Source organism: Kitasatospora sp. NPDC056184 (genome assembly GCF_042268405.1).
Lineage (GTDB): Bacteria > Actinomycetota > Actinomycetes > Streptomycetales > Streptomycetaceae > Kitasatospora.
In genome coordinates, this window is sequence record NZ_JBHJUI010000009.1 from 211,929 (window position 1) to 268,397 (window position 56,469).

Annotated in this window: 54 protein-coding genes and 1 pseudogene (2 of these 55 running past the window's edge); 42 read left to right on the forward strand and 13 right to left on the reverse strand. The window is 73.4% G+C overall.

Features of this window, described 5'->3' with window-relative positions; all coding sequences use genetic code 11:
- Positions 1–748 carry the end of an ABC transporter substrate-binding protein gene (locus ACFC0B_RS20110; protein ID WP_376087268.1) on the forward strand. Its footprint begins 854 nt before the window's first position, so only the last 748 of its 1,602 coding nucleotides appear in the window; the start codon falls outside the window, past its left edge; the stop codon is at positions 746–748.
- Between the two features lie 52 nt (positions 749–800).
- Here ACFC0B_RS20110 and ACFC0B_RS20115 read toward each other — a convergent pair whose 3' ends face one another.
- Positions 801–1,472: a response regulator transcription factor gene (locus ACFC0B_RS20115; RefSeq protein WP_148647703.1), complete on the reverse strand. Its 672-nt coding sequence runs from the start codon at positions 1,470–1,472 to the stop codon at positions 801–803.
- A 1-nt stretch (position 1,473) separates the two neighbouring features.
- Entirely contained in the window at positions 1,474–2,382 is a 909-nt protein-coding gene (locus ACFC0B_RS20120) for a RecB family exonuclease (RefSeq protein WP_376087270.1), read from the reverse strand.
- 181 nt (positions 2,383–2,563) lie between these two features.
- Here ACFC0B_RS20120 and ACFC0B_RS20125 point away from each other — a divergent pair, with 181 nt between their 5' ends.
- The 3 genes from ACFC0B_RS20125 (at position 2,564) to ACFC0B_RS20135 (ending at position 5,529) form a co-directional block, all read left to right on the forward strand.
- Positions 2,564–3,784 (forward strand): site-2 protease family protein, encoded by a 1,221-nt coding sequence (locus ACFC0B_RS20125; protein WP_376087272.1) that lies wholly within the window; start codon positions 2,564–2,566, stop codon positions 3,782–3,784.
- Positions 3,785–3,833: 49 nt separating this feature from the next.
- Entirely contained in the window at positions 3,834–4,793 is a 960-nt protein-coding gene (locus ACFC0B_RS20130; RefSeq protein WP_376087274.1) for a tRNA (adenine-N1)-methyltransferase, read from the forward strand.
- 130 nt (positions 4,794–4,923) lie between these two features.
- Complete coding sequence (locus tag ACFC0B_RS20135) at positions 4,924–5,529, forward strand: hypothetical protein (protein WP_376087276.1); 606 nt, start codon at positions 4,924–4,926, stop codon at positions 5,527–5,529.
- A gap of 14 nt (positions 5,530–5,543) precedes the next feature.
- On the opposite strand, the gene ACFC0B_RS20140 is transcribed toward ACFC0B_RS20135, so the two are convergent.
- A complete protein-coding gene (locus ACFC0B_RS20140; protein WP_376087278.1) occupies positions 5,544–5,846 on the reverse strand; it encodes a ferredoxin in 303 nt (100 codons plus the stop codon).
- 286 nt (positions 5,847–6,132) lie between these two features.
- Between ACFC0B_RS20140 and arc the strand changes: the two genes are divergently transcribed.
- The 24 genes and pseudogenes from arc (at position 6,133) to ACFC0B_RS20260 (ending at position 29,722) form a co-directional block, all read left to right on the forward strand.
- Positions 6,133–7,899: a proteasome ATPase gene (arc, locus tag ACFC0B_RS20145; RefSeq protein ID WP_376087280.1), complete on the forward strand. Its 1,767-nt coding sequence runs from the start codon at positions 6,133–6,135 to the stop codon at positions 7,897–7,899.
- A gap of 216 nt (positions 7,900–8,115) precedes the next feature.
- Positions 8,116–9,627 carry a depupylase/deamidase Dop gene (gene dop, locus ACFC0B_RS20150; protein ID WP_376087282.1) on the forward strand — a complete coding sequence of 504 codons (1,512 nt, stop codon included), beginning with the start codon at positions 8,116–8,118 and terminating at the stop codon, positions 9,625–9,627.
- 180 nt (positions 9,628–9,807) lie between these two features.
- On the forward strand, positions 9,808–10,026 hold the full coding sequence (locus ACFC0B_RS20155; RefSeq protein ID WP_344321819.1) for a ubiquitin-like protein Pup: 219 nt from the start codon (positions 9,808–9,810) through the stop codon (positions 10,024–10,026).
- Positions 10,027–10,181: 155 nt separating this feature from the next.
- Positions 10,182–10,259: pseudogene (locus ACFC0B_RS20160) on the forward strand (recombination endonuclease VII); the annotation flags it as partial.
- On the forward strand, positions 10,256–11,050 hold the full coding sequence (gene prcB / locus ACFC0B_RS20165; protein ID WP_376087451.1) for a proteasome subunit beta: 795 nt from the start codon (positions 10,256–10,258) through the stop codon (positions 11,048–11,050). The pseudogene ACFC0B_RS20160 and the gene prcB, both read left to right, overlap by 4 nt.
- A 32-nt stretch (positions 11,051–11,082) precedes the next feature.
- A complete protein-coding gene (prcA, locus tag ACFC0B_RS20170; RefSeq protein WP_376087284.1) occupies positions 11,083–11,868 on the forward strand; it encodes a proteasome subunit alpha in 786 nt (261 codons plus the stop codon).
- A gap of 126 nt (positions 11,869–11,994) precedes the next feature.
- Positions 11,995–13,356, forward strand: coding sequence for a Pup--protein ligase (pafA, locus tag ACFC0B_RS20175; RefSeq protein WP_350545455.1), 1,362 nt, complete (start codon positions 11,995–11,997; stop codon positions 13,354–13,356).
- A gap of 173 nt (positions 13,357–13,529) precedes the next feature.
- Positions 13,530–14,522, forward strand: a complete 993-nt coding sequence (locus tag ACFC0B_RS20180; RefSeq protein WP_376087286.1) for an FKBP-type peptidyl-prolyl cis-trans isomerase — start codon at positions 13,530–13,532, stop codon at positions 14,520–14,522.
- Positions 14,523–14,799: 277 nt separating this feature from the next.
- Entirely contained in the window at positions 14,800–16,110 is a 1,311-nt protein-coding gene (locus ACFC0B_RS20185) for an FKBP-type peptidyl-prolyl cis-trans isomerase (protein WP_376087288.1), read from the forward strand.
- Positions 16,111–16,271: 161 nt separating this feature from the next.
- Positions 16,272–16,637, forward strand: a complete 366-nt coding sequence (locus ACFC0B_RS20190) for an FKBP-type peptidyl-prolyl cis-trans isomerase (protein ID WP_350570767.1) — start codon at positions 16,272–16,274, stop codon at positions 16,635–16,637.
- A 194-nt stretch (positions 16,638–16,831) separates the two neighbouring features.
- Positions 16,832–17,812, forward strand: a complete 981-nt coding sequence (locus tag ACFC0B_RS20195) for a helix-turn-helix transcriptional regulator (protein ID WP_376087290.1) — start codon at positions 16,832–16,834, stop codon at positions 17,810–17,812.
- A gap of 73 nt (positions 17,813–17,885) precedes the next feature.
- Positions 17,886–18,842, forward strand: coding sequence for a helix-turn-helix transcriptional regulator (locus ACFC0B_RS20200; protein ID WP_376087292.1), 957 nt, complete (start codon positions 17,886–17,888; stop codon positions 18,840–18,842).
- 3 nt (positions 18,843–18,845) lie between these two features.
- Positions 18,846–19,076: a hypothetical protein gene (locus ACFC0B_RS20205; protein ID WP_376087294.1), complete on the forward strand. Its 231-nt coding sequence runs from the start codon at positions 18,846–18,848 to the stop codon at positions 19,074–19,076.
- A 29-nt stretch (positions 19,077–19,105) separates the two neighbouring features.
- The gene (locus ACFC0B_RS20210; protein WP_376087296.1) at positions 19,106–19,285 is read left to right on the forward strand and encodes a hypothetical protein; all 180 of its coding nucleotides are present in this window, start codon (positions 19,106–19,108) and stop codon (positions 19,283–19,285) included.
- A 273-nt stretch (positions 19,286–19,558) separates the two neighbouring features.
- On the forward strand, positions 19,559–19,852 hold the full coding sequence (tatA, locus tag ACFC0B_RS20215; RefSeq protein ID WP_376087298.1) for a Sec-independent protein translocase subunit TatA: 294 nt from the start codon (positions 19,559–19,561) through the stop codon (positions 19,850–19,852).
- A gap of 121 nt (positions 19,853–19,973) precedes the next feature.
- Positions 19,974–20,864: a twin-arginine translocase subunit TatC gene (gene tatC / locus ACFC0B_RS20220; RefSeq protein WP_376087453.1), complete on the forward strand. Its 891-nt coding sequence runs from the start codon at positions 19,974–19,976 to the stop codon at positions 20,862–20,864.
- A gap of 132 nt (positions 20,865–20,996) precedes the next feature.
- Positions 20,997–22,178 (forward strand): NAD(P)/FAD-dependent oxidoreductase, encoded by a 1,182-nt coding sequence (locus ACFC0B_RS20225; RefSeq protein WP_376087300.1) that lies wholly within the window; start codon positions 20,997–20,999, stop codon positions 22,176–22,178.
- A 120-nt stretch (positions 22,179–22,298) separates the two neighbouring features.
- Positions 22,299–22,619, forward strand: coding sequence for a (2Fe-2S)-binding protein (locus ACFC0B_RS20230; RefSeq protein WP_376087302.1), 321 nt, complete (start codon positions 22,299–22,301; stop codon positions 22,617–22,619).
- Positions 22,600–24,054 carry an NAD(P)/FAD-dependent oxidoreductase gene (locus tag ACFC0B_RS20235; protein ID WP_376087304.1) on the forward strand — a complete coding sequence of 485 codons (1,455 nt, stop codon included), beginning with the start codon at positions 22,600–22,602 and terminating at the stop codon, positions 24,052–24,054. The genes ACFC0B_RS20230 and ACFC0B_RS20235 overlap by 20 nt, the downstream gene beginning before the upstream one ends.
- A 205-nt stretch (positions 24,055–24,259) precedes the next feature.
- On the forward strand, positions 24,260–25,123 hold the full coding sequence (locus ACFC0B_RS20240) for a dihydrodipicolinate synthase family protein (RefSeq protein WP_376087455.1): 864 nt from the start codon (positions 24,260–24,262) through the stop codon (positions 25,121–25,123).
- A 108-nt stretch (positions 25,124–25,231) separates the two neighbouring features.
- Positions 25,232–26,236, forward strand: coding sequence for a proline racemase family protein (locus tag ACFC0B_RS20245; protein WP_376087306.1), 1,005 nt, complete (start codon positions 25,232–25,234; stop codon positions 26,234–26,236).
- Positions 26,237–26,295: 59 nt separating this feature from the next.
- On the forward strand, positions 26,296–27,660 hold the full coding sequence (locus ACFC0B_RS20250; protein WP_376087308.1) for an aldehyde dehydrogenase family protein: 1,365 nt from the start codon (positions 26,296–26,298) through the stop codon (positions 27,658–27,660).
- Positions 27,660–28,718 carry a proline racemase family protein gene (locus tag ACFC0B_RS20255; RefSeq protein ID WP_376087310.1) on the forward strand — a complete coding sequence of 353 codons (1,059 nt, stop codon included), beginning with the start codon at positions 27,660–27,662 and terminating at the stop codon, positions 28,716–28,718. The genes ACFC0B_RS20250 and ACFC0B_RS20255 overlap by 1 nt, the downstream gene beginning before the upstream one ends.
- 131 nt (positions 28,719–28,849) lie before the next feature.
- Positions 28,850–29,722, forward strand: a complete 873-nt coding sequence (locus tag ACFC0B_RS20260) for an ornithine cyclodeaminase family protein (protein WP_376087457.1) — start codon at positions 28,850–28,852, stop codon at positions 29,720–29,722.
- 208 nt (positions 29,723–29,930) lie between these two features.
- On the opposite strand, the gene ACFC0B_RS20265 is transcribed toward ACFC0B_RS20260, so the two are convergent.
- Positions 29,931–30,509, reverse strand: coding sequence for a TetR/AcrR family transcriptional regulator (locus ACFC0B_RS20265; protein WP_376087312.1), 579 nt, complete (start codon positions 30,507–30,509; stop codon positions 29,931–29,933).
- Between the two features lie 106 nt (positions 30,510–30,615).
- Between ACFC0B_RS20265 and ACFC0B_RS20270 the strand changes: the two genes are divergently transcribed.
- The 3 genes from ACFC0B_RS20270 (at position 30,616) to ACFC0B_RS20280 (ending at position 33,036) form a co-directional block, all read left to right on the forward strand.
- Positions 30,616–31,503: an NAD(P)-dependent oxidoreductase gene (locus ACFC0B_RS20270; RefSeq protein ID WP_376087314.1), complete on the forward strand. Its 888-nt coding sequence runs from the start codon at positions 30,616–30,618 to the stop codon at positions 31,501–31,503.
- 175 nt (positions 31,504–31,678) lie between these two features.
- Complete coding sequence (locus tag ACFC0B_RS20275) at positions 31,679–32,392, forward strand: GntR family transcriptional regulator (protein WP_376087316.1); 714 nt, start codon at positions 31,679–31,681, stop codon at positions 32,390–32,392.
- Positions 32,393–32,466: 74 nt separating this feature from the next.
- Positions 32,467–33,036 (forward strand): Uma2 family endonuclease, encoded by a 570-nt coding sequence (locus tag ACFC0B_RS20280; RefSeq protein WP_376087318.1) that lies wholly within the window; start codon positions 32,467–32,469, stop codon positions 33,034–33,036.
- On the opposite strand, the gene ACFC0B_RS20285 is transcribed toward ACFC0B_RS20280, so the two are convergent.
- Positions 33,026–33,709 (reverse strand): ABC transporter ATP-binding protein, encoded by a 684-nt coding sequence (locus ACFC0B_RS20285; protein ID WP_376087320.1) that lies wholly within the window; start codon positions 33,707–33,709, stop codon positions 33,026–33,028. The genes ACFC0B_RS20280 and ACFC0B_RS20285 overlap by 11 nt on opposite strands.
- A complete protein-coding gene (locus ACFC0B_RS20290) occupies positions 33,706–34,782 on the reverse strand; it encodes an ABC transporter permease (RefSeq protein ID WP_376087459.1) in 1,077 nt (358 codons plus the stop codon). Before ACFC0B_RS20290 ends, ACFC0B_RS20285 begins: the two co-directional genes overlap by 4 nt.
- A 162-nt stretch (positions 34,783–34,944) precedes the next feature.
- Here ACFC0B_RS20290 and ACFC0B_RS20295 point away from each other — a divergent pair, with 162 nt between their 5' ends.
- The 3 genes from ACFC0B_RS20295 to ACFC0B_RS20305 all read left to right on the forward strand — a co-directional run bounded on the left by ACFC0B_RS20295 (position 34,945) and on the right by ACFC0B_RS20305 (position 37,951).
- Positions 34,945–36,165, forward strand: a complete 1,221-nt coding sequence (locus ACFC0B_RS20295) for a sensor histidine kinase (RefSeq protein WP_376087322.1) — start codon at positions 34,945–34,947, stop codon at positions 36,163–36,165.
- Positions 36,162–36,812 (forward strand): response regulator, encoded by a 651-nt coding sequence (locus ACFC0B_RS20300; RefSeq protein WP_376087324.1) that lies wholly within the window; start codon positions 36,162–36,164, stop codon positions 36,810–36,812. Before ACFC0B_RS20295 ends, ACFC0B_RS20300 begins: the two co-directional genes overlap by 4 nt.
- A gap of 107 nt (positions 36,813–36,919) precedes the next feature.
- Positions 36,920–37,951, forward strand: a complete 1,032-nt coding sequence (locus ACFC0B_RS20305; RefSeq protein WP_376087326.1) for a nitronate monooxygenase — start codon at positions 36,920–36,922, stop codon at positions 37,949–37,951.
- A 28-nt stretch (positions 37,952–37,979) separates the two neighbouring features.
- Here the strand turns inward: ACFC0B_RS20305 and ACFC0B_RS20310 are convergent, their stop codons facing one another.
- Positions 37,980–39,383: an aminopeptidase P family protein gene (locus ACFC0B_RS20310; protein WP_376087461.1), complete on the reverse strand. Its 1,404-nt coding sequence runs from the start codon at positions 39,381–39,383 to the stop codon at positions 37,980–37,982.
- 306 nt (positions 39,384–39,689) lie between these two features.
- On the opposite strand from ACFC0B_RS20310, the gene ACFC0B_RS20315 reads away from it, so the two are divergent.
- The 5 genes from ACFC0B_RS20315 to ACFC0B_RS20335 are packed head-to-tail and all read left to right on the forward strand — an operon-like array spanning position 39,690 to position 45,379.
- Positions 39,690–41,444 carry an ABC transporter substrate-binding protein gene (locus ACFC0B_RS20315; RefSeq protein ID WP_376087328.1) on the forward strand — a complete coding sequence of 585 codons (1,755 nt, stop codon included), beginning with the start codon at positions 39,690–39,692 and terminating at the stop codon, positions 41,442–41,444.
- Between the two features lie 14 nt (positions 41,445–41,458).
- The gene (locus tag ACFC0B_RS20320; protein WP_376087330.1) at positions 41,459–42,421 is read left to right on the forward strand and encodes an ABC transporter permease; all 963 of its coding nucleotides are present in this window, start codon (positions 41,459–41,461) and stop codon (positions 42,419–42,421) included.
- The gene (locus tag ACFC0B_RS20325; protein WP_376087332.1) at positions 42,418–43,404 is read left to right on the forward strand and encodes an ABC transporter permease; all 987 of its coding nucleotides are present in this window, start codon (positions 42,418–42,420) and stop codon (positions 43,402–43,404) included. The genes ACFC0B_RS20320 and ACFC0B_RS20325 overlap by 4 nt, the downstream gene beginning before the upstream one ends.
- A complete protein-coding gene (locus ACFC0B_RS20330; protein ID WP_376087334.1) occupies positions 43,404–44,405 on the forward strand; it encodes an ABC transporter ATP-binding protein in 1,002 nt (333 codons plus the stop codon). The genes ACFC0B_RS20325 and ACFC0B_RS20330 overlap by 1 nt, the downstream gene beginning before the upstream one ends.
- Complete coding sequence (locus ACFC0B_RS20335) at positions 44,402–45,379, forward strand: ABC transporter ATP-binding protein (RefSeq protein ID WP_376087336.1); 978 nt, start codon at positions 44,402–44,404, stop codon at positions 45,377–45,379. The genes ACFC0B_RS20330 and ACFC0B_RS20335 overlap by 4 nt, the downstream gene beginning before the upstream one ends.
- A 60-nt stretch (positions 45,380–45,439) precedes the next feature.
- Here ACFC0B_RS20335 and ACFC0B_RS20340 read toward each other — a convergent pair whose 3' ends face one another.
- A complete protein-coding gene (locus ACFC0B_RS20340) occupies positions 45,440–46,015 on the reverse strand; it encodes a hypothetical protein (RefSeq protein WP_376087338.1) in 576 nt (191 codons plus the stop codon).
- Between the two features lie 185 nt (positions 46,016–46,200).
- On the opposite strand from ACFC0B_RS20340, the gene ACFC0B_RS20345 reads away from it, so the two are divergent.
- The gene (locus ACFC0B_RS20345) at positions 46,201–46,377 is read left to right on the forward strand and encodes a hypothetical protein (RefSeq protein WP_376087340.1); all 177 of its coding nucleotides are present in this window, start codon (positions 46,201–46,203) and stop codon (positions 46,375–46,377) included.
- A 135-nt stretch (positions 46,378–46,512) separates the two neighbouring features.
- Here the strand turns inward: ACFC0B_RS20345 and ACFC0B_RS20350 are convergent, their stop codons facing one another.
- Both ACFC0B_RS20350 and ACFC0B_RS20355 read right to left on the reverse strand, forming a co-directional pair.
- Complete coding sequence (locus ACFC0B_RS20350; protein WP_376087342.1) at positions 46,513–48,891, reverse strand: immune inhibitor A domain-containing protein; 2,379 nt, start codon at positions 48,889–48,891, stop codon at positions 46,513–46,515.
- A 168-nt stretch (positions 48,892–49,059) separates the two neighbouring features.
- Positions 49,060–51,138, reverse strand: a complete 2,079-nt coding sequence (locus ACFC0B_RS20355) for a prolyl oligopeptidase family serine peptidase (protein WP_376087344.1) — start codon at positions 51,136–51,138, stop codon at positions 49,060–49,062.
- 92 nt (positions 51,139–51,230) lie between these two features.
- On the opposite strand from ACFC0B_RS20355, the gene ACFC0B_RS20360 reads away from it, so the two are divergent.
- Complete coding sequence (locus ACFC0B_RS20360) at positions 51,231–52,400, forward strand: aminotransferase class V-fold PLP-dependent enzyme (protein WP_376087346.1); 1,170 nt, start codon at positions 51,231–51,233, stop codon at positions 52,398–52,400.
- A 43-nt stretch (positions 52,401–52,443) separates the two neighbouring features.
- On the opposite strand, the gene ACFC0B_RS20365 is transcribed toward ACFC0B_RS20360, so the two are convergent.
- Entirely contained in the window at positions 52,444–52,776 is a 333-nt protein-coding gene (locus ACFC0B_RS20365) for an ArsR/SmtB family transcription factor (protein ID WP_376087348.1), read from the reverse strand.
- Between the two features lie 40 nt (positions 52,777–52,816).
- Positions 52,817–53,191 carry a hypothetical protein gene (locus tag ACFC0B_RS20370; RefSeq protein WP_376087349.1) on the reverse strand — a complete coding sequence of 125 codons (375 nt, stop codon included), beginning with the start codon at positions 53,189–53,191 and terminating at the stop codon, positions 52,817–52,819.
- 263 nt (positions 53,192–53,454) lie between these two features.
- Here ACFC0B_RS20370 and ACFC0B_RS20375 point away from each other — a divergent pair, with 263 nt between their 5' ends.
- Positions 53,455–56,328, forward strand: coding sequence for a DEAD/DEAH box helicase (locus tag ACFC0B_RS20375; RefSeq protein ID WP_376087463.1), 2,874 nt, complete (start codon positions 53,455–53,457; stop codon positions 56,326–56,328).
- Positions 56,329–56,400: 72 nt separating this feature from the next.
- Here the strand turns inward: ACFC0B_RS20375 and ACFC0B_RS20380 are convergent, their stop codons facing one another.
- Positions 56,401–56,469, reverse strand: the end of a protein-coding gene (locus ACFC0B_RS20380) for a 5'-3' exonuclease H3TH domain-containing protein (protein WP_376087465.1). Its footprint extends 837 nt past the window's final position; only the last 69 of its 906 coding nucleotides appear in the window; the start codon falls outside the window, past its right edge — the gene reads right to left on this strand; its stop codon occupies positions 56,401–56,403.

Genomic DNA, 56,469 nt, shown 5'->3' on the forward strand with positions numbered 1-56,469 from the left:
CGACAGCAACGACACCCGCTACCTGGTGTTCAACACCAAGGACGCCACCGCCGGCAACGTCGCCGTCCGCCAGGCCGCGGCCCAGCTGATCGACCGCAAGTCGCTGGCCCGCGACGTCTTCGCGCGCACCGTCCAGCCGCTGTACTCGATGGTCCCGGCCGGTGTCACCGGCCACAACACGGCCTTCTTCGACCGCTACGGCGACCAGGACACCACCAAGGCCAAGGCGATCCTCACCGCGGCCAAGGTGCAGACCCCGGTCAAGCTGACCCTCACCTGGTCGCGCTCGCGCGCCGAGTCCGCTGAGGCCGAGACGCTGAAGAAGCAGCTGGAGGCCGGCGGCCTGTTCCAGATCACGGTGCAGCAGGAGCCCGACTGGGACACCTACAAGAAGGGCTGGAACGAGGGCAAGTACCAGCTGTACACGATCGGCTGGTTCGCGGACTACCCGGACCCGGACAACTACGTCGCCCCGCTGATCGTCGACGGCGGCTCCTACCACCACGGCTGGGACGACCCGCAGATCAGCCAGAAGCTGGTGCCCGAGACCCTCAAGCAGACCGACCGGGCCGCCGCGACCGGCGCCTACGCCCAGATCCAGGGCATCGTGGCCACCAACGCCCCGCTCATCCCGCTGTTCCAGAACAAGGCCTTCTTCACCTCCCGCTCCAACATCACCGGCGTGGAGTCCACCGTCGACACCACCGGCTTCTTCCGCTTCTGGGAGATCGGCCGCAGCGGCAAGTAGGCGGCCCGCCGCCCCGGGCGCGCACACCACGGCGGCCCGTCCGTGCACGGGCCTACAGCGTGCCCGGGCGCACCAGGCCGCTCTCGTAGGCGTACACCGCCGCCTGCACCCGGTCCCGCAGCTGCAGCTTGGTCAGCACATGGCCGACGTGCGTCTTCACCGTCGTCTCGCTGACGAACAGCTCCGCCGCGATCTCCGCGTTCGACAGCCCCCGCGCCACCAGCTTCAGCACCTCCAGCTCCCGCTCGGTCAGCGCGTTCAGCGCCTGCGGCGGCGCCTCCTCGCCCGAGGGCAGCTTGGTGGCGTACATGTCCAGCAGCCGCCGGGTGATCGAGGGCGCCAGCATCGCCGCGCCGTCCGCCACCACCCGGATCGCCTGCACCAGCTCCTCGGCCGGCACGTCCTTCAGCAGGAAGCCGCTCGCCCCCGCGCGCAGCGCCTCCACGACGTACTCGTCCAGGTCGAAGGTGGTCAGCACCAGGACCTTCGCCGGACCGTCCCGCCCCGGACCGGCGATCCGGCGGGTCGCCTCCACGCCGTCCATCCGCGGCATCCGGATGTCCATCAGCACCACGTCGGGCTGCAGCGCCCGCACCTGGTCCAGCGCCTGCTGGCCGTCGCCGGCCTCGCCGACCACCACCAGGTCGGACTCGGCCTCCAGGATCATCCGGAAACCGGTGCGCAGCAGCGGCTGGTCGTCGACCAGCAGCACTCGGATCGTCACCCTACGACTCCTTGTTCGTCGGATCCCCCGTGGGATCGCCCTCGTCGGACGTGCGCGCCAGCGGCAGCGGGTACGGCGGGGGCGTGCCGCCGAACTCCGGACAGCTGGCCTGGTGGTCGCACCAGTCGCAGAGCCGGTTGCGGGTCGCCGGGAAGTCGCCGGTGGCCACCGCCCGGCCGATCCGCTCCCACAGCGCCAGCAGCTTGCGCTCCACCGCGAGCAGGTCCGCCTCGTCCGGGTCGTAGCTGACCACGTCCCCGCCGCCGCCCAGGTAGACCAGCTGCAGCCGCTTGGGGATCACGCCCTTCCAGCGCCAGACCACCAGCGCGTAGAACTTCATCTGGAACATCGCCTTGCCCTCGAAGTCCCTCGAAGGCGCCCGGCCGGTCTTGTAGTCCACCAGCCGGACCTCGCCGGTCGGTGCGACGTCCACCCGGTCGATGTAGCCGCGCAGCAGCAGCCCCGACTCCAGCGCCGTCTCCACGTACAGCTCGCGCTCCACCGGGTGCAGCCGGGTCGGGTCCTCCAGCCGGAACCACTGGCCGACCAGCTTCTCCGCGTCCGCCAGCCAGCGGGTCAGCGCCGCGCCGTCCGGATCCTCCGGGAACAGCCCGGCCAGCTCCGGACGCTCGCCCAGCAGCCGCTCCCACTGCGGGCGCAGCAGCCCCAGCGCCCGCTCCGGCGTCCGGTCGGCCGCCGGCGAGTCGAACAGCCGCTCCAGCACCGCGTGCACCAGCGTGCCCCGGGTCGCCGCCGGGCTCGGCGGTTCCGGCAGCCGGTCGATCACCCGCAGCCGGTACAACAGCGGGCAGGTCAGGAAGTCGCCCGCGCGCGACGGGGACAGCCCCGTCGGGGCCGCCGCCGGACGGGGCGCGACCGCGGCGGGACTGCTGGTCTCGGTCTGCTGCATACCCCAGACCCTATTGCCCTGCGCTGTCATCCCGCTGCCACGGTGCTGCCGGAAAGCGCTCGCCACGGGGTATGAAGGCAGTGGGAAGGCGAGGGGCGGACGCCGGACGGCGGCCGCGATCACGTAGCGTGGGCGCACCGGCGCGCGGCGCGCGGCGGGGGCGACGGAGGAAGGGAACACGGTGAGCGACTCCAGGGGGCAGCACACCTCCGACCAGCCACCGCACGGCGGCGGCGACCGGCCAGGGACCCCGCCGCCCCGTGAGCCGGAGCCCCGCGGCGGCATCCTGATGGGCCGCCCCTTCGGCGTGCCGATCTACGTCACACCGTCCTGGTTCGTCATCGCGGCCCTGATCACCTGGGTCTTCGGCGGTCAGCTCGACCGGGTGCTGCCCGAGCTCGGCGCCGCCCGCTACCTGGTCGCGTTCTCCTTCGCCGTCGCCTTCTACGGCTCGGTGCTGGTCCACGAACTCGCCCACACCCTGGTCGCGCTGCGCTACAAGCTCGGCGTGCGCCGCATCCAGCTCCAGTTCTTCGGCGGCGTCTCGGAGATCGAGAACGAGGCCGAGCGCCCCTGGCGGGAGTTCTGGCTGGCCTTCGTCGGCCCGCTGCTCTCGCTCGTCCTCGGCGGCGTCTTCTACCTCGCCCTCCGGGCCGTCGAGGTCTCCACCGTCCCCGGCGTGCTGCTCACCGGCCTGATGGTCTCCAACCTCGTCGTCGCCGCCTTCAACCTGCTGCCCGGCCTGCCGCTGGACGGCGGCCGGATGCTGCGCGCCGTCGTCTGGGCGGCCACCGGCCGGCCGATGGCCGGCACCGTCGCCGCCGCCTGGGCCGGCCGCGCGCTCGCCGTCGCGGTCCTGATCGGCCTGCCGCTGATCAGCTCCGCCCGGGCGCTCGACCGCAGCCGCACCGACACCCTGGTCGACGCCGTCCTCGCGGCCGTCCTCGCCGCGATCATCTGGAACGGCGCCACCGGCGCGCTGCGCAACGCCCGGCTCAAGGAGGTGCTGCCCGGCCTGCGGCTGCGCGACCTCGCCCGCCGGGCCGTCGAGGTCACCGCCGACACCCCGCTCGGCGAGGCCATGCGGCGTGCCCACGAGGCCCGGGCCGGCGCGGTCGTGGTCGTCGACGGCCGCGGCGAGCCGATCGCCATCCTCCGGGAGGCCGCCGTCCGCTCCGTCCCCGAGCACCGCCGCCCCTGGGTCGCCGTCGGCCCGCTCGCCCGCGACCTCGAACCCGGGCTGCTGCTCTCCGCCGACCTCGCCGGCGAGGACCTGCTGCGCGCCGTCCGGGCCACCCCCGCCGGGGAGTACCTCGTCGTCGAGGAGGACGGCCGCACCTACGGGGTCGCCGCGCTCACCGACATCGAACAGCGGCTGACCGCCGCCGTCACCGGCCGTTGAAAGGATCACCTGGTCAGCCGGACGGTTCGCTTCCCTTAGGATTGTCCGCATGTCCGAACCGACCGGTGCCGCCCGCCGACGAGGGCCCTTCCAGGTCGGGGACCAGGTCCAGCTGACCGACCCCAAGGGCCGCCACTACACGTTCACGCTCCAGGCCGGGAACCAATTCCACACCCACAAGGGTGCGTTCCCGCACGACGAGCTGATCGGCGCCCCCGAGGGCACGGTCGTGCGCACCACGGGGAACGTCCCGTACCTCGCGCTGCGCCCCCTGCTCCCCGACTACGTCCTGTCCATGCCGCGCGGCGCCGCCGTGATCTACCCCAAGGACGCGGGGCAGATCCTGGCGATGGCCGACATCTTCGCCGGCGCCCGCGTGGTCGAGGCCGGCGTCGGCTCGGGCGCGCTCTCCACCTACCTGCTGCGCGCCGTCGGCGACACCGGCATGCTCGCCTCCTACGAGCGCCGCCAGGACTTCGCCGACATCGCCAAGGGCAACGTCGAGCGCTACTTCGGCGGGCCGCACCCGGCGTGGAAGCTCACCGTGGGCGACCTCCAGGACAACCTGGTCGAGACCGACGTCGACCGCGTGATCCTCGACATGCTCGCCCCCTGGGAGTGCCTGGACGTCGCCTCCCGGGCGCTCGTCCCCGGCGGCCTCATCTGCTGCTACGTGGCCACCACGACGCAGATGTCCAAGACCGTCGAGGCGCTGCGCGACCACGGCACCTTCACCGAGCCGCAGGCCTGGGAGACCATGGTCCGCACCTGGCACCTGGAGGGCCTGGCCGTCCGCCCGGACCACCGGATGATCGGCCACACCGGCTTCCTGCTCACCGCCCGCCGGCTCGCCGACGGCGTCGAGCCGCCGCTGCGCCGCCGCCGTCCGGCCAAGGGCGCCTACGGCGAGGACTACGACAACGGGTCCCCCGAGCCCAGCCTGCAGGAGCGCGCGGCCGCCCGGGCCGCCGCCCGCGCCGAGGCCGCCGACCAGGCCGGCCTCGACTGAGACACCTCCCGGAGGGGTGGTACGGCGCCGCCGTACCACCCCTCCCGCGTTCCCGCACACCCGCGCCACCGCGCCGTCGCCCCGGTGTGGGACGATGCTCGCTCACACAGACCACTGGAGGGGACGCCTGGTGGAGACCGCGGTCGGGACGACGGCTGGACAGCAGACCGCAACGGGCCGTGGCGGCCCCCGGCACGGGCGCACCGCCCCCTGGCACTGGGCCGTGACGGTGGCCGGCTGCGCCGCCGTGGTGGCCGCCGGGCTCGCCGCGGGCCCCGCGAGCGGCGCCCCCGGGCCCGCCCGGACCACCCCCAGGGCCCTCCCCGCGGCCGCCGCCCCCGACCCCGCGAAGGCCGAACTCCCGCTCGACTGCGGGCCGTTCCCGGTGACCGTGTCCGTCAGCTTCGCCGCCGACCTCGGCGACGGCCGCCCCGGCACCGTCGCCGCCGCGCACTGCGCCGCCGAGAACGGCACCCCGCCCGACGCCGTCTACCTGCTCGGCGCCGGCCCCGGCGGGCGGCCCGCCGTGCTGGCCACCCTGCTCTCCGAGCGCGAGAACCTCACCGTCAGCCGCCTGGCGCTGCGCTCCGACGGCGCCGTCACCGCCCACGCGCGGGGCTACTCCGGCGACGACGTGCCGCGGTTCGCGCCCGACATCTCGCTCGACCTCACCTGGACGCACAAGGGCGGCGGCTGGGACCGCTCCCAGACCGCCGCCCCGATCGCCTCGACCTGAGCGCTACCGGCGCTTCACTCCGCGTCAGGTCCGTACACCTCGACGCCGTCCGCGGCCCGGCGCACGTGGATGCAGTCGCCCGGGCAGTCCTTCACCGAGTCCACCACGTCCTGAAGCAGCGTCAGCGGCACCCGAACCGTCTCGCCGGGCTGCTGGCGCAACTCGTCGTCCTCGCCCTTCACATAGGCGAGGCCGTCGATGTCCAGCTCGAAGACCTCCGGCGCGTACTGCGCGCAGATGCCGTCGCCGGTGCACAGATCCTGGTCGATCCACACCTCCAGCGGCTCGGCCGCCGCCGTCGACTCGCTCACCGACATGATGATTGTCCGCCGTTTCTGTCCCGGGACGCCCCGTCCTGGGGCATTCCCGCCATTCGTACAACGATCGGCCCCTGTGTGCCGGTCGCGATCGGATATCGACTCGATCGACGATACATCTGGTCCGCTTTGGCCCGTGCGCGGTGGGTATCCCCCTAGCAGAGGGGAAGCACGCGAGGGCGAAGATCGGACACGCCCGTTCCATCTTTCTTGATCTAGGGGTTTACGGACCCCTGGTCCCAGGTAGGGTCTGGAAGCGTCCAGCTCCCCGGAGGAGGTGAGGACCGTGGCAGCCCACGATGACGACTACAACCGCAGCACCGGCAGGCCCGCTCGTGGTTCCGACGAGGCCGCTCAGCTCTCGTACCTTGAGCAGGAAATCGCCGTCCTGCGCCGCAAGCTCGCCGACTCGCCGCGCAATTCGAGAATCCTCGAAGAGCGGATCGTCGAGCTCCAGACCAACCTGGCCGGCGTGACCGCCCAGAACGAACGGCTCGCCTCCACCCTGCGCGAGGCCCGCGACCAGATCGTGGCCCTCAAGGAGGAAGTGGACCGGCTGGCACAGCCCCCGGCCGGATTCGGCGTCTTCCTCAGCGCCAACGAGGACGACACCGCCGACATCTTCACCGGCGGCCGCAAGCTCCGCGTGAACGTCAGCCCCAACGTCGCCCTCGACGAGCTGCGGCGCGGCCAGGAAGTGATGCTCAACGAGGCCCTCAACATCGTGGACGCGATGGCCTTCGAGCGCATCGGCGACCTCGTCACCCTCAAGGAGGTCCTGGAGGACGGCGAGCGCGCCCTGGTCATCGGCCACACCGACGAGGAGCGGGTGGTCCGCCTCGCCGAACCGCTGCGCGAGGCCACCCTCCGGGCGGGGGACGCCCTGCTGCTGGAACCGCGTTCCGGCTACGTCTACGAGGTCGTGCCGAAGGCCGAGGTCGAGGAGCTGGTCCTCGAAGAGGTCCCGGACATCGACTACCGCCAGATCGGCGGCCTCGCCAACCAGATCGAGCTGATCCGCGACGCGGTCGAGCTGCCCTACCTGCACGCCGAGCTCTTCAAGGAGTACGAGCTGCGCCCGCCCAAGGGCGTGCTGCTCTACGGCCCGCCCGGCTGCGGCAAGACGCTGATCGCCAAGGCGGTGGCGAACTCGCTGGCCAAGAAGGTCGCGGAGGTCACCGGCCGGCCCCAGGGGAAGAGCTACTTCCTCAACATCAAGGGCCCCGAGCTGCTCAACAAGTACGTCGGCGAGACCGAGCGGCAGATCCGCCTGGTCTTCCAGCGCGCCCGGGAGAAGGCCGGCGAGGGCACCCCCGTCATCGTCTTCTTCGACGAGATGGAGTCGCTCTTCCGCACCCGCGGCTCCGGTGTCAGCTCGGACGTCGAGAACACCATCGTCCCCCAGCTGCTCGCCGAGATCGACGGCGTGGAGGGCCTGGAGAACGTCATCGTCATCGGCGCCTCGAACCGCGAGGACATGATCGACCCGGCGATCCTGCGGCCCGGCCGCCTGGACGTCAAGATCAAGATCGAGCGGCCGGACGCCGAGGCGGCCAAGGACATCTTCTCCAAGTACCTCAAGGACTCGCTGCCCTTCCACCCGGACGACGTCAAGGAGCACGACGGCTCCGTCGAGGCCACGGTGGCCGCGATGATCCAGTCGGTGGTGGAGCGGATGTACTCCGAGACCGAGGAGAACCGCTTCCTGGAGGTCACCTACGCCAACGGTGACAAGGAGGTCCTGTACTTCAAGGACTTCAACTCCGGCGCGATGATCCAGAACATCGTCGACCGGGCCAAGAAGATGGCCATCAAGGACTACCTCGACCACGGCCAGCGGGGCCTGCGGGTCTCCCACCTGCTCAACGCCTGCGTGGACGAGTTCAAGGAGAACGAGGACCTGCCGAACACCACCAACCCGGACGACTGGGCCCGGATCTCCGGCAAGAAGGGCGAGCGGATCGTCTTCATCCGCACCCTGGTCACGGGGAAGCAGGGCGCCGAGTCCGGCCGCTCCATCGACACTGTCGCCAACACCGGGCAGTACCTGTAACCGAACCGGTCCGGGCCTCCCGGAACGCACGCACCCCGTCCGGCTGTGGCGCCTCGCGGCCCCGCAGCCGGACGGCGCGTCTCGGGGCCCGCCGGTCGGTGCCGCGTTCTAGGCTCGATCCACCGTTCGCGGGCAGACGGCCGGCGTCGGTGTCGTCGAGCGGTACGTCAGTGTGGACCGCCCGCCGGGGGCGGCGCACCGGGCAAGGAGGGCCGCATGACCGTACGGCGCGTGATGGGCATCGAGACCGAGTACGGGATCTCCGTGCCCGGGCACCCCAACGCCAACGCCATGCTCACCTCGTCCCAGATCGTCAACGCGTACGCGGCGGCGATGCACCGGGCACGGCGGGCCCGGTGGGACTTCGAGGAGGAGAATCCGCTGCGCGACGCCCGGGGCTTCGACCTCGCACGGGACGTCGCCGACGCCAGCCAGCTGACCGACGAGGACATCGGCCTCGCCAACGTCATCCTCACCAACGGCGCGCGGTTCTACGTGGACCACGCGCACCCCGAGTACAGCTCGCCCGAGGTGACCAACCCGCGCGACGCCGTGCTCTGGGACAAGGCCGGCGAACGGATCATGGCGGCCGCCGCACAGCGCGCGCTGGAGCTGCCCAACGGGCAGAACATCCACCTGTACAAGAACAACACCGACAACAAGGGCGCCTCCTACGGCACCCACGAGAACTACCTGATGAAGCGGGCGACGCCGTTCGCGGACATCGTCCGCCACCTCACCCCGTTCTTCGTCTCGCGCCAGGTGGTGACCGGCGCCGGCCGGGTCGGCATCGGGCAGGACGGCTCCGCCCACGGCTTCCAGATCAGCCAGCGCGCGGACTTCTTCGAGGTCGAGGTCGGACTGGAGACCACCCTCAAACGGCCGATCATCAACACCCGGGACGAACCGCACGCCGACGCCGAGAAGTACCGCCGGCTGCACGTGATCATCGGCGACGCCAACCTCTCCGAGATCTCCACCTACCTCAAGCTCGGCACCACCTCGCTGGTCCTGGCCATGATCGAGGACGCCTTCATCACCTCGGACCTGGCCGTCGACCAGCCGGTGCGCACCCTGCACCGGATCTCCCACGACCCCACCCTGAAGCACCTGGTCACGCTGCGCAGCGGCCGCCGGCTCACCGCCGTCCAGCTCCAGCTGGAGTACTTCGAGCTGGCCCGCAAGTACGTCGAGGACCGCTTCGGCACCGACGCCGACGAGCAGACCGTGGACGTGCTGGCCCGCTGGGAGGACGTGCTGGGCCGTCTGGAGCGGGACCCGATGTCGCTCTCGCGCCAGCTGGACTGGATCGCCAAGCGGGAGATCCTGGAGGGCTACCGCAGCCGGGACGCCCTGGAGTGGGACAACCCGCGGCTGCAGCTGGTCGACCTCCAGTACAGCGACGTGCGGCCCGAGAAGGGCCTCTACAACCGCCTGGTGGCCCGCGGCCGGTTCGACCGGCTGGTGACCGAGGAGGAGGTCGCCAGGGCCGTCACCAAGCCCCCGGAGGACACCCGGGCGTACTTCCGCGGGCGCTGCCTGGAACAGTACGCCGAGCACGTCGCGGCGGCCTCCTGGGACTCGGTGATCTTCGACCTGCCGGGCCGGGACTCGCTCCAGCGGGTGCCCACCCTGGAGCCGCTGCGCGGGACCCGCAACCACGTCAAGGAGCTGCTGGACCGCTGCCGCACGGCGGAGGACCTGCTGCGGGTGCTCTCCGGCGGATGACCGTCACTTGCCGATCACCATGGGTGAACGCCGGGCAAATGGGAATCATCCGGGGTGACGGCGGACGTTGGACAGGAAGTGCCACCGGCAAACCGGAAGCGGGTTGTCGCACCTTGTGTATAGGGTCGGTGCAGCAAGCAGCGACCAAACCGTGCCAGACGATCGAGCGGGGTGAGGTAAATGGCGAGCAAGGACACCGGCGGCGGCCAGCAGCGGGCGAACCGCTCCTCCGAGGAGGTCGAGGAGCAGGCCGCGGAAGCGCAGAATTCGGATGACCTCAAGGAGCGCCAGGAAAAGCTGAGCGACGACGTCGACGCGGTTCTGGACGAAATCGACGAGGTCCTGGAATCGAACGCCGAGGATTTCGTGCGGCAGTTCGTGCAAAAGGGCGGACAGTAGTCCCGGTCGGAATCCGGGCGGTTGCCCGGCGGCATTCCGGGAATTCACGGTTGCGACCGATGACGGCGGGCGGGCGGCGGGAGCCGTCCGTCCACCCGGTCCGGCCCTCCGCCGTGCTGGACAGTGATCGTCCGGCGGGTAGGGTGCGGGCAGTGCGCGCTTCAAGCTACCTGGAAGGAATCGTGTGGAAGCCAACACTCGTGGCACCGGGCGTCTACCGGCTGCCTTCCTGACCCCGGGGTCCTCGTCGTTCCTCGACTTCCTGGAGGCCCACCGGCCCGAGCTGATCCCCGGTCGGCGCCGCCTTCCCGAGGGCGTCATCGAGGCCCCGCACGGCACGACCATCGTCGCCGCGGTCTTCGACGGCGGTGTGGTCCTCGCCGGTGACCGCCGCGCGACCATGGGCAACGTCATCGCCCAGCGGGACATGGAGAAGGTCTTCCCGGCGGACGAGTACAGCGCGGTCGGCGTCGCCGGCACCGCGGGCCTCGCGATCGAGATGGTCCGGATGTTCCAGCTGGAGCTGGAGCACTACGAGAAGATCGAGGGGACCGTGCTCTCCCTGGAGGGCAAGGCCAACCGGCTCACCACCATGATCCGCGGCAACCTCGGCATGGCGATGCAGGGCCTCGCGGTGGTGCCGATGTTCGCCGGCTACGACACCGACCTCGGCCGCGGCCGGATCTTCACCTACGACGTCACCGGCGGCCGCTCCGAGGAGCGCGGCTTCGCCGCCACCGGCTCCGGCTCGGTCTTCGCCCGCGGCTCGATGAAGAAGCTGCACCGTGAGGACCTGACGGCCGAGCAGGCCTCCACCATGGTCGTCCAGGCCCTCTACGACGCGGCCGACGACGACTCCGCCACCGGCGGCCCCGACCTCGCCCGGAAGATCTTCCCGATCGTCTCGCTGATCACCGAGGACGGCTTCCGCCGGCTCACCGAGGCCGAGGTCGCCGAGATCGCCGTCTCCATCACCGACCAGCGCCTGTCGCACCCCAACGGGCCGCAGGCCCCGCTGCTCTAGCCATCAACTGAGGAAGGAAGGGACGACCGCCGGTGTCGACACCGTTCTACGTCTCCCCCCAGCAGGCCATGGCGGACCGCGCGGAGTACGCCCGCAAGGGCATCGCGCGCGGTCGCAGCGTGGTCGTGCTCACCTACGCCGACGGCATCGTCTTCGTCGCCGAGAACACCTCCCGGGCGCTCCACAAGGTGTCCGAGATCTACGACAAGATCGCCTTCGCGGCGGTCGGCCGGTACAACGAGTTCGAGAACCTGCGCATCGGCGGCGTGCGCTACGCCGACCTGCGCGGTTACACCTACGACCGGGCCGACGTCACCGCCCGGGGCCTGGCCAACGTCTACGCCCAGACCCTCGGCACCATCTTCTCCTCGGTCGGGGAGAAGCCCTACGAGGTCGAGCTGATCGTGGCCGAGGTCGGCCGCACGAGCGACGACGACCAGATCTACCGGCTCACCCCCGACGGCTCGGTCGTCGACGAGAAGAACTACGTCGTGGTCGGCGGCAACGCCGACTCGATCGGCAACTACCTGGGCCAGCGGCACCGCAGCGGGTTCTCGCTGACCGAGGCCGTCAAGGTCGCGGTGGACTCGCTCGCCCGCGACCCCAACGGCGGCAGCCCGCGCACCCTCACCCCCGACCAGCTGGAGGTGGCGGTCCTGGACCGCCAGCGCTTCCAGCAGCGCAAGTTCAAGCGGATCCTGGGCGGCCAGCTCGCCCGGCTGCTGGACGGCGACGAGTCCGCCGAGTCGGAGGACTCGGACGACACGGACGGCACGGCGAAGCCGGCGGCCACCCCGCCCGGCGACTCCGACCAGTAGTGCCCACGGGGTCCCGCACGGCGGCCGGAGACGGCGGCCGGACGGGACCCCGGTGCCCCTGCGGCGGCCCGGACGGGCTTTCGCGGAGGCGGTTTCGGACAGCTCCCATCAGAGAATGGATGGCCCATGGACCGCCGAATTTTCGGGTTGGAGAACGAGTACGGCGTCACCTGTACGTTCCGCGGGCAGCGCAGGCTGTCCCCGGACGAGGTCGCCCGCTACCTCTTCCGCCGCGTAGTCTCCTGGGGCCGCAGCAGCAACGTGTTCCTGCGCAACGGTGCCCGCCTCTACCTCGACGTCGGCTCGCACCCCGAGTACGCCACCCCCGAGTGCGACGACGTCGTCGAGCTGGTGACGCACGACAAGGCGGGCGAGCGCATCCTCGAAGGCCTGCTGGTCGACGCCGAGCGGCGGCTGCACGAGGAGGGCATCGCCGGGGACGTCTACCTCTTCAAGAACAACACCGACTCCGCCGGCAACTCCTACGGCTGCCACGAGAACTACCTGGTGGCCCGGCACGGCGAGTTCTCCCGGCTGGCCGACGTGCTCATCCCGTTCCTGGTGACCCGGCAGCTGATCTGCGGCGCCGGCAAGGTGCTGCAGACCCCGCGCGGCGCGGTCTACTGCGTCAGCCAGCGCGCCGAGCACATCTGGGAGGGCGTCAGCTCGGCGACCACCCGCTCCCGCCCGATCATCAACACCCGGGACGAGCCGCACGCCGACGCCGAGCGCTACCGCCGGCTGCACGTCATCGTCGGCGACTCCAACATGTCGGAGACCACCACCCTGCTCAAGGTGGGCTCCACCGACCTGGTGCTGCGGCTCATCGAGGCCGGCGTGGTGATGCGCGACCTCACCCTGGAGAACCCGATCCGGGCGATCCGCGAGGTCAGCCACGACCTCACCGGCACCCACCAGGTCCGGCTCGCCAACGGCCGGGAGGCCAGCGCGCTCGACATCCAGGAGGAGTACTACACCAAGGCCCTGGAGTTCGCCGACCGCAAGGGCATCAACACCGGCACCATCGCGCGCGTCCTCGACCTGTGGGGCCGCACCCTGGAGGCGGTCCGCACCGAGCGCCTCGACGGGGTCGCCACCGAGATCGACTGGATCATGAAGTACAAGCTCATCGAGCGCTACCGCGAGAAGCACCAGATGAGCATGAGCAACCCCCGGGTCGCCCAGATCGACCTCGCCTACCACGACATCCACCGCCGCCGCGGCCTGTTCTACCTGCTCCAGGCCAAGAACCAGGCGCAGCGGGTGACCACCGACCTCAAGACCTTCGAGGCCAAGTCGATCCCGCCGCAGACCACCCGGGCCCGGCTGCGCGGCGACTTCATCCGCCGGGCGCAGGAGCAGCGCCGCGACTTCACCGTCGACTGGGTGCACCTCAAGCTGAACGACCAGGCGCAGCGCACGGTGCTCTGCAAGGACCCGTTCCGGTCCGTCGACGAGCGGGTGGAGAAGCTCATCGCCGGCATGTGACCGGCGCGCGGGCGGGGGAGCGGCGCGCGGGCCGCGTCCTCCACCGGTGTGATCTTCGCGGCGCCCGGTCCCGGTGGTGTCTACCGGGACCGGGCGCCGTCTGCGCATACGCTGTCCGTCGAGTCCGGAGCCGGAGTCCGGAGAGCCGACTTTGACCGACAGTTAGGAACGCCGTGCGCCGCACCGCCGGGTTGCTTCTCACCCTGCCCCTGTTGCTGGCGGTGGCCTGCAGCAGCTCCACCAAGCCGGCCGGCGAGGCCACGCCCACGGCGTCGCCGACCGCCGCGCCCACCGTGCCCGCCCCGGTGAACGAGGCCTCGCCGATGCCGACGCTGTCCGGCGGCGGCTTCGGGAGCAAGGCCACCATCACCCTTCCCGAGGGCCAGCAGCCCAGCGGGCAGTTCGTGGTGAACACCGTCAGCGAGGGCGACCGCCCGGCGGTCAACAAGGGCGACTGGGTGACGGTCAACTACACCGCCAAGGACTGGACCACCGGCAAGGACCTGCCCAGCTCCTACGACTCCGGCGGCAAGCCGCAGCTCTACCAGGCGGGCAGCGGGCAGCTGGTGCCGGCCTTCGACCAGAGCGTGATCGGCAAGAAGGTCGGCAGCCGGCTGCTGGTCGTCGCGCCGCCGGCCGCCGCGTTCGGCACCCAGGGCTCCACCCAGCTGGGCGTCGGCCCCGGCGACACGGTGGTGTTCGTGCTCGACATCATGGAGAGCCTGCCGCCGGACTCCACGCTCTCCGGCACCATGACGCCGCCGCCGGCGAACCTGCCGCAGGTCAAGGACAACGGCAAGGCCGCCGTCACCATCACCGTGCCGGCCGGGCAGGCCCCGCCGACCGACCTCCAGCAGGCCGTGCTGATCAAGGGCGAGGGCAAGCAGGTCAAGTCCGGGCAGACCCTGGTCGTGCAGTACACCGGGGTGCTGTGGAGCAACGGCCAACAGTTCGACTCCTCCTGGAGCCACGGCGGCGCGCAGGCGCTGCAGATCGGCACCGGCAGCGTCATCGAGGGCTGGGACAAGGGCCTGGTCGGCCAGAACGTCGGCAGCAGGGTGCTGCTGGTGGTGCCGCCGGCGCTCGGCTACAAGGACCAGGCGCAGGGCTCCGTGCCGCCGAACTCGACCCTGGTGTTCGTCGTGGACATCCTGGAGGCCGTGTAGCGCCCGGCGGGTCCGCGCCGGTCGGCGCGGGCCGGGGATCCGCACGGATCCGCGGAGATCCTTTGCACGGGCTGGTTCGAGCCCGGGGGGATTCCGTACGCTTGGGCGGGCGCTCGCACTGGCAAGCGCCCGCCCTCATCCTGACCTGTCATACTGCCCTCGCACTGTGGTAGGCGCCGCCGGCGTCCGGGGTCCGGGCGGGCAGTGCGACAGCACCGCGGCGCCACCACGCCGGCCGTAGACCTCGAAGACCTCGTGGCGAGATGGATGGGGAGTCATGTCTGAGAAAGCGTCGAGCCCGGGCGGGTCCGGTACCGCGCACGGTAACTCCGCCGGAGACCCGGCCGACTCGCGGCCCGGCGGCCCGCTCCCGGGCGACGGTGAGTCGATCATCGTGCCCCCGGCGATCCTGAAGCAGCAGGCCGGGTGGGGCGGGTCCGGGGAAGCGCCGCGGACCGCGGGGACGAAGACCGAGGACGACGTCCCGCAGATCTTCGCCTCCACCGTCCGCCGCCAGGACACCTCGGAGGCCGGGTACGACGAGAACCCGGGCAGGGTCGGCAAGCTCGGCGTGATCCTCGGCACGGTCCTGGGCGTCCTGCTCATCGGCAGCGCCGTCACCCTGTACCTGGTGAACAAGGACGGTTCGTCCGACGACACCGCCGCCAAGCCGGACGCCGCCAAGTCGGCCCCGGCCACGCCGACCCCCGACCCGGTCCCGCCGATCAAGGACAGCGCCAAGGTGCTGCCCAACGTCACCGGTGACTTCGGGACCAAGGCGACCATCGAGGTGCCGGCCGACCAGTCCGACGGCAGCTTCGTCGTCAAGGTGCTCTCCGAGGGCAGCGGTCCCAAGGTCGAGAAGAACTCCTGGACCTCGGTCGACTACACCGGCAAGGACTGGAACACCGGCAAGGACATCCCCTCCTCGTACGACGAGAAGGGCAAGCCGCAGATCTTCCAGGCCGGCACCGACGCGCTCATCCCGGCGCTCGACCAGGCCGTCGTCGGCAAGAAGGCCGGCTCCCGGCTGCTCGTCGTCGCCCCGCCGGCCGCCGCCTTCGGTGCCCAGGGCAACCCGAGCATGTCCATCGGGGCGAAGGACAACCTGATCTTCGTCATCGACATCCGCAACACCAACGCCCCCGACGCCGTCGTCAGCGGCACCGTGACCCCGCCGCCCGCGGACTTCCCGCAGGTCAAGGACAACGGCAAGAAGCCCGCCGAGATCACCCCGGTGCCCGGCGCCGCCGACCCGACCGAGCTCAAGAGCCACGTCCTGATCAAGGGCGAGGGCCGCAAGGTCGAGAAGGGCGAGAAGATCCTCGTCCAGTACACCGGCGCCCTGTTCAAGGACGGCAAGGTCTTCGACTCCTCGCTGAGCAAGGGCCAGGCGTTCTCCTTCCCGCTCGGCGGCGGCCAGGTCATCGCCGGCTGGGACCAGGGCCTGGAGGGCCAGACCATCGGCAGCCGCGTCGAGCTCGTCATCCCGGCCTCGCTCGGCTACAAGGACCAGGCCCAGGGCGAGATCCCCGCGAACTCCACGCTGGTCTTCGTCGTCGACATCCTCGACGCCGGTCAGGGCTGATCCACTTTCGGGTGACAATGGTGTGCGTGTGACCTTCGGGTCCGGCCGCGTGGCCGGGCCCGGGCGGGCGGCGGGCGCCCGTACCGTGGTCCGGGAACGGACCGTGGTGCGGGCGCCCGCCGCTTGGTCATGGAACGAACCAACCGTGAGATGAGGCACTAGTGAGCAAGCCCGAGATCGACTTCCCCGTCGGCGACGCGCCGACCGAGCTGAAGATCCGCGACATCACCGTCGGCACCGGCGAGGAGGCCAAGCCGGGCCAGGTCGTCGAGGTCCACTACGTCGGCGTGACCTTCGCGACCGGCGAGGAGTTCGACGCCAGCTGGAACCGCGGCTCGACCTTCAAGTTCCCGCTCGGCGGCGGCCGGGTCATCAAGGGCTGGGACCAGGGCGTCGCCGGCATGAAGGTCGGCGGCCGCCGCGAGCTGGTCATCCCGCCGCACCTGGCCTACGGCAACCAGTCGCCCAGCCCGCTCATCCCGGCGGGCTCGACCCTGATCTTCGTGGTCGACCTGATCTCCGTCTGAGGACGCTGATCACCCAGGGCCGCACCCCGTCCGCGGGGTGCGGCCCCACGCGTCCGCCGGGCACGGCGACACGTGTTCGCGGACTCGGCTTTTGCCGTGCGTACCGCTACCGGTACGGTCGGTCCCGCCGGGTCAACGACGACGCCCCGGCGGGCGCACCCCGCGCGCGGCGCGGCACACCGGAAGGGTCAGCGATGGCGATCGCCAAGGCAGAGCGGCTGATGAATCTCGCCCTGTGCCTGATGAACACCAGACGTCCGCTCTCCAAGAAGGAGCTGCGGGAGTCCATCGAGGCCTACCGCGAAGCCTGGCAGAACAGCAGCGAGGAAGCCTTCAACCGGATGTTCGAGCGGGACAAGGACGACCTGCGCGAACTCGGACTGGTCATCGACGTCGACGAGAACGCCCTCGACGGCGAACTCGGCTACCTCGCCCGCGCCGACCGCAACCGCCTGCCGGAGATCGCCCTCGACGCCGAGGAGGCGGCCGCGCTCACCCTCGCCGCCCGGGTCTGGCAGCAGGCCAAGATGAGCGGCGCCGCCAGCGGCGCGCTCCAGAAGCTCCGCGCCGCCGGCGTCCCGTTCACCGAGACCGAGCGCCGCCCGGCCCTCGAACCGCGCATCCCCGCCCGCGAGGCCGCGTTCGAACCGCTGCTCACCGCCGCCCGCGACCGCCGCCCGGTCACCTTCGACTACCGCAAGGCCGGCGCCGCCGCCGCCGAGCAGCGCGGCGTCGAGCCCTGGGCCCTGGAGTGCTGGCGCGGCCACTGGTACCTGGCCGGCTGGGACCGCGACCGCGAGGACGCCCGGGTCTTCCGGCTCAGCCGGATCACCGGCAAGGTCCGGGCCCGCTCCGGCGCCTTCCTCGGCACCGTGCCCGAGCACGTGGACGTCCGCGCCACCGTCGCCAAGTTCGCCGGCGAGGGCGCCACCGCGACCGCCGTGGTCAGGGTCCGCCGCGGTGCCGGCTTCCCGCTGCGCACCAAGGCGCTCACCACCCGGCGGGCCGACGACAGCTGGGACGAGCTGGAGATCCCGTACGGCAACGGGCTCGGCGCCGACCTCGCCGAGTTCGGGCCGGACGTGCTGGTGGTCGGCCCCGAGGAGCTGCGGGCCGACGTCATCGACCGGCTGCGTGCGGTGGCCGGAACTGCGGTGGAGGGTGTGCGGGCATGAGCGAGCGGAGCGAGGGAATCATGGGAAGGCGCGTATTGTGCGAAGCGCCCGCCGAGCGTAGCGAGGTGGACGCATGAGCAACGCGATCGACCAGACCCGGCGGATGCTCTCGCTGGTCACCTATCTGCGCGAGCGCCCCGGCGCCGAGGTCGCCGAGGTGGCCCGCGCCTTCGGCATCAGCGAGCGCGAACTGATCGGCGACCTCAACGTACTGCCGATGTGCGGCACCAGCTTCCGCGGCGGTGACCTGCTCGACATCGACACCGACGGCGAGCGGATCTGGTGGCACAACGTCGACGACGTCGCCCAGCCGCTGCGGCTGGCCGCCGACGAGGCGACCGCCCTGCTGGTCGCCGCCCGCGCCGTCGCCGGGCTGCCCGGTCTGCGGGCGGGCGACCGGGAGGCGCTCACCCGGGCCGTCGCCAAGATCGAGAACGCGGCGGGGGAGAGCGCCGAGGGCAGCGCCCGGGTCGGCGTCACCTTCGAGGCCGAGAGCCACGTCTTCGCCGACATCGACCGCGCCCTGAGCGAGGGCCGCCGGCTCTGGCTGCGCTACTACTCGCACGGCCGCGGCGGCATGACCGAGCGCGAGGTCGACCCGATCCGGCTGCTCACCGAGGGCCACACCTACCTGGAGGCCTGGTGCCGGACCTCCGAGGACCACCGGATGTTCCGGCTCGACCGGGTCGCCGAGATCAAGGTCCTGGACGTCCCCGCCGACCCGCCCAAGCGCGAGCCGCGCGACCTCTCCGGCGGGCTGGTCAACCCCTCCGCCGACGACCCCGAGGTGGTCGTCGAGGTCTCCTCCGGCGGCCGCTGGGTCGCCGAGTACTACACCCACGACCGGGCCGAGGAGCTGCCCGACGGCGGACTGCGGATCACCCTGCGCAGCGCCGACCCCTCGCAGCTGCGCCCGCTCGCGCTGCGGCTGGGCCGCGACGGGCGGATCGTCTCGCCGCCGGAGCTGGCCGAGCAGGCGCGGGCGGCGGCGCTGGAGGCGCTGGCGCACTACGGGGAGGGGCTGGTCTGAGCCGTGGAGCCCGGTACCAGATTCAAGGTGTACTGCTCGGAGTGCCGGGAGAAGGTGGAGCTGCCGGTCGAGGCGTTCCGCCTGACGTTCGGCCGCACGGCGGCGCAGGCGCACTACAGCTTCGGGTGCCCGCTGTGCGGGGCGGCGGTGCGCAAGCCCGCCGGGGAGAAGATCGTCACGGCGCTGACCGGGGCCGGGGTGCGGACCATGCGGCTGGTGCCGGCCGAGGGGTGAGCGGGGCCGGGGCCGATAGGGTGGGCGACATGTCCTGGATGCTCGTCGCCGCCGTCCTCCTCGCCACCGCCGGCCTGCTGGTGCTCGGCGTCCTCGCGGTCCGGCTCTGGCTGGACGTGCGCGCGCTGGCGAAGGGCGTGGACGCCGCCTCCCGGGCGCTGGCCGAGGCGGCCGGGGACCTCGCGGCCACGGCGGCGAGCCGCGGCTGACGGCGCGCGGGCCGTCGCGGGCCCGGCGTACGGAGCGTTCGCCCCGGCGCACGGAGTGCGGCGGCGGGCCGGGGAGCTGCCGGGAATGTCGAACGGGTGACACCGGGGGCTGCTGCGCGGAGGCGGGGGCGCGTTACGCTCTCAGTTGGCTCCTGAGCGCGAACGGGGGCCGCTGTCCTGTTCGGGCGGCCGTCGTCACGGCGTCACCCGCAGCGGTTACCATCCCCGCAGCGGGCGGCCCGTCGGTGCCGCCAAGACTGAAGGTGGTCGAGCATGCGGGTCTCGTTCACCGCGATCCTCCTGGTCGCGGTCATTGCCATTGTGCTCTTCGGCGCCAAGCGGCTGCCGGAGCTGGCGCGTTCCCTCGGCCAGTCGGCACGGATCCTCAAGAGCGAGGCCAAGGCGATGCGCACCGACGGTGCCGACACCCCGGCGCCGCCCGCCCCGGCGGTGGCCGACGGCGGTACGGCGAAGACCATCCAGTCCGCCCCGGGTGCGTCCGCGACCGCCCGCCCGGTGTCCGAGCAGCCCACCGGGCAGTCCGCTCCGGACGGCGGGGCGCGCTGAACGCGCGGCACGCGCGACCACTGGAGGCCCGTCGACCGGCGGGCCCCGACGCACGAGTTGAGGACCGGGGTTGAGCAAGCTCACCAAGGCGTCGAAGACGCCCAAGGATCCCGAGGGGCGGATGGCCCTCGCCGACCACCTGCGGGAACTGCGGAACCGCGTGGTCAAGTCGGTCCTGGCGATCGTGCTGATCACGATCGTCGCGCTGATCTTCCACAAGCAGATCGAGACGCTGCTGCTCAAGCCGCTGCCGCAGTGCACCCCGGACAACATCGAGTCCACCAAGGGCAAGTGCGCGCAGGTCTCCACCATCGGTCTGACCGCGGGCTTCAACTGGATGCTCAAGGTCGCCCTGACGGTCGGCGTGGTCGTCACCGTGCCGATCTGGCTGTACCAGCTGTGGGCCTTCGTGGCGCCCGGCCTGCACAAGCACGAGCGCAAGTACACGGTCATCTTCATGGCGTGCGGCGCGCCGCTGTTCCTGGCCGGTGTGACGCTGGCGATCCTGCTGCTGCCGCTGACCGTCCAGGTGCTGATCTCGTTCACCCCGGACCAGACCACACCGATCCTGCCGCCCGCCGACTACTTCGACATCGCCACCCGGCTGGTGCTGGTCTTCGGCCTGGCCTTCGAGTTCCCGCTGCTGCTGGTCATGCTGAACCTGACGGGCATGGTCACCGGCAAGCGGCTGCTGGGCTGGTGGCGCGGCATGGTGATGGGCATCACCGTGTTCGCCGCCTTCGCGACGCCCAGCGCCGACCCGCTCAGCATGCTGGCGCTGGCCGCGCCGATCTGGGCGCTGTACTTCCTCGCGGTCGGGGTCGCGATGCTGAACGACCGGCGCAGGGCCCGGCGCAACCCGGACCTCGCACTGGACGACGAGGAGGCCTCGCACGTCGACCTCTCGGTGGCGCCGGTCGCGAAGGCCGAGGCGATCGAGGCGTCGGGCACGCCGAGCGCGTCCGCCCAGGTGCCGGCCGCCCGCCACGAGCAGATGGACGACATCACCTGATCCGGCCGAGGGCCTGAGACCCGCGAGCCCCGGCCCGCCGCTCCCCAGCGGCGGGCCGGGGCTTTTCGACGTTTTTGGTCCGATCCGGGCGGCGGTCTTGGCAGCTTCGATGGCATGTGACATATTACTGACGTGTCCCACTCCCAGAGACTCCCCGACGTCGTCGTGGTCGGTGCCGGCGTCGTCGGCGCCGCCTGCGCGTACTACGCCGCACGGGCCGGCCTGCGCGTCGACGTCGTCGACCGCGGCCCGGTCGCCGGCGGCACCACCGGCGCCGGCGAGGGCAACCTGCTGGTCTCCGACAAGGAGCCCGGCCCCGAGCTCGACCTCGCCCTGTACTCCACCGGCCTCTGGCGCGAACTCGCCGACGACCTCGGCGTCGCCGTCGAGTACGAGGCGAAGGGCGGCCTGGTGGTCGCCAACACGCCCGCCCGGCAGGAGGCGCTGCGCGCCTTCGCGGCCGAGCAGACGGAGGTCGGCGTGATCTCCGAGGAGATCCCCGGCGAGCGGCTGAACGAGCTGGAGCCGCACCTCGCGCCCGGCCTGGCCGGCGGCTTCCTGTACCCCCAGGACGCCCAGGTCCAGCCCGCGCTGGCCGCCGCCCACCTGCTGCGCGCCGCCCGCCGGGCCGGAGCCCGGCTGCACACCGGCGAGGCCGTCCGGGCCGTGCTGCTCGGATCCGACGGCGCGGTGTGCGGCGTCGAGACCGAGCGGCGGCGGATCGAGGCGCCCGCCGTGGTCAACGCCGCCGGCACCTGGGGCGGCGAGCTGGCCGCGCTGGCCGGCGTCCGGCTGCCGGTGCTGCCGCGGCGCGGGTTCGTGCTGGTCACCGAGCCGCTGCCGCGGATCGTCCGGCACAAGGTGTACGCCGCCGACTACGTGGCCGACGTCGCCAGCGGCTCAGCCGCGCTGCAGACCTCGGCCGTGGTCGAGGGCACGCCGGGCGGGCCGGTGCTGATCGGCGCCAGCCGCGAGCGGGTCGGTTTCGACCGGACGCTCTCGGTCGAGGTGCTGCACCGGCTGGCCGCCCAGGCCGCCGCGCTCTTCCCGGTCCTGGCCGGGGTGAGCGTGATGCGCGCCTACCGCGGCTTCCGCCCGTACCTGCCGGACCACCTGCCCGCGATCGGCGCCGACCCCCGGGTGTCCGGTCTGTACCACGCCTGCGGCCACGAGGGCGCGGGCATCGGCCTGGCCCCGGCCACCGGGCTGCTGATCGCCCAGCAGCTCACCGGCAAGGCCGCTGACCTGGACCTCACGCCCTTCCGGGCCGACCGCTTCCCGGCCGGGGGCGGTACCGAGGCCGACGCCGGCTGAGGCCGCGGCACCCGTCGCACCGTGTGCGGCGACCGTGCCGAGCGCACCGCTGCGCCGAGTGTGCCGGGCCGGCCGACAAACCCACGATCGGCTCATGAGCTGAACGGAGAACCCCCACCCATGCGCCGTCCCCGCACCCCCGCGGAGCTGGTCCGGGCCGAGCCCGGACCCGCGTTCACCATCGACTTCGACGGTCGGCCCGTGCCCGCGCTGCCCGGGCAGACGATCGCCGCCGCCCTGTGGGCCGACGGCGTGCTGGCCTGGCGCACCACCCGGGTCGGCGGCCGGCCGCGCGGGGCGTTCTGCGGCATCGGCGCCTGCTTCGACTGCCTGGCCACCGTCGACGGGCGGCCCAACCAGCGCACCTGCCTGCTGCCGGCCGAGCCCGGCACCACCGTCACCACCCAGGAGGGTCACGGCCGTGCCGACCTCGACGTCTGAGCCCCTGTCCGGCGGGCCGGACCCCTACGACCTCGCGGTGATCGGCGCCGGGCCGGCCGGCCTGGCCGCCGCCGTGACCGCCGCCGACCTCGGGCTGCGCTGCGCCCTGGTCGACGCCGGCCGGAGCACCGGCGGGCAGTACTACCGCCACCCCGCCCCCGGCCTCGGCGCCAACCGGCCCGACCGGCTGCACCACGGCTGGTCGGTCTACACCGGCCTCGCCGACCGGCTCGCCGCCCACCGCGCGGCCGGCCGCGTCGAGCTGCTGGCCGGCCACCAGGTGTGGGCGCTGGAGCGCGCGGGGGAGCGCGACTGGCGGCTGCACGTCACCACCGGTCCGGACGCCGACGACCGGGCCACCGTCCGGTCCGCCGCCGTCCTGCTCGCCACCGGCGCGTACGAGCGGCAGCTGCCCTTCCCCGGCTGGACCCTGCCCGGGGTGGTGACCGCCGGCGGCGCGCAGGCCATGCTCAAGGCCGGCCTGGTGCTGCCCGGGCGACGGATCGTGGTGGCCGGGAGCGGCCCGCTGCTGCTCGCGGCGGCCTCCTCCCTGGTCACCGCCGGCGCCGAGGTGCCCGCGGTGGTCGAGGCCACCGCGTACCTCGGGTACGCCCGGCGCCCCGGCGTGCTGGCCGCCGTTCCGGCCAAGCTCGTCGAGGGCGCCGGGCACGGCTCCGCGCTGCTGCGGCACGGCGTGCGGCTGCGGCCGCGCAGCGCGGTCATCGAGGCGCACGGCACGGACCGGGTCACCGCCGTCACGGTGGCCCGGCTGGACGCCGCCTGGCGTACGGTGCCGGGCAGTGAGCGGCGGATCGAGTGCGACGCGCTCGCCGTCGGCCACGGGCTGGTCCCGCAGATCGAGCTGGCCACCGAGGTGGGCGCGGCCATCCGCACCACGCCCGACGGCACGGCCGCGCTCAAGGTCGACGCCCGCCTGAGGACCACCGTCCCCGGGCTCTGGGCGGCCGGCGAGACCTGCGGGGTCGGCGGCGCCGACCTGGCGATCACCGAGGGCGAGCTGGCCGCGCACGCGGTCGCCGACCAGCCGGTGCGCACCGCGCTGCTGCGCCGGCGCTCCCGGCTGCGGGCCTTCGCCGAGCTGATGGCCGCCGCCCACCGGCCCGGCCCGGGCTGGACCGAGTGGCTGCGGGAGGACACCGACGTCTGCCGCTGCGAGGAGGTCCCGGTCGGGCGGATCCGCGAGGCGGTGGACGAGCTGGGCGCGGGCGACGCGCGCACCGTCAAGCTGCTGACCAGGGCCGGGATGGGCTGGTGCCAGGGCCGGATGTGCGGTCCGGCGGTGGCCTGCCTGGCGGGCGGCGGTGCCGTGCCGGAGGAGTCCCGGGCGGACAGCCGGCCGTTCTCCTGCCCCGTTCCGCTCGGACAACTCGCGGCCGAGCGGACCGAGCCGGACGGCCCGGCCGACCCGCACTGAGCCCGTTCGGGCCCGGACCGGGCCCGAACGGGGCGTGACCGGGCGGGACCGGGCCCACCAGGCCCGGCCCGTCACGGTCCGCCCGAAATCGCTCGGCGGGGACTCTTGTGTCCGCCGCGCGCCCCCTAATAAAATGTCACACCTCACCAAGGAGTCACCTGTGTCCCAGACCCCGCACGACAGCACCCGGCCCTGGCGCGGCATCATGGTCGCCACCACGCTCCCGCTGCGCCCGGACCTCTCCGTCGACTACGACGCGTACGCCGACCACGTCCGCTGGCTGATCGAGTCCGGCTGTGACGGCGTCGTCCCCAACGGCTCGCTCGGCGAGTACCAGACCCTCACCGCCGAGGAGCGCGCCAAGGTCGTCGAGGTCGCCGTCGAGGCGGCCGGCGACGGCTCCCGCGTGATGCCCGGCGTCGCCGCCTACGGCAGCGCCGAGTCCCGCCGCTGGGCCGAGCAGGCCGCCGAGGCCGGCGCCGGCTCCGTCCTGCTGCTGCCGCCGAACGCCTACCGTGCCGACCGGGCCGCCGTCCGCGGCCACTACGCCGAGGTCGCCAAGGCCGGCGTGCCGATCGTGGCCTACAACAACCCGATCGACACCAAGGTCGACCTCGTCCCGTCGCTGCTCGCCGAGCTGCACGCCGAGGGCTCGATCGTCGCGGTCAAGGAGTTCACCGGCGACGTCCGCCGGGCGTACGAGATCGCCGAGCTGGCCCCGGGCCTCGACCTGCTGATCGGCGCCGACGACGTGCTGCTGGAGCTGGCCCTGGCCGGCGCCGTCGGCTGGATCGCCGGCTACCCGAACGCGCTGCCCGAGGCGAGCGTCGCGCTGTACAAGGCCGCCGTCGCCCACGACCTGGGCACCGCGCTGCCGCTCTACAAGGCGCTGCACCAGCTGCTGCGCTGGGACTCCAAGACCGAGTTCGTCCAGGCGATCAAGCTCTCCATGGACATCGCCGGCCGCCCCGGCGGTCCGACCCGGGCGCCGCGCCTGCCGCTGACCCCGGAGATCGAGGCGGCCGTCCGCGCCGCCACCGAGAAGGCGCTGGCCGAGGGCCTCGCCTGATCCGCACCCCGTAGTTCCGGAGTCCGGGACGGCCGGCTGCGGCGGCAGCCGGCCCCCCTGACGGGGCTCACCCACCCACCCATCCACCACCCCAGGGAGCGTCAGCAGATGCGCAGCCGCCACGTCTTCCACGCCGTCGACTCGCACACCGAGGGCATGCCCACCCGGGTCATCACCGGTGGGTTCGGCGTCATCCCCGGTGCCACCATGGCCGAGCGCCGGGTGCACTTCCAGCAGCACCTGGACCACTTCCGGACCCTGCTGATGTACGAGCCCCGCGGCCACGCCGCGATGAGCGGCGCGATCCTGCAGCCGCCGACCCGGCCGGACGCCGACTGGGGCGTGCTCTACATCGAGGTCTCCGGCCTGCTGCCGATGTGCGGCCACGGCACCATCGGCGTGGCCACCGTCCTGGTGGAGACGGGCATGGTGCCGGTCGTCGAGCCGGTCACCACCGTCCGGCTGGACACCCCGGCGGGCCTGGTGATCGCGGACGTCGCGGTGGAGAACGGCGCGGCCAAGGCGGTCACCATCCGCAACGTGCCGTCCTACTCGGTGGCGCTGGACCGGAAGATCGAGGTCCCCGGCTACGGCACGGTGGGCTACGACCTCGCCTACGGCGGAAACTTCTACGCCATCCTGCCGCTCGCCGAGTTCGGCCTGCCGTTCGAGCGGGAGCGCAAGCAGGACATCCTGGACGCCGGCCTGGCCTTGATGGACGCCATCAACGCCGGACCGGACCGCCCGGTGCACCCGGAGAACCCGTCCATCCACAGCTGCCACCACGTCCAGCTGCTCGCCCCCGGCTCCACCGCCGAGCACTCCCGGCACGCGATGGCCATCCACCCCGGCTGGTTCGACCGCTCGCCCTGCGGCACCGGCACCTCCGCCCGGATGGCCCAGCTGCACGCCCGCGGCGAGCTGCCGCTGGACCGGGACTTCCGCAACGACTCCTTCATCGGGACCACCTTCATCGGCCGGCTGGTCGAGGAGACCGAGGTGGCCGGGCACCCCGCGGTGGTGCCGACCGTCACCGGCCGGGCCTGGGTCACCGGGACCGCCCAGTACTTCCTCGACCCCACCGACCCGTTCCCGGCCGGCTTCCTGCTCTGACCGGCCGCCGGCTCCCCGTCCCCACCCCTCCCGTCGAATCCCCCGAAGGGCTGCTCCCCGTGACGATCCGTTCGTACAACCCCGCCGACCCCGCGGACCTCGTCGCCGAGGCGCCCCGCCCCGGCACCGAGGCCGTCGAGGCCGCCGTCGCCCGTGCCCGCGCCGCGCAGCCCGGCTGGCTCGCCGCCGGCGCCGGCGCCCGCTCGGCCGCGCTCACCCGGATCGCCGAGGCCGTCGAGGCGCACGCCGAGGAGCTGGCCGAGCTGGTCGTCCGCGAGGTCGGCAAGCCGATCGCCGAGGCGCGCGGCGAGGTCGCCCGCACCGCCGCGATCTGGCGCTACTACGCGCAGGCGCCGTTCGCCGCCTCCGGCGAGGTGCACGAGACCGCCGGCGGGCCCGGCCTGCTGCTCACCCGCCGCCGCCCCTACGGCGTCGCCGGGCTGATCACGCCGTGGAACTTCCCGCTGGCGATCCCCACCTGGAAGGCCGCCCCGGCGCTGGCCGTCGGCAACAGCGTCGTCCTCAAGCCCTCCTCGGAGGCGATCGGGGTCGCGCGGCGGCTGGGCGAGCTGATCGCCGGGGCCGGGCTGCCCGCGGACGTCTTCACCGTGCTGCCCGGCGGCGGCGCCGAGGGCGGCACCCTGGTCGCCGCGGCCGACGTGGTCTCCTTCACCGGCTCCACCGGGGTCGGCCGCCAGGTCGTCCGCACCGCCACCGAGCGCGGCATCCCGGTGCAGGCCGAACTCGGCGGGCTGAACACGGGGATCGTCCTGCCGGACGCCGACATCGACCAGGCCGCCGCCCACCTCGCCAACGCGATCGCCGGCTACGCGGGCCAGAAGTGCACCGCCACCAGCCGGGTCGTCGCCGTCGGTGCGGCCTACGAGCCGCTGCGCGCCGCGCTGGTCAAGGCGCTCGCCGAGGTCGACGAGACCTCCTGCGGCCCGGTCATCAACGAGGCCACCCGGGACGAGATCACCGCGGCCGTCGTCTCCGCCAAGGAGGGCGGCGCCGAGCTGCTGACCGGCGGCACCGTGCCCGAGCGGGACGGCTGGTACCTGGAGCCGACCCTGGTCGCCGGGGTGCCGGACGGCCACCCGCTGCGGAGCGAGGAGTTCTTCGGCCCGATCGCCGTGCTGCACGCGGCGGCCGACCTGGACGAGGCGATCGCGATCGCCAACGACACCCCGTACACCCTGTCCGCCTCGGTGCACACCCGGAACCTGGACGCGGCGCTGGCCGCCGCCGACCGGCTGAACGCGGGCATGATCCGGGTCAACGCGCCGTCCAGCGGCGTCGACTTCCACCTGCCGTTCGGCGGTGCCAAGGGCGCCAGCCACGGCGCCCGCGAGCAGGGGCAGGCGGCGCTGGACTTCTACACCCAGAGCCGCACCGTCACCCTGCTGCCGGGCGGGGGTGCCTGATGACGGCGCAGCCCACCGGCGGCGAGGCCCTGCGGGTCGACACCGTCGACTACCACACGGCCGGCGAGCCGTTCCGGATCGTCGTCGACGGCGCGCCGGTGATCCCCGGTGACAGCGTCGCCGAGCGGCGGGCCATCGCGATCGGCGCCGGCGGCACCGCGACCGCGCCCCGGCCGAGCGCGCTGGACGACATCCGGCAGCTGCTCACCCGCGAGCCGCGCGGCCACGGCGGGATGTACGGCGGCTTCCTGGTGCCGCCGGACGACGACGAGGCCGACCTCGGCGTGCTGTTCTGGCACAAGGACGGCTACTCGACCGCCTGCGGCCACGGCACCATCGCGCTCGGCGCCTGGGCGGTCGACTCCGGGCTCGTCGCGGCGCCCGACTACGGCGTCGCCCGGGTGCGGATCGACGTGCCGTCCGGCCGGGTCACCGCGCTGGTCCACCGGGCCGCCGGGCGGACCACCGGGGTGACGTTCCGCAACGTGCCCGCCTGGGTCAGCGAGCTGAAGCTCCCGGTGGAGACCTCGCGCGGCACCGTCGACGTGGCCGTCGCGCACTCCGGCGCCTGCTACGCCTCGGTGCCGGCCGCCGCGCTCGGCCTCTCGGTGAGCCTCGGCGAGCTGCCCGAACTCACCGCCATCGGGCGGGAGATCAGGGCCGCGCTGGCCGGTTCCCCGGCGGTGCAGCACCCGGTGGACCCGCGGCTGTCGGGCGTCTACGGGGTCATCCTGTTCGACGAACTCCCCTCGGCGGACGGCGCGCTGAACCAGCGCAACGTCACCGTCTTCGCGGACGGCCAGATCGACCGCTCGCCGTGCGGCTCCGGCACCTCGGCCCGGCTGGCGATCCTGGCCGCCGAGGAGCGGCTCGCACCGGGCGAGGAGCTGCGGCACGAGTCGATCGTCGGCACCGTCTTCGGCGGGCGGGTGCTGGCCGGCGGCGACCCGTGGGGCGACGGTGTGGTCACCGAGGTGACCGGCACCGCGCACCGCACCGGCGAGCACCGCTTCGTGCTCGACTCGCAGGACACCCTCGGCGCGGGGTTCCTGCTGTGAGCGGGGACCTGAGGACGGTGGCCGCTGCCCCGGTCACCGCCCCGGCCCCGGAACCGCCCGGCGCGGCGGCTGAGCCGCTCCAGCCCGCCGCGCCGGGCCCGGACGACGTCCTCGCGTCGGACGCCGTCGGGCTGACGCCCGTCGAGGCGTCCCGGGCGATCGAGCGGGTCCTGCTCGACGGGCTGGACCCGGAGGCCGCGCCCGCCCGCTCGGCCGTACCGGTGCCCGCCGGGGAACTGCTGCTGATGCCGGCCGCCTCCGCCCGGTACGTCGGGGTGAAGATCGCCGGGGTCGCCCCCGCCAACCCGACCGTCGGGCTGCCCCGGATCACCGGCAGCTACCTGCTGCTGGACGGTCCGACCCTGCAGCCGCTGGCCCTGCTCGACGGCGTCGCGCTCACCTCGCTGCGCACCCCCGCGGTCACCGCCGTCGCGCTGGACCGGCTGGCGGCGCCGCAGGCCGAGCACCTGGTGCTGTTCGGCTCCGGCCCGCAGGCCTACGGCCACCTGGACGCGCTGCTGGCCATCCGCCCGCTGACCCGGGTGACCGTGGTCGCCCGCAGCGAGCAGCCCGCCGAGGCCCTGGCGCGGTACGCCCGGGCCCGCGGTGTGGCGGCCGCCGTCGGCACCCCCGCCGACGTGGCGGACGCCGACCTGGTGGTCTGCTGCACCACCGCGCGCACCCCGCTGTTCGACGGCGCGCTGGTCCCGGACCACGCGGCGGTGGCGGCGGTCGGCTCGCACGAGGTCGACGCCCGGGAGGTGGACGAGGTGCTGGTCGGCCGGTCCGCGCTCTACGTGGAGGCCCGCGCGGTGGCGCTGCGGGAGGCCGGTGACCTGCTGATGGCGGGGATCACCGGCGCCGACACCCTGTGGAACCTGGCCGAGCTGGTGAACGGCGATGCGCCGGTGCCGGCCGATCGGCCGAGGTTCTTCAAGAGCGTCGGCATGGCCTGGGAGGACCTCGCGGTCGCGGCGGAGACCTACCGCCGCGACGCGGGCTGAGTCTCCGGCCGGCACGGGGCCCGCTGTGGGGCCCGACGCACGGTGCCGGCGCCTCGGCGCTGCGCCGGCACCCGCCCCCGGACCCGTTGCCCTGGACGGGGGGCGGTCGTTGAAGTGACCGGCCGGAAGTGCGGCCGACGTGGTGGGACGGGATCCCCCGCCACGTCGGCCGCTTCTTTGCGTTCCGGCGCCTTCGGACCCGGGGCGGCTAGCGGTAGGTGTTGATCAGACGGGCCAGGTGGCGGCCGGTCAGGTGGAGGGGCTCCTCGCTGCGGGCGACCTGGGCGGCGAGTTCGGCGCCCTCCAGGGTGTTGATGACGGTGGCGGCGAGTTCGCGGGCGTCGGCGAGGGCGATGCCCGAGCCGTGCAGCTTCTCCTCGACGATCGCGCGCCAGTGCGCGAAGGCCTCGGCGACGGCCTGCTCGATGACCGGGGCCCGGCCGACCGTCTCCAGCGCGGTGGTGGTGATCGGGCAGCCGTCCTGCCAGTCGGAGGCGCGCAGGGACTCGGCGAGCAGCCGGGTGCAGGCGGTGATCGCCTCGGCCGGGTCGGCGGTGCTGTCCAGTGCCTCGTGCAGCATCTCGGCGAACTCCCGGTCGCCGTGGCGGATCGCCTCGGCGGCCAGCTCCTGCTTGCCGCCCGGGAAGAAGTGGTAGACGGAGCCGAGGGTGGCCTCCGCCTCGCGGGAGATCTGCTTGATGCCGGTGCCCTCGAACCCCTGGCGCTGGAGCAGCCGTGAGGTGGCCCGGACGATCCGCTCGCGGGTGCCGGTGGTGGTCGTCTTCACGGGGGGAGTCTAGCCGGTCATTGAATAGAGCGTTCGTTCCAGAGCTGTGCTAGCGTCACGCCCTGGATAGAGCGTTCGTTCTAGTCGCACTCCGGAGGGGATCCCCATGTCCGTCGCGCAGCAGCAGCACGGCAAGCCGTCCGTCACCGTGATCGGCCTCGGCCCGATGGGCCTGGCCATGGCCGGCGCCTACCTCGACGCCGGGTACGCCGTCACCGTCTGGAACCGGACCGCCGGGCGGGCCGCCGGCCTGGTCGCCCGCGGCGCGGTCCTCGCACCGAGCGCGGCCGCGGCGGTCGCGGCCGGGGAACTGGTCGTGCTCAGCCTCACCGACTACGACGCGGTGTTCGCCGTGCTCACCGCCGCCGAGGCGGAACTGGCCGGGAGGACCGTCGTCAACCTCAGCTCGGACACCCCCGAGCGGGCCCGCGAGGCCGCCCGGTGGCTCGCCGAGCGGGGCGCCGGGCACCTCACCGGCGGGGTGCAGGTGCCGCCGTCCGGCATCGGCAGGAGCGGGTCGTCCACCTTCTACAGCGGTCCGGTCGAGCTGTTCGGGCGGCACCGGGCCGCCCTGGAGGTGCTGACCGGAGCCGACTACCGGGGCGACGACCCCGGGCTCGCCCAGCTGTACTACCAGATCCAGATGGACCTCTTCTGGACCTCGCTGGCCGGCTACCTGCACGCCACCGCCGTCGCCGAGGCCAACGGCATCCCGGCGGACGCGTTCCTGCCCTACGCCACCTCGACCGCCGCCTCGATGCCGGGCTTCCTGGCCTTCTACGCGCCCCGGATCGCGGCCGGCCACCACGAGGGCGACGTCGACCGGCTCACCATGGCGCTCGCCAGTGTCGAGCACGTCCTGCACACGGTGGAGGCCTCCGGGGTGGACGGCGCGCTGCCGCGGGCGCTCGCCGACACCTTCCGGCGGGGCGTCGAGGCCGGGCACGGGGCGTCCAGCGCGACCAGTCTGGTCCGGCTGTTCAAGGGGGAGTGAGACGGGACGGGTGAAGTGGGGGGCCGCCGACCGTTGTCACCGGGCGGCGGCCCTGCCACGATGGGGTCCGGTCATGTACCGCGGTCCCTGACGGGGCGTCCGAATCACGGAATGTTGCACACTCAACGTAACGTGACATTGTACGCTGGTGTTCTGCACTCACCGGAGGAACACCATGGCCGACCTCAAACCCCGCACCCTGATCTCCGTCCAGGAGCGGCTGCGCGACCAGGTCGCCCACGCCCTGCGGGCCGCTCTGATCTCCGGCGAGCTGCGCCCCGGCGTCGTCTACTCCGCGCCCGCCCTCGCCGCCGACTTCGGCGTCTCCGCCACGCCCGTCCGCGAGGCCATGCTCGACCTCGCCCGCGAGGGCCTGGTCGAGGCCGTCCGCAACAAGGGCTTCCGGGTCACCGAACTCACCGAGCGCGACCTCGACGACTTCACCGAGATCCGCGCCCTCATCGAGGTCCCCACCGTCGGCCGGGTCGCCCGCAGCGCCAGCGCCGACCAGCTGGAGGCGCTGCGCCCGCAGGCCGAGGCGATCGTCGCCGCCGCGGGCAAGCAGGACCTCATCGGCTACCTGGAGGCGGACCGCCAGTTCCACCTCGACCTGCTCGGCCTGGCCGGCAACGCCCGCCTGGTCGAGGTCGTCGGCGACCTGCGCAAGCGCTCCCGCCTCTACGGCCTCAACCGCCTGGCCGAGCGCGGCGAGCTGGTCTCCTCGGCGGAGGAGCACCTGGAGCTGCTCGACCTGATGATCGCCGGCGACGCCCCGGCCGCCGAGTCCTGCATGACCCGCCACCTCAGCCACGTCCGCTCGCTGTGGGCCGAGGACGAGCAGGAACAGCCGGAGGAGTCCCGCACCGGCCTGCGGCTGCGGGCCCGCTAGGGGTAAACCACCCGTTCGGGCGAACCGGCGGGACATCGCCGCCCCGGTCACACGTCTGCGGCAGGATCAGCGGCGTGCCTCCTTCACCGCTCGACATGGCCGACGTCCTCTTCGAGCGCTATCCACGCCACCGCGTGGAGGTCCTCGGCGGGCAAGTCTCGATCGAACCGGTGCCGGACGGTCGGCATGCCGCGATCCTGCGCGACGTGCTGGCCGGCCTGTACACGGCCGGAGCGGACTGCAAGGGCGGGCCGGAGGCCTTCCGGCAGTTGGCGATCTGGCTGCCGACCGGTCCCTTCGACTACGCGATGCCGGACGTGTCGGTCGTCGATCCGGAGTCCGACGACCGCATGGTCGAGTTCAACTGCTACGACCCGGCCTGCTTCCGGCTGGTGCTGGAGGTCACCTCCTCGGCGTTCGGCGACGAACTCACCCGGAAGCCCGCCGCGTACGCGGCCGCCGAGGTGCCGGTCTACGTGGTCGTGGACCGGGTCGACCGGCGGGTCGTGGTGTTCACCGAGCCTCGTGGGGCCGAGTATCGCGTGCGGGAGGTCCGCCACCCGGGGGAGTCGTTCGCCCTGCCCCCGTCGGTCGGGGTGCCGGTGACGTTCGCGGTGGCGGACCTCGTCGCGGTCAGACGGTAGCCGCCGGTATCGTCAGGCGGCCGTCGTGGACCTCGGCGACCTGGTCGACCGCCGTCAGGTGGGTCCGGTCGTGGGTGACCAGGACAGTGGCGGTGGCGCGCTGGTGGGTGAGGGTGGTCAGCAGGTCCAGGACGGCCGCGCCGCGCTCGTGGTCCAGGGCGCTGGTGGGCTCGTCGACCAGCAGGACCGTGGGGTCGTTCATCAGCGCGCGGGCGATGTTCACCCGCTGGCGCTGACCGCCGGAGAGCTGGTGCGGGCGGCGGGCCGCCTGGTCGCGCAGGCCGACGGCGTCCAGCAGCTCCAGGGCCCGGGGGAGGGCGGTGCGCGGGGCGCGGCCGTCCAGGTGGGCCATCACCTGGAGCTGCTCGACGGCGGTGAGCGAGGGCAGCAGGTTGGGCTGCTGGAAGACGATGCCGATCCGGTCGCGGCGCAGCGCCGCCAGCGCGGTGCGGTCCAGGCCGGTGGTGTCCGTGCCGTCCACCTCCACCCGCCCGGAGTCCGGGGCGATCAGCGTGGCGGCGACCGCCAGCAGGCTGGACTTGCCCGAGCCGGACGGGCCCACCACGGCGGTGACGGTGCCCTTGGGGACGGTCAGCGAGACGTCGTCGAGGGCGGTCAGCCGGCCGTCGCCGTCGGGGTAGGTCAGCGTGACGTGGTCGAGAACGAGAGTCATCGGGCGCTCCCCAGGGCGGTCAGCGGGTCGACGGAGGTGATGCGGCGGACGGACAGGGCCGCGCCGACCGCGCCGAGCGCGATCATGACGACGGCGGGGACCAGTACGGTCGGCGCGTCCAGGACGAACGGGACGGCGGAGCCGATCAGCGCGCCGAGGCCGGCGGCGACGGCCGTGCCGAGCGCGGTGCCGAGCAGCAGCAGGACCACGGCCTGCCCCAGCGCGTCGCGCAGCAGGTAGCGGGTGGAGGCGCCGAGCGCCTTCAGGACGGCGATGTCGCCGCTGCGCTGGATCGTCCAGACGGTGAAGAACGCGCCGATCACCAGGGCCGAGATGGCGAACAGGAAGCCCCGCATCAGCTGGAGCGAGCCGTTCTCGGAGGTGTAGGAGCCGATCGCGGCGAGCGCGTCGTCCCGGGTGCGGGTCTCGGTGCCGAGCGCGGCGTCGGCGGCGGCCAGGTCGGCGCCGTCGGCGGTGGTGAGCGCGACCACGGTGGCGTGGCCGGCGCCGCCCGGGGCGGCCCGCTGCCAGTCGGCGAGGGTGGTCCAGACGACCGGGGTGTGGCTGTAGGAGGCGTCCCCCGAGACGGCCGCGACCGTCAGGGGGTGGCCGGCGACGGTGAACGCGTCGCCCGGGCGCAGCCCGCCGAGGTCCTCGGCGGCGGTCTCCGACAGCACCGCCCGGCCCGGGGCGAGCGCGGCACCCTGCGGGGCGAGCGCGGAGCCGTCGGGCAGGCCGAAGACGGAGAGCGCGGCGGTGCGCGGGCCGGCCGCCGCCTTGGTGGTGGCGATGCCGAGCGGTTGCGCGTCGGTGACGCCCGGGGTCCGGGCCCAGCCCTGCCACTGCTCGGGGGTGACCTGGGAGTCGGTGAACGACAGCTTCTGGCCGTCGGCGGGCCGGCCGAAGGCCAGGTGGTCGGCGGACAGGCCGGTGATCGCCGAGATGTTCTGGCGTCCCAGCCCGGCCGTCAGGCCCGACAGCAGGCCGACCAGCACCGTGATCAGCACGATGACGGTTCCCATCAGGGCGAACCGCCCCTTGGCGAACCTCAGATCCCTCCAGGCGACGAACACCGCAAGCCCTTCCGCTCGATCCACTGCGACACTGGAAAGACTCCTCGAAGGAGGGCCCCTCGGGCATCGCACCGGGGATTGCATCCTCGGCATCGAAGGGCGGGAGCGGAGTTCAACCTTTCGATTGATGCCCGACGGGCGCACGGACCCTAGGCTGGACGGATGGCGACCGATCGACCTCGAACCACTCCCGTCGCCCGCGTCCTCCAGGTCTGCCTGCACCTGCTCGTGGCGGGCCTGCTGGCGCTCGCCGTCGTCCGGGCCCTGGCCGGCCGGGGCGGCGACCCGGTGGCGGTCACGGCCGCCGCGACCGCGATGGCCGCCGTCTACACGGCCGGGCCGCTGATCGGCGCGGTCGGCCGCTCCCGCCGCGCCGCCGGGCTCTGGCTCGCGCTGCTCGGCGTCACCTGGGCGGGGGTGCTGATCACCACCCAGGACGGGGTCTGGCTGGCCTTCCCGCTGTACTTCCTGGAACTGCACCTGCTCGGCCGCCGGGCCGGACCGGTGGCGGTCGGGCTCACCGCGGTCGCCTCGATCGCCGCCTACTCCGCGCACCAGCACACCGTCAGCGTCGCGGCGGCGATCGGGCCGCTGCTGGGCGCCGCCGTCGCCACCGCCACCGTCCTCGGCTACCAGGCGCTCTACCGGGAGAGCGAGGAGCGGCGCCGGCTGATCGACGAACTGACCGCCGCCCGCGCCGACCTCGCCGCCGCCCACCACGCGGCCGGCGTCCTCGCCGAGCGCGAGCGGCTCGCCCGGGAGATCCACGACACCCTCGCGCAGAGCCTCACCAGCATCCAGCTGCTGCTGCGGGCCGCGCAGCGCGCGCTGCCGGAGCGCACCGACGCCGCCGCCGAGTACGTCGAGCAGGCCCGGCAGGCCGCGCAGGACAACCTCGACGAGGCCCGCCGCTTCGTGCGCGCGCTGACCCCGCCGGCGCTGGAGAGCGACACGCTGCCGGTCGCGCTGGAGCGGCTGTGCGCGACGACCTCGGCGCGCAGCGGGCTGCCGGTACGGCTGCACGTCTCCGGCGAGCGGGTCCGGCTGCCCGTGCCGCACGAGGTGGCGCTGCTGCGGATCGCGCAGTCGGCGCTCGGGAACACGGTGCGGCACGCGGGGGCGACGCACGCGGAGGTGACGCTCAGCTTCATGGCGGGGGAGGTGGCGCTGGACGTGGTGGACGACGGGGCGGGGTTCGAGCCGGGGGCCGTCGGTGGACCGGAGGCGGGCGCGGGCGGGGACGGCGGGTTCGGGCTGCCGTCGATGCGGGCCCGGGCGCGGGCGCTCGGCGGGACCTTCGCGGTGGAGTCCGCGCCGGGGGAGGGGACGGCGCTCGCCGTGCTGCTGCCGGTGCCCGACGCTTCGAGTGAGGAGACCTCGTGACCGACGCCGTGATCCGCCTGCTGCTGGCCGACGACCACCCGGTGGTCCGGGCCGGGCTGCGGGCCGTGCTGGAGAGCGAGCCGGACTTCGCGATCGTCGCGGAGGCCGCGACCGCCGAGCGCGCCGTCGAGCTCGCGGCGGAGCTGGACGTGGACGTGGTGCTGATGGACCTCCAGTTCGGGCCCGGCTCGGTGATGAACGGCGCGCAGGCCACCGCGGCGATCACCGCGCGGGGCGCGGGGGCGCCGCGGGTGCTGGTGGTGACCACGTACGACACCGACGCGGACACCCTGCCGGCGCTGGAGGCCGGGGCCACCGGGTACCTGCTGAAGGACGCGCCGCCGGAGGAACTGGCGCGGGCCGTGCGGTCGGCGGCGGCGGGGCGGACGGCGCTGGCGCCGACGGTGGCGGACCGGCTGCTGGAGCGGATGCGGACGCCCGCGGCGGCGCTGAGCGTACGGGAGACGGAGGTGCTGGGGCTGGTCGCGGACGGGCTCACCAACCAGGCGATCAGCCGGCGGCTGCACCTGAGCCTGGCGACGGTGAAGTCGCACCTGGTGCACATCTACACGAAGTTGGGCGTGGAGTCGCGGACGGCGGCGGTGCGGGAGGCGCGGGCACGGGGGCTGATCCGGCGCGGGGGGTGATCCGGCCCGGGCGGGGGTGAGCGCGGGAGGGGCCGGCCCGGTGCGCGGCGTAGGGTGGGCCGGTAGCCCGGGAACCCCGGTGTGCCGTGTGAGTGGAGGATCCCCGGATGGCCGTGCGACTCGACGAACTCCCCGTGCCCGTGATCGGCGCGCCGATGGCCGGCGGGCCGTCGACGCCGGAGCTGGCGGCCGCCGTGAGCGGGGCGGGCGGGCTCGGCTTCCTCGCCGCCGGGTACCGGAGCGCCGTGGACACCTTCGAGCAGGTCCGCCGGGTACGGGAGCTGACGGACCGCCCGTTCGGCCTGAACCTGTTCGTGCCCGCGGAGCCGGGCGACCGGGCGGCGGTGGCCGCCTACCGGGAGCGGCTGCGGCCGGAGGCCGAGAAGCACGGCGTGACCCTGCCGGAGGCGATCGCGCCGGACCGGGACGACTGGGAGGCCAAGATCGCCGGGCTGCTCGCCGAGCCCGTCCCGGTGGTCTCGTACACCTTCGGGCTGCCCTCCGCCGAGGAGGCGCGGGCGCTGCGGGCGGCGGGCACCTTCCAGGTCGGCACGGTGACGACGCCGGACGAGGCGCGCCGCGCCGAGGCGGTCGGGATGGACGCGCTGTGCGTCCAGGGCCCGGAGGCCGGCGGGCACCGCGGCACCCACGCGGCGGCGGACCGCCCCGGGGAGCTGCCGCTGCTCGAACTGCTGGCGGCCGTGCGGGCGGTGACCGGGCTGCCGCTGATCGCGGCGGGCGGGCTGGCGGACGGTCCGGCGGTGGCGGCCGCGCTGCGGGCCGGGGCGGCGGCGGTGCAGGTGGGCACGGCGCTGCTGCGCGCGGACGAGGCCGGGACGGCGGCGGTGCACCGGGCGGCGCTGACGGAGTTCGACGCGACGACGGTGACCCGGGCGTTCACCGGCCGCCCGGCGCGGGCGCTGCGCAACGACTTCACCGACCGCTTCGGCCCGTACGCGCCCGCCGCCTACCCGGACGTGCACTACCTGACCCAGCCGCTGCGCGCGGCGGCGGCCCGGCGCGCCGACGCGCAGGCGATGCACCTGTGGGCGGGGACCGGCCACCGGGCGGCGCGCAGCGGCCCGGCGGCGGAGCTGGTCGCGGAGCTGTGGAGGGACGCCGGGGCCGCCGGGCGGTGAACCCGGCGGCCCTCGGGACGCGGGCGGCTCAGCCGAGCAGCTCGGCCATCCAGGCCTCGATGGCCGGCACCGAGCGGGGCAGCGCGCCGGACATCAGGCGCGCGCCGTCGGCGGTGATGACGAGGTCGTCCTCGATCCGGATGCCGAGGCCGCGCAGTTCGGCGGGCAGCGTCTCGTCGTCGGGCTGGAGGTAGAGGCCGGGCTCGACGGTGAGCACGTGGCCCTCCTCCAGGACGCCGTCCAGGTACGTCTCGGCGCGGGCCTTGGCGCAGTCGTGGACGTCGAGGCCGAGCATGTGGCCGGTGCCGCAGAGGGTGTAGCGGCGGTAGACGCCGCTGTCCTCGGCGAGCGCCTCCTCGGCGCTGACCGGCAGGATGCCCCAGTCGGCGAGGCCCTCGGCGATGACCCGGGCGGCCGCGGAGTGGAAGTCGCGGAAGCGGGCGCCGGGGCGCAGCGCGTCGATGCCGGCCTGCTGGGCGGCGAGGACGAGCTCGTAGGCCTGCCGCTGGACGGGGGTGAACGTGCCGCTGAGCGGGAGGGTGCGGGTGATGTCGGCGGTGTAGAGGGTGTCGGTCTCCACGCCGGCGTCGAACAGCAGCAGGGCGTTCGGGTCGAGGGCGCCGTCGTTGCGGATCCAGTGCAGGACGCAGGCGTGGGCGCCGGAGGCGGCGATGGTCTCGTAGCCGATGCCGTTGCCCTCGGCGCGGGCGCGCAGGTTGAACACGCCCTCGATCCAGCGCTCGCCGCGGTGGTGGCGCAGCGCGGCGGGCAGGGCGCGCACGACGTCCTCGAAGCCGAGGACGGTGTGGTCGACGGAGAGCTGGAGCTGCTCGACCTCCCAGGCGTCCTTGACCAGCCGCAGCTCGGACAGCACGGCGGCGAACAGGCCGTCGCCCTGGACGAGCTCGGGCGCGCCGGGGCGGCCGGTGGCGGCGTCCAGTGCGGGGTCGACGCCGGTGAGCACGCGGGTGGCGGGCTGCGGGCCGGTGAGCAGCTTCTCCAGCTCGTCGAGGTGCTCGACGCGCACGCCGGTGAGCCGGGAGGCCTCGTCGAGGTCGGGGCGGCGGCCGACCCAGAACTCGCCGTAGCGGCGGTCGCGGAAGAACTCGGCGCCGCGCACCGGGTCGCCGCCGCGCGGGGAGCGGGGGCGCAGGTAGAGGACCGGCTCGTGGCCGTCGGGGCCGGTCGGCTCCAGGACGAGGACGTGGCCGACCTGGTCCTCGCCGGTGAGGCCGGTGAGCCAGGCGTAGGCGCTGTGCGGGCGGAAGCGGTAGTCGCAGTCGTTGCTGCGGACCTTGAGCTGGCCGGCCGGGACGATCAGGCGCTCGCCGGGGAAGGCGGCGGAGAGCCGGAAGCGGCGGCCGGGGGTCACGGCGTAGCCGGGGACGCGGTCGTCGGCCGGGAGCGGGGTGGCCGCCCAGGAGGTGCCCATGAAGGCGTTGAGGGCGGCCGAGACGGGGAGGTCATGGCTTCCGGTGTTGAGGCCGGTCTGACGGAGAGTCACCGGGTGGCTCCTAAGCGGGTGGTGCGGATCGGGGGGAGGCGGGGGCCGGCACGGACACAGCTCGGTAACGGGTGCCGTCACCTCTTGTGCAGTGCAATTTCACATTACTATGTTACGGGTCACACCACGGAGCGGCTAGACCCCCTGAGGTCGCCCCCCCGCGGCAGGTCCCGGATCCACCCCCGGGGCGGACGACGGGCCTTCACGGCAGGCCCCCCCACTGCGGAGTCAGATATGAACAGGCGTACTCAGACCGCCCTCGCGGCAGGCATCGCGGCGGCACTCACCCTCGGCCTCGGGGCCTGTGCCAAGGACAAGAGCGACGACACCTCCGGCGAAACCGGCGCGAGCTCCACCAAGGGGCCGGGCGCCGACAGCGGCAGCATCGTGGGCGGGACGCCGACCAAGGGCGGCACGCTCACCGTGCTGACCAACCAGGACTTCGCCCACCTCGACCCCGCCCGCAACTGGAACCTGCCGAACATGGACTTCGGCACCCGGCTGATCTACCGCACCCTGGTCACCTTCAAGTCCGCGCCCGGCGAGGCCGGCAACGAGATCGTCCCGGACCTCGCGACCGACGTGGGCCGGCCCTCCGACGGTGGCAAGACCTGGACCTTCACCCTGAAGGACGGCCTGAAGTACGAGGACGGCACGCCGATCAAGTCGGCCGACATCAAGTACAACGTGGAGCGCTCGTTCTCCCCGGACCTCACCGGCGGCCCCGACTACGCGGTCCAGTACCTGGCCGGCGGCGAGAACTACAAGGGCCCGCTGAACGGCGAGCACCTGCCGAGCATCGAGACGCCGGACGACAAGACCATCGTCTTCCATCTGAAGCGCCCGGTCGCCGAGTTCTCCTACACCGCGACCATGCCGACCTTCGCGCCGGTGCCGCAGGCCCAGGAGAAGGGCACCCAGTACGACATCCGGCCGTTCTCCTCCGGCCCGTACAAGATCGAGAGCTACGACCGCGGGAAGCAGCTGGTGCTGGTCCGCAACACCAACTGGGACCAGGCCTCGGACACCGTCCGCAAGGCCTACCCGGACAAGATCGTGGTGACCCAGGGCCTCAAGGGCGGCCAGGCCGACGACCGCCTCATCGCGAGCGAGGGCCCCGACGCCAGCACCATCGAGATGCCGTGGATGCGTCCCGAGTCGGTGGCCAAGGTGCTGCCCAAGGCCGACGTCAAGGCGCGCATGGTCGCCGAGCGCACCGGCTGTACCGACAGCCTCTACCTGAACACCGCCAAGGCGCCGTTCGACGACCCGAAGGTCCGCGAGGCGATCATGTGGGCGGTCGACCGCGAGGCCCAGGTCACCACCTTCGGCGGCCCGGCGATGGCCGACATCGCCACCACCTTCCTGCCGCCGTCGATGACCGGTGGCGTCACGTCCGACCCGCTGAAGATCCCGGCCGCCGGCGACCAGGCGAAGGCCAAGGACATGCTGAAGGCGGCGGGCAAGAGCGACCTCAAGGTCTCGATCACCGTCTCGCTCGGCAACAAGACCCGCGGCGAGGCGATCCAGCAGTCGCTGGCCAAGGCCGGCGTCCAGGTCACCGTCAACACCGTCGACCCGTCGGCGTTCCAGGACACCATCGGCGACATCAAGAACGCTCCCGACATGACCATCGACGGCTGGTGCCCGGACTACCCGGCCGGCGCCACCTTCCTGCCCTTCCTCTTCGACGGCCGCACCATCAAGGAGAAGGGCAACCAGGGCAACTACAGCCAGTTCCGTGACCAGGCGACGATGGACGAGCTGGACCGCATCGCGGCCCTGACGGACGTCAAGGAGGCCAACGAGGCCTACAAGAAGCTGGACGAGGAGCTGCTGAAGAAGGCCCCGGCCGTCCCGCTGATGTGGCAGCGCCGCCCGCTGCTGGTCGGCACCAACGTGGCCGGCGCGTTCGGCGCCCCGGGCTTCGCCGGCATGATCGACCTGGCCGCCATCGGCCTCAAGGACCCCGCCAAGAGCCAGGGCTGAGGGGCCGTCCGCACATGAGCACCACTCCCATCGAGCCCGCCGCCGCGCCCGTCGCGGCGGCGGGCCCCGCGAAGCCCTCCGGGCGCGGGCCCTGGCGGCTGGTCTGGGACCAGCTGTGGGCCAAGGGCTCGGCCCGGTTCGGCCTGATCATGGTCGTCGTCCTGGTCCTGCTGGCCGTGCTGGCCGGGCCGCTCAGCGCACTCGGCGGCTGGAGCCCCGAGGAGTTCGACAAGCGCGCCATCGACGCCTACCTCGGCGGCGCGCCCAAGGGCGACTTCGGCGGCATCGGCGCCCGGCACTGGCTCGGCGTCGAGCCGATCACCGGCCGTGACCTGTTCGCCCGCGTCCTGCACGGCGGCCAGGTGTCCCTGCTGATCGCCTTCGTCGCCACCGCCGTGGTCGTGATCGCCGGCACCCTCGCCGGCATCGCGGCCGGCTACTTCGGCGGCCGCGTCGACAGCCTGCTCTCCCGGCTGATGGACCTCACCATGTCCTTCCCCTCGCTGATCTTCATGATCGCGATGATGTCGGTGGCCAAGGACGTCAACCGGATCCTGCTGATGACCCTGGTGATCGGCCTCTTCGGCTGGCCCGGCATCGCCCGCGTGGTCCGCGGCCAGACGCTGTCGCTCAAGCACCGCGAGTACGTCGAGGCCGCCAAGGTGGGCGGTGCGCGCTCCTGGCGCATCCTCACCCGGGAGATCCTGCCGAACGTCTCCGGTCCGATCATCGCCTACACCACCCTGCTGATCCCCGGCATGATCGCCACCGAGGCCGCGCTCTCCTACCTCGGCGTGGGCGTGCGGCCGCCGACCGCCTCCTGGGGCCAGATGATCGCCGAGTCGATCGTCTTCTACGAGACCGACCCGACCTACTTCCTGATCCCGACGGTCTTCCTCTTCCTCGCGGTGCTCGCCTTCACCCTGCTCGGCGACGCGCTGCGGGACATCCTCGACCCCCGGGGAGGCCGGTCGTGATCCTCTACCTCGGCCGCCGGCTCATCGGCGTGGCCGGCATCCTGCTGGCCATCTGCGCCATCACCTTCACCATCTTCTACCTGCTGCCCAACGACCCTGCCGCGGCCGCCTGCGGCAAGACCTGCAGCCCCGAGCGGCTCGCCGAGGTCCAGGCCGCGATGGGCCTGGACAAGCCGATCTGGGAGCAGTTCGGCGCCTACCTGACCGGCATCGTGGCCGGCCGCGACTACGGCAGCGGCCCCAGCGCCGCGCACTGCGGCTTCCCCTGCCTCGGCTACTCCTACGAGTACTCGCTGCCGGTCTGGGACCTGCTCGTCGACCGCCTGCCGGTGTCCATTTCGCTGGCCCTCGGCGCGGCCGTGCTCTGGCTGGTCCTCGGCCTCGGCGCCGGCGTCACCTCGGCGCTGCGCAAGGGCAAGCCGGCCGACAAGATCCTCATGGTGCTCTCGGTCGGCACCGCCTCGCTGCCGGTCTACTTCACCTCGATCATGCTGATCTGGGGCGTCGTCCGCAGCGCCGGCCTGCTGCCCTACCCGGCGTACCACAAGTTCACCGACAACCCCTTCGAGTGGGGCTCCAACCTGCTGCTGCCCTGGATCGCGCTGGCCCTGCTGTACGCGGCCCAGTACGCCCGGCAGAGCCGCAACTCGATGATCGAGACGATGGCCGAGCCGTACATCCGGACCGCCCGGGCCAAGGGCCTGCCGTCCCGCACGGTCACGGTCAAGCACGGGCTGCGCTCCGGGATGACGCCGATCCTCACCATCTTCGGCATGGACCTCGGCGGCCTGCTCGCCGGCGCCGTCATCACCGAGTCCATCTTCGGTCTGCCCGGCATCGGACGGCTCTTCTACGACGGCCTGCTCCGCTCCGACCAGCCCGTCATCCTCGGCGTCACGCTGCTCGCGGCCTTCTTCATCGTGGTCGCGAACCTGCTGGTCGACGTGCTCTACGCATTCGTCGACCCGAGAGTGAGGTACTGATGACCGCCCTTCTGGAGGTCGAAGACCTCAGGGTCTCCTTCAACACCCCGCGCGGTATCGTCCGGGCCGTCGACGGCATCGACTTCACCGTCGAGGCCGGGAAGACCCTCGGCCTGGTCGGCGAGTCCGGCAGCGGCAAGTCCGTCACCTCGCTCGCCGTCATGGGCCTGCACCGCGGCGCCCAGGTCGACGGCTCGATCCGGCTGCACGGCCAGGAGCTCAACGGCCTCGGCGAGAAGGCGCTCGGCGTCGTCCGCGGCCGGCGGATCGCCATGATCTTCCAGGACCCGCTGTCCAGCCTGCACCCCTTCTACACCGTCGGGGAGCAGATCGCCGAGCACTACCGGGTGCACTTCAAGGCCTCCCGCAAGGCCGGGCGGCAGCGCGCGATCGAGATGCTCGCCGAGGTGGGCATCCCCGAGCCGGCCCGCCGGGTCGACGAGTACCCGCACCAGTTCTCCGGCGGCATGCGCCAGCGCGTGATGATCGCCATGGCGCTCGCCTGCGAGCCCGAGCTGCTGATCGCCGACGAGCCGACCACCGCGCTCGACGTCACCGTCCAGGCCCAGATCCTCGACCTGATCGCCCGGATCCAGCAGGAGCACGGCCTCGGCGTCGTGATGATCACCCACGACCTCGGCGTGGTCGCCCGGGTCGCCCACGAGGTGCTCGTCATGTACGGCGGCCGCGCCGCCGAACAGGCGCCCGTGGACCGGCTGTTCGCCGCTCCCGCGCACCCCTACACCCGCGGGCTGCTCGACTCGCTGCCCCGCCTGGACGACACCGACGACGCCCCGCTGCGGGCCATCCCCGGCAGCCCGCCGTCGCTGATCGCCCCCGCCCCCGGCTGCTCCTTCGCCCCGCGCTGCGCCCGCACCACCGCCGCCACCGCCGAGGAACACGCCCGCTGCCTGTCCGAGCGGCCCGGGTTCGGCCCGCTCGTCCCCGGCCACCAGGCCGCCTGCCACCTGCCGCTGGTGCCGGAAGGAGCCCTGGGATGACCGAACCCCTGTTGACGGTCCGGGACCTGGTGAAGACCTTCCCCGGCCGCCGTTCGCGCACCGGCAAGGCCGGCAACCCGATCCGCGCGGTGGACGGGGTCAGCTTCGACGTCGGCGCCGGCGAGACGCTCGGCCTGGTCGGCGAGTCCGGCTGCGGCAAGTCCACCACCGGACGCATGATCGTCCGGCTGCTGGACCCGACCTCCGGCACCGTCACCTTCGACGGCACCGAGATCGGCGGCCTGAGCCAGGCCGAGCTGCGCCCGCACCGCAAGCACCTGCAGATGGTGTTCCAGGACCCGTACTCCTCGCTCAACCCCCGCCAGACGGTGGCCCGGATCATCTCCGAGCCGCTGCTGGTCCAGGGCGCCGGCGCGGCCGAGGCGCGCAAGCGGGCCGCCGAGCTGATGGAGCTGGTCGGCCTCATCCCCGAGCACCTGGACCGCTACCCGCACGAGTTCTCCGGCGGCCAGGCCCAGCGCATCGGCATCGCCCGCTCGCTGGCCACCTCGCCCCGGCTGGTGGTTGCCGACGAGCCGGTCTCCGCGCTGGACGTCTCCATCCAGGCCCAGGTGGTCAACCTGATGGAGCGGCTCCAGGCCGAACTGGGGCTGGCGTACATCTTCATCGCGCACGACCTCTCGGTGGTCAAGCGGGTCTGCGACCGGGTCGCGGTGATGTACCTCGGCCGGATCGTCGAGATCGGCGACAAGCACCAGGTGTACGGCAACCCCGCGCACCCGTACACCAAGGCACTGCTCTCCGCCGTGCCGCTGCCGGACCCGGCGGCGGAGCGCGAGCGCGAGCGGATCGTGCTGCTCGGCGACCCGCCGAGCCCGGCCGACCCGCCGCCCGGGTGCAGCTTCCACCCGCGCTGCCCGAAGGCCCAGGAGATCTGCCGCACGGAGCGTCCGCTGCTGCAGATCGCCGGAACCGGCGGGCGCGAGGCGGCCTGCCACTTCCCGGAGAACTGACCCGGGACCCGGTCCCGCGGCCGCGGGCGCCCGCCGATGGGCGCGCCCCCGGCCGCGGCTCTACCGCCGTACCGTCCGGCCACCCCCACGGCGGACGGTACGGCACCACCCGCGCGCGGAGCACCGGCTCCGCACGCACCTTGAACGCCCGGTCGGGCGCGGCGGGGAGCCTGATGAGGGCCGCGTCCGACCGGGTCCACCCGGACCCCCCTGCGGCCGGGTGCGCCGGGCCCGCCGGACCGACCTGGGTCGTCGGTCCCGGCGGGCCCGTCGGCGTTCCCGGCCGCAACCGGGGCCCGGCTCCTCGGAGGGCAGCCGGCGCGGGCCGGGCCCGTCGGCGGCGAGCGCGTCCCGCGGGTTGAGGACCCGGCAGCGGCGCAGCGAGAGGCAGCCGCAGCCGATGCAGCCGGTCAGCCCGCTCTCCAGCCGCTCGATCTCCCGGCGCCGGGCCGCGAGCAGCGCCGCCCAGCGGCGCGAGATCCGCTCCCGGTCGCGCTTGTCCGGCATCCGGTCGGCGGGCAGTCCGGCGAACACCTCGGCCACCTCGGCCCGCCGGGCGACTTCGCCGACGGTCAGCAGGTCGGCCGGGCGGGGCACGGCGTCCGCGCTCCGCGCGGCGTCCGCGGCGCTGTCCATGCGCCTCCTTGACTTCAAGTCCTCCCAGGGACGTCACGCTCCGGAAGCGGGGCCGCCGGCGTCCTCCGGCGGGTGGGGCGAGCTGTTCTCCCGGCGGTTCGCGGCCCAGGCCTCGATCCTCGCCGGCGGTGTCGCGCCGTACGCGATGAAACCTCTACTTCACCGCCGCCCGCTCCTACGCGTGGGTGGCGACCGGCTTCCTGATCGCCGCGGTGACCGCCGCGATGCCGGTCAGCCGGCTGCTGTCCCGGTTCGGGCCCTCGCGCGCCTGTCTGTGGGGCGTCGGCACGCTGGTCGGGCCCTCGCCGGGCGGGCTCTTCGCCGAGCTGGGCCTGCGGCGGGGGCACGCGGACCCGCGCTGAGGGGAGACGACGCGCGGCCGCCCCGGCCCTCCGTGTGGGAGGGCCGGGGCGGCCGGTCTTCCGTGAAACCTGTCTTCCACGGGAGGCCCGGTGCTCAGGACACCGGGGGTGCGAGGGGCGCGCGCGGCGCCGGGGTCAGGACGCGGGGCCCACCCGGACGGTGGTGATCCGCCCGCCCTGGGTCTCCCGGACCACCTCGATCTTGGTGTTGGTGTCCGGCACGTCGACCGCGAGCAGCGGGGTGGCCGGGTCCCGGTAGACGCCGCTGTGGTCGTTGAAGACCGGGACGGCCGGCTTGGACCCGATCCGCACCGGGACGCCCGACTTGTGCAGGGTGAACGCGGTGGTCGGCTTGAGCGAGAAGGTCGCGTCGTAGGTCTGCGCCCGGCCGTTGACCAGGGTGCCGTCGGCGAACCGGATCGGCGTCGGGTGGGCGTCGATCGGCAGGATCAGGCCGCCGCCCGGGTGGTCCTTGGTGTTGTTGTCGCCGTAGGCGGTGTCCCAGAGCCAGACGAGCACGCCCTCCTGGTACGGGTAGTTGTCGACGATGTCCTTCTTGCCCTCGACGCCGGAGTAGCCGAAGCTGTACGGCCCGGTCTTCAGGAACTCGCCGTAGCCGGTGTAGCGGCGGTTCTCCACCAGGTAGGCGCGCGGGTGCTGCTTGACGAAGGTGCGGCCGGTGACGACGGTGAAGCCGGTGCTGACCCAGCCCGCCGTGCCGTTCTCGGCGCCGTCGGTGAACAGCTGGGTGCCGCCGGCGGTGATGCTCACCGCGTCGACCAGGACGCCCTTGCCGTGGGTGTTGCTGTCCGAGGTGACGTGGAAGCGGAGCTTGACGTTCTTCCCGGCGTAGCCGTCCAGCGGGATGTGCAGCTGCCGGTAGGCGCCCGAAGTGCCGCTCAGGCCGGGGACGTTGGCGCTGGTGTTGCCGATCGGGGCGCCGTCCACGGTGCCGGGCAGGGCCGTCCAGCGCTTGCCGCCGTCGGTGGAGGCCTCGACGGTCAGGAAGTCGTAGTCCTGCTCGACGTCGTACCAGACCGCCGCGTCGAGGGACGCCGGGCCGGTGGCCGCGGTGAGGTCGACGTCGCGGGCCAGCGCGTTGTCCAGGTCGTCGCCGGTCTGGCTCCACCACTGCTTGGCGCCCTCGCGCGGGTCGGCGAGGTCGGTGCTGGTGGTGCTGTCCGGCAGGTGGACCAGGACGGCCTGCGCCTGGTCGGTGTTGTAGCCGCTGACGCCGAGGGCGTGGCTGGAGCGGGTGGCGGCCTGCGCCTCGTCGTAGTTGAGCCAGCCGAACTGCAGCTTGCTCCAGGCGTCGAGGTCACCGGGGTAGCCGCCGGTGGTGTTCTTGCCCTTGCCCAGGTACGAGCCGGAGGACATCAGCGACCAGAAGTTGACGCTGTTGTCGCCGCCGTTCGTGCTGTAGAGGTCGGGCAGGCCGAGGTTGTGGCCGAACTCGTGGGAGAACAGGCCGACACCGCTGTTCTCGCCCGCCTGGACGTAGTCGTAGACGTACAGGCCGGTGTCGCCGACGGGCGCGCCGCCGATCTTGTTGCCCTCCGGACCGACCTGGCCGGTCGGGTCGGGGAGGGTCCAGCTGCGGTGCGCCCACAGCGCGTCGGCGCCCTGGGCGCCGCCGCCCCAGGTCTCGTCGACGCCCGCGTGCACCACGATCACGTTGTCGAGGTAGCCGTCGGGCTGGGCGAACTCGCCGTTCTTGTCGTGGTCGTAGCGGTCGTAGACGTCGTACTGGGCCAGCTCGGCCTTGACGTCGGCGGCCGGGCGGCCCTTGGCGATCTGGCTGTCGTACCAGGCCTTGACGGAGTCCCGGATGAACTCCTGGCCCTGGGTCCAGGCGCCGGAGCCCTGCGGGCCCTTGTTGGAGCCGTAGCGGGCCTCGTTCCAGGGCAGGGTGACCCAGTCGCTGACGGTGCCCTCGATGTCGTAGCGGCCGGAGGACTGGGTGCGGTAGTAGTTGCGCATCGAGACCGCGCCGGGCGAGTCGTCGAAGAACATCTTCTGGTAGTACTGCCGGCTGAAGTCCTGGTTCCAGAGCGTGTGGTTGTCGCCCTTGCCCGGCTTGGGGATGGCGTTGTGCTGCGGGCCGGGGGTGCCGCCGTAGCGCGGCTGGCCGTTGTGGAGGGTGGTGTTGTCCACCTGGTCGCCGAACTGGGCGAGGATGACGAAGACCTTGTCCTTGCGCTGCTGGGCGAGTTGGACGTAGTCGTTGCCGACCCGCACCTTGGCGGGCGCCCGGCGGTCGGTGGTCTTCGCCACGGCGCCCTTGTTGACCTGCTCCAGCGCCTTGGTGCGCAGCGACTGGCGCTCGCGCTCCTGCGGGGCGAGCGGGGCGGGCGGGGCTTCGAGGCCGCCGGCCTCGGCACCGGAGCCGCTCTCGGCGGTGAGGGCGGGCGCGGGAGTGGGGGAGGCGGCCTGGGCGGCGGTGGACCCGAGGAGGGTTGCCGCTATCGCGCTCGTGGTGAGCGCGGCCGCGAACGCCGAGGACAGTCTGCGCAACTGACCGGTCCTTTCCGGACGGGGGTGGTCGGGTGAGCGCAGGTAATATTTCACATGTCATGGGTCACATGGAAGGCTTTTGGACGCCGGGCGTTCGCCGCGAACGCCGAGCGCCGCACGGCCCGGACGGACCGTGCGGCGCTCGGAGGGTGCGCAGGGGGTCGCCGGTCAGCCCAGCGAGGCCCGCAGGAAGGCGAGTTCGGCCTGCGCCAGCTGCTCGTTGACGCCGCCCGGGGTCATGTGGGTGACCCCGGGCAGGGCCAGCAGGTTGTGCGGGCGGCCCGCCCGGTTGAGCTCCTGGGAGAGCAGCAGGGTGTGCGAGGGGTGCACGTTGTCGTCGGCCAGGCCGTGGATCAGCAGCAGCGGCCGGCTCAGTGACGGGGCGTCGCCCAGCAGGCAGTCGCCCGCGTAGCCGTCCGGGTTCTGCTGCGGCAGGTCGAGGTAGCGCTCGGTGTAGGCGGTGTCGTACAGCCGGAAGTCGGTGGGCGGCGCGCCCGCGCAGGCCGCGTGGAAGACGTCCGGGCGGCGCAGCACGGCCAGCGCCGCGAAGTAGCCGCCGTAGGACCAGCCACGCACGCCGACCCGGCCGAGGTCGAGGTCGGGGTGCGCCTCGCCGAGCGCCAGCAGCGCGTCCACCTGGTCGTCCAGCGCGACCTGGGACATCCGGCGGAAGATCGTCCGGGTGAAAGCGGGGGAGACGAACGGGGTGCCGCCGTTGTCGACGGTGACCACCGCGAAGCCCTGGTCGGCCCACCACTGCTTGAGCTGCCAGCGGCGCGGCTCGTTGGCCACCGCCTGGTAGCCGGGGCCGCCGTAGACGTCGAGCAGGACGGGCAGCCGCCGGCCGGGGACGTGCCCGCGGGGGTAGACCACGGCGCTCGGCAGGGCGCGCTCGGTGACCCGGGCGAGCCGCGGCTCGACCCGGTACGGCAGCGGGGCCGAGCGGTCCGTCAGGGGGGTGACGCCGTGCGGGGTCAGGGCCTCGCGGCGCACGCCGTCCGGGCCGGCCGAGGTGAGCAGCAGGGTGTCGCCGGCGGCCAGGGCGCTGTGCACGCCGGGGCCCTCGGAGAGCCGCTCGGGGGCGCCGCCGTCCGGGTCGACCAGGTGGACGTGCTGGTCGAACGGGTCGCCCTCGCCGGTCTCGCAGAGCAGCTTGCCGCGCAGCCGGCCGACCACCCGGCGGATCTGCAGGCCGGAGGTGTCCAGCGGCTTGCCGCCCAGGGCCAGGCCGCGGGCCTCGGGGGTGTCGTGGACGGTGAGCAGCCGGCCGTCGGCCAGCCGGGCGGGGGTGCCGGGCAGGTCGTCGACCCAGAACGCGTCGGTGGTGCGGGAGAGTTCGGTGGTGGCGCCGGTGGCCGGGTCGGCGCTCAGCAGCAGGATGTTCTGCTGCAGCCGGTCGGCGACGGTGAGCAGCAGCTCGTCGGCGCCGTCCCACTCGGCGGCGCAGAGGTAGGGGAAGGCGGCGGTGTCCCAGCCGAGTTCGACCCGGGTGCCGTCCAGGCCGAGCACCCAGAGCCGGACGTCGGCGTTGGGCCCGCCGGCCTGCGGGTAGGCGAACTGCTCGGGGGCCTGCTCGGGGTGGGCCGGGTCGGCGAAGTGGCGCGGGGGGACGGCGGACTCGTCCACCCGGGCGGCGAGCACGGCGGTGCCGTCCGGTCGCCACCAGTGGCCGCGGTGGCGGCCCAGCTCCTCGGCGGCGGCGAACTCGGCGACGCCCCAGCGGGCGCCGTCGTCCGGGCTGAGCCGCTGGCGGCCGGGGACCTCGGCGGAGGCGACGTACAGGGCGTCGTCGGCGACGTAGGCGACCAGCTCGCCGGTCGCGTTCGGGCGGGGGTCGAAGGCCGGGCCGGCGGTGGGGATCTCGGTGGTGTCGCCGGTGGCGGTCTCGGTGCGGAAGAGCCGGCCGTCCAGGGCGAAGACGGCGACGGCGAGGTCGGGGGTGGCGGCGTAGGTGCCGATGCCGGCGGCGGTGAGCCGGCTCCGCTCGCGCAGCCGGCGCTCGACGGCGGGCAGGTCGGCGGTCGCGCCGGTGCGGCCGGGGGCGAGGGCGGTGGGGTCGGCGGCCTCGCGCTCCTCGCCGGTGGCGAGGTCGAGGAGGTGGAGCCGGTCGAACCGGTCCTCGGGGCCGCTGGAGCGCAGCAGCAGCAGGCGGGTACCGTCCTGGTTGAGCGAGATCGCTCGCGGGGCACCGAAGCTGAAGCGGCCGGTCCGGGCGCTGAGGGAGAGGTAGGGGTCGGTGATGGTCACTGCCCGATGGTCGCCGCGGGAACGGCTCGCAGACCAGTGGGACGACATGTGAAATGTCACACATCACGTGATCCAGGTAACAGGAGGAAGCAGTGACCGAGACCCCGGGGACCGTCGCACCCCCCGAGCCGCTGGCCGGCGCCGAGGGGCTCTTCTCGCTGGATCCGGCGGTGATCCACCTCAACCACGGCTCCTTCGGCGCCGTTCCCGTCCCGGTCCAGCGGCTCCAGCGGCGGCTGCACGAGGAGCAGGAGGCCGATCCCGACGGCTTCTTCGCCGACCTGCCCGAGCGGGTCGCCACCGCCCGGTCCCGGATCGCCGCCGTCCTCGGCACCGAGCCCGACCTGCTCGCCCTGGTGCCCAACGTGACCGACGCGATCGCCGTCACCCTGGCCAACGTGCCGCTCGCCGCCGGGGACCGGGTGCTGGTCACCGACCACGGCTACGGCACGGTCAACGAGGCCGTCCGGCGGCGCGCCGAGGACGCCGGCGCCGAGCTGCGCACGGTGCGGCTGCCGCTGGACCTGCCCGACGGGGACGCGGTGCGCGAGGCGGTGCTGGCCGAGGTCACCGACCGCACCGTGCTCGCCGTCCTGGACGGCATCACCTCGCCGACCGCCCGCCGGATCGCCACCCCGGAACTGCTGCGCGCCCTGCGCGGGCGCGGCGTGACCACCGTGGTGGACGCCGCGCACGAGCCCGGCATGCTGGCCGGGCCGGTCCCGGCGGAGGCCGACTTCTGGTTCGGCAACCTGCACAAGTGGGCCTTCGCCCCACGGGCCACCGGCGTCCTGGTGGTCCGCCCGGAATGGGCTGGCAAGATCCGTCCGCTGATCCTCTCCTGGGAGGACCACCAGGGCTACCCGGCCGCCGTCGAGTGGCGCGGGACCCTGGACTACACGCCCTACCTGGCGGCCCCGGCCGGGCTCGACGTGCTGGCCGGGCTCGGGCCGGAGCTGGTGCGCGGGCACAACGAGCGGCTCGCCGGGTACGGCGCGGCGGTGGTCGCCGAACGGGTCGGGCTGGCGCCGCTGCCGTCCTCGGCGGGGCTGTCGATGCGCGCGCTGCGGCTGCCGCCCGGGGTGGCCGAGACGCTGCCGCAGGCGCAGGAGCTGATGGCGCAGATGTGGCGGCGGCACGCGGTGCGGACGGTGGCGCGGCCGTGGCCGGGCGGCGGGGTGCTGCGGGTGTGCGCGCAGCTGTACAACCGGGCGCCCGAGTACGAGGTGCTGGCGGCGGGGCTGGCCGGGCTGCTCGGGTAGCCCCGCCGTCGCCGTCGCCGTCGGGCCGCGCCGCCGCCCCGGGTCAGTCCGCGGCGGCGCGCAGCTCGGCGAGCAGTGCGTGCTGGTCCGCGATGAGCCCGGTGAGGATCCGCCGCGCGGCCCGCAGCAGCTCGGCGACGTCCCCGCCGGCCAGCGCGTACACCACCGTGCTGCCCTCCCGGGTGGCGGTGACGATGCCGGACCGGCGCAGCACGGCGAGCTGCTGCGAGAGGCTGGAGGCTTCGACCCCCAGCTCCGCCAGCAGCTCGCGCACGGGCGTCGGTCCGGCCTGCAGCAGCTCCAGGACCCGGATCCGGACGGGATGGCCGAGCATCCGGAAGAACTCGGCCTTGGCCTGGTACAGCGCGACCGCCACGGCGTTCCCTCCCTTCCCCTGCCCGGTGCGCCGGCGGCCGTCAGACCTCCAGGGTGGACTCGATCCGCTTCAGCTGGTGGCGGGCCATCGCGAGGTTGGCGCGGCCGCGGTTGAGGGCGAGGAAGAGGAACAGCCCCCGGCCGCCCTGCGTGGTCAGCGGCCGGAGCAGGTGGTACTGGGTGGTCAGGCTGACCAGGATGTCCTCGATCTCGTTGTCGAGCAGGTTGAGGTGCTCCATCGCCCGCATCTTGGCCCGCACCACGTCGGTGTTCCCGGCGGCGGCGACATTGAGGTCCAGCTCGCCGCCGTCACCGAGGGTGCCGAGTGCCATGCCGCTGCCGTAGTCGACCAGGGCGACACCGATCGCGCCCTCGATCGCCATGGCCTCCTTGAGCGAGGTCTCCAGGTTCGCCATCGTCCGCTCCTCCCGTGGGTCCGGTGGGTGTCACCGGGATGTGGCACCGAATGTAGGCAGGTCGTACGGCGTGTCACCGCGGATGACCGGAGTCGTTCGAAGCTGGTCGCACGATGACCGCTTGAAGACATTTGCAACTATGGATGTGAGAGAGAAGCGATCCCTTGCCCGGGAAAAACGGTGCTATTGATGTCAGCCCCGCCGGGTAACCTCTCGCTGAGATGCGAGATCACACCACCGACCCCCGCGACCCCCGGACGGCGATGAACACCCCTGAGCGCGAGCCCTCCGACGGCCGGGAGCTCTCCGACGAGCCGGAACTCAGCCCCGCCGAGGCCTTCGCCGCCTCCCGCCGCCGGGCCAAGGAGCAGGCCACCGCCCTGTACGGCTTCCAGGAGCTCTACGACTTCCCGCTGGACGACTTCCAGCTGGAGGCCTGTCGCGCCCTGGAGGACGGCGAAGGCGTCCTGGTCGCCGCGCCCACCGGCTCCGGCAAGACCATCGTCGGCGAGTTCGCCGTCCACCTCGCCCTCCGGGGCGGGCGCAAGTGCTTCTACACCACGCCGATCAAGGCGCTGTCGAACCAGAAGTACGGGGACCTCGTCCGGCGCTACGGCGCCGCCAAGGTCGGCCTGCTCACGGGCGACAACACCGTCAACGGCGACGCCCCGGTCGTGGTGATGACCACCGAGGTGCTCCGCAACATGCTCTACGCGGGCTCCAGCACCCTCGACGGCCTCGGCTACGTGGTCATGGACGAGGTCCACTACCTCGCCGACCGCTTCCGCGGCGCCGTCTGGGAGGAGGTCATCATCCACCTCCCCGAGTCCGTCACCCTGGTCTCGCTCTCCGCGACCGTCTCCAACGCCGAGGAGTTCGGCGACTGGCTGGACACCGTCCGCGGCGGCACCCGGGTCATCGTCTCCGAGCACCGGCCCGTCCCGCTCTGGCAGCACGTGATGGCCGGCAACCGGATGTACGACCTGTTCGCCGCCCCCGACCGCGACGGCCGTCCCAAGGGCAACCAGCGCAACCCCGGCAAGGCCGTCAACCCCGAACTGGTCCGCCTCGCCCGCAGCGAACTCGACCGCAACCCGCGCGACAAGTTCGCCCGCGGCCGCGGCCGCTCCATGCCGGGCGGCCGCCCCGGCCGGGTCTGGACCCCGGGCCGCGTCGACGTCATCGACCGGCTCGACGCCGAGGGCCTGCTGCCCGCCATCACCTTCATCTTCAGCCGGGCCGGCTGCGAGGCCGCCGTCCAGCAGTGCCTCTCCTCCGGCCTGCGGCTCAACAAGGAGGGCGACCGCGGCCGGGTCCGCGCCCTCGTCGAGGAGCGCTGCGCCGACATCCCCGACGAGGACCTGCACGTCCTCGGCTACTTCGAGTGGCTGGACGGGCTGGAGCGCGGCATCGCCGCCCACCACGCCGGCATGCTGCCGCGGTTCAAGGAGGTCGTCGAGGAGCTGTTCGTGAAGGGCCTGGTCAAGGCCGTCTTCGCGACCGAGACCCTGGCGCTGGGCATCAACATGCCCGCGCGCTCCGTCGTCATGGAGAAGCTCGTCAAGTGGAACGGCGAGACCCACGCCGACATCACCCCCGGCGAGTACACCCAGCTCACCGGCCGGGCCGGCCGGCGCGGCATCGACGTCGAGGGCCACGCGGTGGTGCTCTGGCAGCGCGGCCTCGACCCGGAGGCGCTGGCCGGCCTCGCCGGCACCCGCACCTACCCGCTGAAGTCCTCGTTCCGGCCGTCCTACAACATGGCCGTCAACCTGGTCTCCCAGTTCGGCCGGCACCGCTCGCGCGAACTGCTGGAGACCTCCTTCGCGCAGTTCCAGGCCGACCGCTCGGTGGTCGGCATCGCCCGCCAGGTCCAGCGCAACGAGGAGGGGCTGGAGGGCTACCGCGAGTCCATGACCTGCCACCTCGGCGACTTCGAGGAGTACATGTCGCTGCGGCGGCAGCTCAAGGACCGGGAGAACGAACTCGCCCGCGAGGGCAGCAGCCAGCGCCGCTCCGCCGCCGTCGAGTCCATCGAGCAGCTCAAGCCCGGCGACGTCATCCACGTGCCGACCGGCAAGTTCGCCGGCCTCGCGCTCGTCCTCGACCCCGGCCTGCCGCCCGTCAACCGCTCGCCGCGCGGCGGACCGCGCCACCCCGACTACCAGGACGGGCCGCGCCCCGTGGTGCTCACCGCCGAGCGGCAGGTCAAGCGGCTCGCGATGATCGACTTCCCGCACCCCGTCGCCGCGATCGAACGGCTGCGGATCCCCAAGTCCTTCAACCCGCGCAGCCCGCAGTCCCGCCGCGACCTCGCCTCCGCGCTGCGCACCAAGGCCGGCCACCTGGAGCCCGAGCGGTTCCGGCGCGGCCGCGCGGCCGCCGCCGACGACCCCGAGATCAGCCGGCTGCGCAGCACCCTGCGCCAGCACCCGTGCCACGGCTGCGACGAGCGCGAGGACCACGCCCGCTGGTCCGAGCGCTACCACCGGCTGCACCGCGACACCGAACTGCTGGAGCGCAAGATGCGCTCCCGCACGCACACCATCGCCCGCACCTTCGACCGGGTCTGCGGGCTGCTCACCGACCTCGGCTACCTCAGCGGCGACGCCGTCACCGACGACGGCAAGCGGCTCGGCCGGCTCTACGGCGAGCTCGACCTGCTCGCCTCCGAGTGCATCCGCGAGGGCGTCTGGAGCGGCCTCGCCGCCGCCGAACTCGCCGCCTGCGCCTCCGCGCTGGTCTACGAGGCCCGCCAGTCCGACGACGCCACCGCCCCCCGGGTCCCCGAGGGCGGGGCGAAGACCGCGCTCGGCCAGATGGTCCGCATCTGGGGCCACCTCGACGCCCTGGAGGAACAGCACCGCATCAACACCGCGGAGGGCGTCGGCCAGCGCGAACCCGACCTCGGCTTCGCCTGGGCCGCCTACCGCTGGGCCCTCGGCCACTCGCTGGACTCCGTCCTGCGCGACGCCGACATGCCGGCCGGCGACTTCGTCCGCTGGACGAAGCAGCTGATCGACGTCCTCGGCCAGATCCAGGACGCCGCCGGCGAGGACGCAGACCTCCGCAAGACCGCCCGCAAGGCCGTCGACGGCCTCCGCCGCGGCATCATCGCCTACTCCTCCGTCAGCTGACCCCCGCCGCGGCCCCGGCTTCGTGCTCTCGAAGCCGGGGCCGCCGCGCTGGGCTTCGCCCGGGGCGCTCCGTCAGCGGGCGGTCGTGAGGGACTCCAGGACGCGGTCCAGGGAGGTGCCGAGGTTCCAGCGGGCGGAGAG

Bases quoted from the DNA above. Each gene is read 5' to 3' on its own strand.
- ACFC0B_RS20120 (WP_376087270.1), bottom strand. From the start codon at position 2,382: ATGCAGCAGACCGAGACCAGCAGTCCCGCCGCGGTCGCGCCCCGTCCG.
- ACFC0B_RS20130 (WP_376087274.1), top strand. From the start codon at position 3,834: ATGTCCGAACCGACCGGTGCCGCCCGCCGACGAGGGCCCTTCCAGGTC.
- ACFC0B_RS20140 (WP_376087278.1), bottom strand. From the start codon at position 5,846: ATGTCGGTGAGCGAGTCGACGGCGGCGGCCGAGCCGCTGGAGGTGTGG.
- dop (WP_376087282.1), top strand. From the start codon at position 8,116: ATGACCGTACGGCGCGTGATGGGCATCGAGACCGAGTACGGGATCTCC.
- ACFC0B_RS20155 (WP_344321819.1), top strand. From the start codon at position 9,808: ATGGCGAGCAAGGACACCGGCGGCGGCCAGCAGCGGGCGAACCGCTCC.
- pafA (WP_350545455.1), top strand. From the start codon at position 11,995: ATGGACCGCCGAATTTTCGGGTTGGAGAACGAGTACGGCGTCACCTGT.
- ACFC0B_RS20185 (WP_376087288.1), top strand. From the start codon at position 14,800: ATGTCTGAGAAAGCGTCGAGCCCGGGCGGGTCCGGTACCGCGCACGGT.
- ACFC0B_RS20195 (WP_376087290.1), top strand. From the start codon at position 16,832: ATGGCGATCGCCAAGGCAGAGCGGCTGATGAATCTCGCCCTGTGCCTG.
- ACFC0B_RS20200 (WP_376087292.1), top strand. From the start codon at position 17,886: ATGAGCAACGCGATCGACCAGACCCGGCGGATGCTCTCGCTGGTCACC.
- ACFC0B_RS20210 (WP_376087296.1), top strand. From the start codon at position 19,106: ATGTCCTGGATGCTCGTCGCCGCCGTCCTCCTCGCCACCGCCGGCCTG.
- tatA (WP_376087298.1), top strand. From the start codon at position 19,559: ATGCGGGTCTCGTTCACCGCGATCCTCCTGGTCGCGGTCATTGCCATT.
- tatC (WP_376087453.1), top strand. From the start codon at position 19,974: ATGGCCCTCGCCGACCACCTGCGGGAACTGCGGAACCGCGTGGTCAAG.
- ACFC0B_RS20230 (WP_376087302.1), top strand. From the start codon at position 22,299: ATGCGCCGTCCCCGCACCCCCGCGGAGCTGGTCCGGGCCGAGCCCGGA.
- ACFC0B_RS20240 (WP_376087455.1), top strand. From the start codon at position 24,260: ATGGTCGCCACCACGCTCCCGCTGCGCCCGGACCTCTCCGTCGACTAC.
- ACFC0B_RS20245 (WP_376087306.1), top strand. From the start codon at position 25,232: ATGCGCAGCCGCCACGTCTTCCACGCCGTCGACTCGCACACCGAGGGC.
- ACFC0B_RS20255 (WP_376087310.1), top strand. From the start codon at position 27,660: ATGACGGCGCAGCCCACCGGCGGCGAGGCCCTGCGGGTCGACACCGTC.
- ACFC0B_RS20270 (WP_376087314.1), top strand. From the start codon at position 30,616: ATGTCCGTCGCGCAGCAGCAGCACGGCAAGCCGTCCGTCACCGTGATC.
- ACFC0B_RS20275 (WP_376087316.1), top strand. From the start codon at position 31,679: ATGGCCGACCTCAAACCCCGCACCCTGATCTCCGTCCAGGAGCGGCTG.
- ACFC0B_RS20285 (WP_376087320.1), bottom strand. From the start codon at position 33,709: ATGACTCTCGTTCTCGACCACGTCACGCTGACCTACCCCGACGGCGAC.
- ACFC0B_RS20295 (WP_376087322.1), top strand. From the start codon at position 34,945: ATGGCGACCGATCGACCTCGAACCACTCCCGTCGCCCGCGTCCTCCAG.
- ACFC0B_RS20305 (WP_376087326.1), top strand. From the start codon at position 36,920: ATGGCCGTGCGACTCGACGAACTCCCCGTGCCCGTGATCGGCGCGCCG.
- ACFC0B_RS20310 (WP_376087461.1), bottom strand. From the start codon at position 39,383: ATGGGCACCTCCTGGGCGGCCACCCCGCTCCCGGCCGACGACCGCGTC.
- ACFC0B_RS20315 (WP_376087328.1), top strand. From the start codon at position 39,690: ATGAACAGGCGTACTCAGACCGCCCTCGCGGCAGGCATCGCGGCGGCA.
- ACFC0B_RS20320 (WP_376087330.1), top strand. From the start codon at position 41,459: ATGAGCACCACTCCCATCGAGCCCGCCGCCGCGCCCGTCGCGGCGGCG.
- ACFC0B_RS20330 (WP_376087334.1), top strand. From the start codon at position 43,404: ATGACCGCCCTTCTGGAGGTCGAAGACCTCAGGGTCTCCTTCAACACC.
- ACFC0B_RS20335 (WP_376087336.1), top strand. From the start codon at position 44,402: ATGACCGAACCCCTGTTGACGGTCCGGGACCTGGTGAAGACCTTCCCC.
- ACFC0B_RS20340 (WP_376087338.1), bottom strand. From the start codon at position 46,015: ATGGACAGCGCCGCGGACGCCGCGCGGAGCGCGGACGCCGTGCCCCGC.
- ACFC0B_RS20370 (WP_376087349.1), bottom strand. From the start codon at position 53,191: ATGGCGAACCTGGAGACCTCGCTCAAGGAGGCCATGGCGATCGAGGGC.
- ACFC0B_RS20375 (WP_376087463.1), top strand. From the start codon at position 53,455: ATGAACACCCCTGAGCGCGAGCCCTCCGACGGCCGGGAGCTCTCCGAC.